Raw genomic sequence first — 45,028 nt, forward strand, 5'->3', positions numbered from 1 at the left:
CCGCCGGCCGACAAGCCCGGCTCGTCAGCACAGCGCACCGCATCCTTCCCACCGCAGTCTTCGACGGACAGATCCGCAAGAGCAACAAACTCCCCGGCTGAGATCTGCAGACCGTGAACCGCCCCGACGCCCATGGAGGCTCTACGTTGACTCCAGCCGCCGGTTTGGGGCTGGTCATCGAGCGTAATAGGTGGTCTCCGTGCTCGTGGGGCGGCATACCTCCGATCTGCGTGTGGACGCGCTGGTTGCTGAACCAGTCGCCTCATGCCACCGTGGCGAGTCGGCGTCGACCAGGCCGTGCCAGGGTTGGCGAGGCTTGATCGATGGTCAGCAGCTCGCGTGCGCTGACCGGGATGAGGCCGTCGGCCAAGGTGGTGGTCGCGGGGCGGGCGCGGGTGACAGCCGGGACGGCGGTGGCCGGCTGATCAGACTCCAGCACGTCCAGGAGTTCCAGCAGGTCGTCTGAGCCTGGTCGAGTCCGCTGGCGCCCTAGACCAGCTGGAAGTCCTCTTCGACCCGCCATCTGGTGCAGACGATGTGTACAAGGCCAGCGAGCGTGACGGGGCGGGTGGAGTGGCGACGGTAGAAGGAAAGTCCGCCGGTGAAGCGACGTTGGCGTACGACCAGGATGAATGTGTCGCCCTCGGTGTCCTCGGGGTCAGGGGCGTCGTCGCTCTGGATGTCGGTCCAGGCCCAGTCGTAGAGCCCGGCGCCCTTCAGGCCGTGACCGGTGAGCATCCGCGTCGACGCCCGCCAGGCAGCCGTGCGGCAAGGGTGGTCGCGGAAAAGCGGCCACCGGGGGTGGCGACCTGCTGATCAGTGCGGACCGACAGGGCGTAGTCGAAGCAGAGCCGGCGGGCACTGCGCCGAAGTTCGTGCCCGCCGTAGACCTCGTCGCCGGTGAACCACCGTGCACGCAGGCCCAGTTGTCGGCGCCAGGTGAGCATGGCGCCGTCATCGCCGGCCTCTCACAACCCTGGAACTCCGGCGTCGTCGAAGGCCACGTCAACGGGATCACGATGCTCGAGCGTCAGACGTTCGGTCGCGCAGGATTCGAACTCCTCCGCAACCGCGTCCTGCTCTACACATGGATCCCAGGTCAGGAGTCGTCCGCAACGAGCCCAAAACCTTCAGAGAAGCCCTCCAGGAACTCGCGGCGCGAAGAATCGGCCTCCTCTGCAGCCATCGAACCGAGTAGGTCGACGAACTCGCTTCGCTGATCACTCGACAGCTGAGTCACCAGATGGGCGAAACCCTCCAAGACCTTGACCGCGTCATCCGGATCCACCTGCTCGTCCTCGCACCCCTCGACGAACCAGAGGACATCGACCAAAGCCTCCGCCAGAGCACGGGTCAGCGACGGGTACACAGACATTGGAAGGTTCTCCCACCGGGCGGCCGACAGAGCGCGGCCATCTCACCACAGGCCGCTGACATCACCGTCGGTGAGCCCTCCACGGAAAGTGGACCAGCGCCCCTACTTACGATGTAGCCAACCGCCCGACTTCCCGCCGCCCTCGTCCGTGCCGGGCGGGGACGCTCAACGATCGAGTGCGGGAAGGCCGGTCAGGCCGGTGTCGAGCATGATGCGGTCGATGGTCTCCTGCAGGGTGCTGTCGGCGCCGACGACGGTCTCGGTGCCGCCGGACAGGAGATCGAGCTCCCGGTACCACTCCCGCAGCTGCGGCTCGCTGACCTCGTTCGCGATCGGTTTGGCGGCGTGACGGGCGAGGGTCTGTTCGAACGGAACGTGCAGGTAGTAGAAGTGGCTCGGGCCACGGTGGTCGGCGAGCAGTTGGGTGAGCATGTCGCCGTAGTGGTCGGCGTACAGAATCCCTTCGACCACTACGTGGTATCCGGCGTCCAGGGCGTAGCGGGCGGTCAGGTCGATCAGGCCGATGTTCGCGGCACCCGGCCGGTCCCGCTCGCGCAGGACGATCCGACGCAGGTTGTCCTGGCCGACGACAGCCAGGCCGCGGCCGAAGCACTCGCGGATGCCCGCTGCGACGGACGACTTCCCCGACGCGCTGTTGCCGCGCAGCACGACCATCCGGGTTTCTTCGGTGCCCACCATCACGAGGGTCACGCTACCGGCGGCCAGCGGCAACCTGCGGGGCGACTGACGGGTATCACGGGAAATCCGGCGGCACAGCGCGAGAAACGATCTCTGCCGCCACCCGTACAGGCCCTGACCGGCGAATCCCGTCAGCGCCCCACCTCACGGGGCCCTTCCCAGCAGCCCACGCCCCTCCCCGCCCGCGGGCCGTCACGACTCAGCACACACCGCCGACACCGCCGACACCGAAAGAACACACCCGAAACCCATCGCTCCCGTAGACGGCACCCCACCCCGAGGCGCGCGGCCGTCCGAACGACCCGCTCGGCCGAATGCAGCAGCGGCACGGGCAGCCGGGTGCGGCACGGCCGATGCTGGGCGTGCCCGGACTCCCCTGATGGCCGAGGCAGGACCCCATCAGCCACGTCCGGTCCTCCTGGACCGTCCAACAACGTACGGAGATCGCATGCCGCTGCCCCGTCTCCCCCGCCTGCATCTGCCGGTCAGCGCCGTGCTGGCCGGCGCCTGCCTGGCTGCCCTGGTCTCCGCACCCGCCGGAGCCGACACTCCCGGCTCCGCCGCGGACCGCGCGCTACAGAAGCAGCTCGAACAGCTGGTCCGCGCGCCGGGCGGTCCGCCCGGCGTCATCGCCGTGCTCCAGCGAGGGGAGTCACGCCGGATCCTGCGGGCCGGAGTCGCCGACCTCGACACCGGCAGGCCGGTCGAACAGAGCGACCACATGCGTATCGCCAGTACAGCAAAGGCGTTCAGCGGCGCCGTAGCACTGCGGCTCGTGGACCGGGACACGCTCGCACTCGAGGACACCATCGGCCGACGGCTGCCCGCGCTCCCCTCGGCCTGGCACTCTGTGACCCTGCGTCAGCTCCTGACCCACACCAGCGGCCTGCCGGACTTCAGCCGGAGTCCGGAATTCCTCAGGATCCTCACGGCCGATCCGCATCACACCTTCGACTCCCGGCGGCTGCTCGACTTCGTCGCCGACGAGCCCCTGATGTTCCGCCCCGGTTCGCGGTACCAGTACTCCAACTCGGACAACATCGCCGTGGCCCTGATGGCCGAGGCGGCGACCGGCAAACGCTACGAGGAGCTGCTGCGGCGGTTGGTCTACCGTCCGCTCCGCCTGCACGAGACGAGCCTCCCGCAGGGCTTCGAGCTGCCGGAACCGTACATGCACGGCTACGACGTCCCGGTCCAGCCGCCGGCCGCACCGCAGGACATCAGCGAGCTGATCGGCGCCTCGGGGGTATGGGCATCGGGTGGAATCGTCTCCACTCCCAGGGACATGACCAGGTTCATCCGCGGATACGCGGGCGGCGCGCTGATCTCCCGGGCGACACTGCGCGAGCAGCGCCGGTGGGTCGACGGCGCCTCGGAACCGGCGGGCCCGGGCAAGAACAAAGCAGGAGCAGCGATCTTCCGCTACACCACCCGATGTGGAGTGGTCCTCGGCCATACCGGAAACACACCCGGCTACACCCAGCTCATCGCCGCAACACCTGACGGAGAACGGTCACTGACCTTCTCCCTCACCACACAGGTGAACGAAGCGACAAAGCCGCGCCTACTGAAAAAACTGCGCGAGGTCGAGGAGAACTTCGTTTGTGCGCTGCTCCGGGACTGACCTCCACTCCACAACGCCGTGTCAGCCTTCCCACCCCCCTCACGTCACGTCACCGGCAGCACCAGCCAGCACCCATGTGGTTGGCCGCGTGACACGAATCCTCATCGTCCAGGGCACCAACGAGGGTCCGGACCGCGCGTCGCGGTCCGGGCCCTGCCCTGTGCGGTGCCGCACTGCGGCGGCGGTGCGTCAGCTCTGTGCGGTGTTGTCGCCCGCCTGCTCGGGGCCCTCAGCTGCGCCCGTCTTCTCGCGCATCTTGCGCACGAGTTCTGCCTTCCGGTCGGCTGCACCCTGGCGGTCGAGGTTGCGGTGCGGACCGTTGTTCTGCCGTTCGGCGCGGGACTGCTTCTTGCGCTGACCGCCGCCCATGCCCACGGGGTTGTTGATGTTCTTGCTCACGGTCACGGGTTCTCCCGGTAATGATGTGAAGTGATCTACGGGTTCATCGGAGGGGGACGGGCGGCGACGTTGAAGGATGTCAGCAGGCGCCCATCACACTCTCACTCGTAAATCGGCGTCTGGAAGAACATGACAAATACGTTACCCGGTTCCGTCGGCCCCGCACACCAACCCTTTCGCCGCCCCGGCGTTCGAGGCGGTCGAACTGGCGGCGACCACGGCGGGCAACGAGGTGGTCCTGAGAGACTCGCACGGCCGTATGCAGCGCCTGGCACTGAAGGAACTGCTGTTTTCCGACCGCGCCCGCGTGATCCCCGATGGTCCCGGCCCGTACGGCCTGTCGGTGCCGATGGCAGACAGGAAGGCGGCCAAAGCAGCAGAACTCGGCGTCACGGTACGCATCCGTCGAGCAGTGGCTCGCCGACTTTCGACGGCATGGCCAGGACGAGGCGCGAGGTCTGCGCGGACCTGCTTGGAGGAGTGCGCCTTATCTGCGAGCAGTGTGTCCGGTGGTACGCGGCCTGCCGCGGCCGAGTCGCGAGACTCGGATGTCGCCCAGCAAGAGGGGGGAGGGCCTGCGCCTCGTGGACTTGGCCTGGGGTGACTATGACGGCCAGCGGGCGGCCGTTGCCGTCCACTGCGTGTAAGGGGCGGCGTGGCTGGGGTCGGTGGGGCGGATGGAGGCATACGTGGCGGGTACTTCGTCGGCTCCGGTGGCGTCGTGGCGTGCTTTCGTGGGCTCGGGGAGGGAGCGACGCACTTTGCCGACCAGTGGGAGGGCGTACGGAGGGAAACGCACCGCGGGGAGTCACTGAGCGAAGCGTCTCGCGACTGCCCTCCGGGGCACGGTGTGTGCGGGGTGTGCGGGACCGACGCAGACAACAGGCTGTCCCACTACTAGAGAGCGCAGGCGTCACAAGCGTCCTGACCTGCGAAAACACCCTTTTACGTCAGGACCCTATGATCTGGCACCCAGTCCTCAGTGGTTCGACCCGGCGGCCGCGCTGCTCGTACGACGCGGCGGCACTACGCAACCGGCAGCTTCTGCCGATGACGACTCAGGGCTGGTCGGGCGGGGTGCCCTGCAAGTACCAGCCGTGGGCGGCCATGCACTCCTTCGTCCACTCCATCAGGAGGTGCGCGCCCTCCTTGACGCGGCTCTCGTCATGACCGCCGTCGTCGGCGAACCACTGCACAAGCACGGCCAGGCGGCCGCCGCTATCCGCGCTGCTCGTGGCGCCGCCACTCACGTCCGTCGTCGCGAGAGACCCATAGCCCTTCGCCCTTCGCCAGGTCGTAGGTCGCCGTCGTCGCGTCCGCGATGCCGTAGAGCGTCGTGCCCTCGACGGTGAGCGAGGTGAATGCCGCCGGCGTCCTGAGTTCGTGGAAGGCGCTGTTGGTGCGGTCGTCGGCGAGCCAGTAGCGGCCGCCTTGCTCGCCGACGAGCAGCCGCCCGTCCGCGAGCAACTCCAGGACCAGTAACTCCGAGCCATGCTTCAGGTCCGTCCAGGGAATACCGCCGTCGAGGACCGCCTGCCAGTGCGCGCCGTCGTCCGTCGTCACCAGCAGGCCGCGCACGCCCACGTCCTGGGTGAGGGACAGCGCCGCGGTGCCGGCCCGCGCGACGAGGAGTCCCCCCGTGTACGACTTCGGGACGGTCGTGGCGCCGAGGGTACGACCGTCGCGCTGCCGTACGACGCGGTTGGGGTCCTCGGTCAGAGGCTGGTCCAGGCTCCAGACCGTGCCCCGTTCGTCGACCACGAGGCGGACGGCGTCGTCCGGGACTCCGGCCGGGGGCGCCGCGGTGCGCGTGGCGGGGCGGTAGACGAGGGGCGGCTCCAGGTCGGTGAGGAGGATGTCACCGGGGCGGGTCCGCGACGGGGTCCCGGTGATGACGATCTCGTGCCGCTTGCCGCGTACGTCGAGGGCGTACGCCCTCTCGGTCCCCTCCCCCGAAGGCACCCGCACGAAGCCCCCGCGCACCCCCTTGAACGCGGGCCGCACCGCCTCCGCGTCCGCGTGTTCCGCGTGCTCGGCGACCGTACGGCCGTCGGGGCCGACGATGCGCCAGGCGGTGGCGGCCGGCCCCTCGTCGTCCTCGACGTTGCCGGCGTCGTACGTCAGAAGCAGTGAGCCGTCGGCCGCGCGGACCACGCCGGTGGGTGCGCCGGCCGCCTCGATGACGTCGGCGGGACGCGGGTGAGGGTCTTCGATGACACGCTTGTACTGCGCCTCGCGGTCCCCGGCGTCCCCGTTGCCCGCGTTGTCGGAGCCGCCAGGGCCGCAGGCGGTCAGCGCCAGCGCCGTACTCGCCACGGCCATGAGCCCGACCGTTTGCCGCCCGCGTTTCCTCGCCCATGCCATTGCCGCATCCTCACACGAGGCGGCGACCGATGAGTCCGGGGAGTGTCCTCGGTCATCACTCGGAGGCGATGTCCCGCCCAGAAGAGGAGAGCCTGATGCGGCAACCGACACCCCACAGCGCGCTGCGACAGCTGGACGTGCTCGTAGGCGAGTGGGACATGTGGGCCGCCGGCCACAGCGCCGGGCCGGTCCGGACGGAGTTCGCGTGGCTGGAGGGCGGAGCCTTCCTCGTCCAACGAGCAGACCTGGGGCCTGAGTCGGTGCTGCCTGCCGAGTGGGCGGCCGGTGCGCCGTTCCCCACGGTGACCGTGACCGGCTACGACGAAACGGAGGGAGAGTTCACCACGCTGTACGCCGATGGCCGCGGTGTCGCGCGCACGTACCGGACACGCATGAGTGAGGGCGTATGGACGCAGTGGCGCGCTGCGCCCGGTTTCCATCAGCGGTTCACCGCCACCTCCGACGACGCAGGCGACACGATCAGCGGTGGCTGGGAGCGGTCCCGTGACGGCGAACTCTGGATGCCCGACTTCGACGTGACATATACGCGCGCCGGGAAGTCGTAGCGGTCGCAGGGGGGCGGACTGCCGGTTGCCGGACCGGCCCTACCCAACTGTCGTACACACTCAGGCCATTGGGACATAGGTTGTGCGTTGAACCATCCTCGTCTTGCCCCTGCTCATGGCCCATGCCCTGCCATGCCGAAGAACGGAACGCCGCCCATGACCGAGAAGAGCACCACGCCCGAACCGGCCGTACACCAGAAGATCGACACGTCGGTGCCGCACTCGGCGCGCATCTGGAACTACTGGCTGGGCGGGAAGGACAACTACCCCGTCGACGAGGCGGCCGGCGACGCCTACACGGACGTCTTCCCCGGCATTGTCACGATCGCCCGCAGCAGCCGTGCCTTCCTGGCCCGCAACATCACCTATCTGGTCGCCGAGGCGGGCATCCGGCAGTTCCTGGACGTCGGGACCGGTCTGCCGACCGCCGACAACACCCACCAGGTCGCCCAGCGCATCGCCCCCGAGGCCCGGATCGCCTACGTCGACAACGACCCGATGGTCCTCGCCCATGCGCGCGCCCTGCTCTACTCCACGCCGGAGGGGGCGACCGCGTATGTCGACGCCAATGTCATGGACACCGACCGCATCCTCAAGGCCGCCGCGCAGACGCTCGACCTGTCCCGGCCGACCGCACTGATCCTCAGTAACATCCTCGGGCACGTGGCCACCCACGAGCAGGCCCGTTCGATCGTCACCGACCTGATGGGTGCGCTGCCGTCCGGCAGTTACCTCTCCATCAACGACGGTTCGGCGGGCATAGACCCCGTCTTCGAGCAGGCGCAGAACGCGTACAACGAGAGCGGCGCCGTCCCCTACAACCTGCGCACCGTCGACGAGATCACGTCCTACTTCGACGGCCTGGAGCTACTCGACCCCGGTGTCGTCTCCGTCCCGCTCTGGCGGCCGGACGCCACCGCCCCGGCGCCTCAGGTCATCGGCGAACACGGCGGGCTCGCCCGCAAGCCGTGACCCGCGCCGGACGGTTCGTCCACGTCACCCTCGGCGTATGCGGAGGGTGACGATCTGGACGTGCGCGGGCCCGCATGCCGTGGGCCTCGTAGCGGCCCATCGGGTGTGTGCCGCAGGGCTGACGCCCTAGCCGATGCGTGTTCCCGCGCCCGTGACCCGGACGCGCCGATCGCCCGCGCGCAGCGTCACCGTGAGTTCGCCGGGGCGGCCCAGGTCCTCGCCCTGGTGCAGAGTGAGGACGGCGTCCTCGGGTACCAGGCCGAGCTCACGGGCGTACGCACCGAACGCGGCGGCCGCGGCGCCGGTCGCCGGGTCCTCGACGACGCCGCCGACGGGGAACGGGTCACGGGCGTGGAAGACGGTGGCCGACTCCCGCCACACCAGCTGGACCGTGGTCAGGTCCAAGCGGTGCATCAGGGCTTCGAGGCGAGCGAAGTCGTACGCGAGATCCGCGAGTCGGGCGCGTGTCGCCGCCGCGAGAACGAGATGGCGGGCGCCGGCGAAGGCGATACGAGGCGGGAAGGCCGGGTCGAGATCGGCGGCCGGCCAGCCGAGCGCGGCGAGCGCCTCCGCGAGGTCCGTGTCAGCGATCTCCTCGATCCGCGGCTCGACGCTGGTGAGCGTGGCCCGGAGCGTCCCGTCCTCTTCGGCCACGACCACCGGCACGGTGCCGGCCCGCGTCGCGAACATCAACTCCCCGGGGCCTGTTCGCTCGGCGAGTGCGACGGCCGTCGCGACCGTGGCGTGCCCGCAGAACGGCACCTCGGCCTTGGGGCTGAAGTAGCGGATGCTGTACGCCCGTCCTTCCTCGCCGCCAAGACCCGCCGGGGGCGCGGTCAGGAACGCCGACTCCGAGTAGCCGAGGTCGGCGGCGATGGCCAGCATGTCGCTGTCGTCCAGGCCGGTGGCGTCAAGGACGACACCGGCGGGGTTTCCACCGTCGGGGGCGCTGGAGAAGGCGGTGTATCGCAGCACCTCGGGCAGCGGCGTGTTCGTCGTCATGCTCGCGGCAACGCTGGGCGGGGCCGCGGCTGTTCCCAGGATCCGGTCGCACGGCTTCGTGGCCGGTGATCGTCAGGTGACACCGTGGTCCGGGACACCGAGGAGGCGACCGCGGTGGCAGTCCGCCGCGGTCGCCTCCTGCTGGTACGACGTTCAGCTGAGGCGGTGCACTCGCTGGGTGGTCAGCTCGTAGCGGGCGCCGACGATGGCCAGCGCGCCCGAGTTCACCTTGGCGGCGAGATCGGGTTCTGCCGCGAGCCGGGACCGGATGAGCCGGATGTTGGCGTCGATCGTCGCGTCGATGCGCGCGTCACCCTGTTTGCCGTGATCGATCGCCGGGCTGATCTGATCGGCCAGGTACTGGATGTGGGCGGGCAGTTCCTCGCCCGACTCGTCCGCCTGGACCGTGGCCTTCACGGCCCCGCAGGACTGGTGGCCGAGCACCATGAGCAACGGGATCCCCAGTTCGAGCACCCCGTACGCGAGGCTGCCGAGCACGGCCTCGTCGAGGACCTGGCCGGCGCTGCGTATGGTCATCAGATCGCCGAGGCCCTGGTCGAAGACCAGCTCCGGAGGCACCCGGGAGTCGATGCAGCCGAGCACGAGGGCGAAGGGGTGCTGGCTGGTGGTCAGCGACTGCCGGACGGCGGGGGACTCGTCGGGATGGCGTTCGCGGAAGGTGCGCCAGCGGTGGTTGCCCGCCGACAGTTCCCGCAGGGCCTCCTCGGCAGTGGTGGGCCGCTTGCGCGGGGCGGCGGTGGGAGGTTCGGCGACCGCGGGTTCGGCGCCGACGGCCAGGCCGGCGCCGATGACGGCGGTCCCGGTGAGCGCGGCGCGGAGGACGGAGCGCCGGGCGCGGGGTGTCGCACCGGAGATCGGGGCGACGGAGGTCGTCCGCTGCGGGCGGACGGCTCTGTGGGGTGTTGGGTCAGAGATCACGGAGGGGAACGTACGTCCGGCTCGATGCCTTTCCGTTCGGCTTGCTGAATCATGGACGATTGTTGGTCAATCATGATCAAGTGTTGAACTGTTCTTGGCGTCTCCGAGGGAAACCCTTGGCCAGGACCCGGGACGGGACCCTCACGAGGCTGGGACGAACTCCGGTTGGCGACGACCACGGCTCCTGGTTTCTCCTGCCGCTGGAGGGCGCCGAGTTGGGGCGGCGGCAGGGTTGGGCGGCCGGCCGAGCCGGTCACGGCAACAGGGCAGTCGGCGGTGCCGCCGTCAGGGCTTGAGCGGCTTGACCTTCGTGTCGACACCGTTCACCCGCACGGTGACGTTCCCCCGGTTCCGTGCCCGGTCGGCCAGGATCCTGTAGGACGCGACCTTCCCGTCCCGCCACTCACAGTCGACCTCGTAGCCGCCACGGGCGCGCAGGCCGGTGAAGGAGCCCTTGGCCTTCCAGCCGTCCGGCAGGGCGGGCAGGAGATGAATGACGCCGTCGTGGCTCTGCAGGAGCATCTCCGCCACGGCGCCCGTGATGCCGAAGTTGCCGTCCATCTGGAAGGGCGGGTGGTTGCCGAACATGTTGGGCAACGTGTTGTACGTCAGCAGGCCGCGCAGCATGATCTGGGCGCGCTGCCCGTCGCCGAGCCGCGCGAAGAGGGCCGCCCGCCAGGGCCAGGTCCACGAGCGGCGGCTGTCTCCCGAAACCGTTGCTGCCGTGAACGGGACGCCTTCCTTCTCGCCGCACCGCGCCTTCAACGAGACGAGGGCGGCAGCCGCGAAGTCGGGTGTATTCGGGGTGATCTGGCGACCCGGGTAGACCGCGAAGAGGTGGGAGGTGTGACGGTGGATATCCGTGGGACTGTCCCTGTCCTCCTGCCACTCCTGCAGCTGACCCCACTTGCCGATCTTGTTCGGCGCGAGGCGGGCCTGCATGTCCGTGACCTTGGCCCGGTAGGCGGGGTCCGCCTTGAGCGCCGCCTCGCAGTCGAGGTAGTTCTGGAACAGGTCCCAGATGATCTGCTGGTCGTACATGACGCCGTCCTCGCGCGGCCCGTGCTCGGGGGACCAGCCGTCCGGTGCGACGAGGAGGCCGTCCGCGCGCTCCTTGAGCTGGTCCTCCCAGAACTCGCAGATCTCCTTGATCATCGGGTAGGCGACGGTACGGAGATAGCCCACGTCCTGGGTGAACGCCCAGTGCTCGTACAGGTGTTGCGCGTACCAGGCGCTCGCGACGGTGTTCCACTCCCACGAGTTGCCGCCGAAGATGCTCTGGCTGGTACGGGCGGTCCAGCCGCGCGTGTCGTCGCCGAAGGCGTTGCGGGTCGCCACGCGGCTGGGCACCGCCACCTGCTCGATGAACTTGACGAGCGCCTCATGGCTCTCCGTCAAGTTCGTCGTCTCGGCGCCCCAGTAGTTCATCTGGACATTGATGTTGGTGTGGTAGTCGGAGGCCCAGGCCGGCTGGTTGCTGTCGTTCCACAGGCCCTGGAGGTTGGCGGGCAGGCCGTTCGGGCGGGAGGAACTGATCAGCAGGTAGCGGCCGTAGTCGAACATCGTCTGCTCTAGTGTCGGGTCCTGACCGCCCGCCGCGTAACGCGCCAGCCGGACATCGGTCGGCAACGCGACGACTGCGGCGTCAGAGGTGCCCCAGGCCACCGAGACACGGTTCATGAGGGCGCGTATCTCCGCGGTGTGCTTCTCGCGCAGCTGGTCGTACGGCTGGGAGGCCGCTTTGCCGAGCGCCGTGGCGATCCCCGCTTGCGGATCGGGTCCGCGCCACCCGGCGGCGGCGTCGAGCTTGTAGTCGGTGCGGGCGTCGAGGAACAGGGTCAGGGTCGTACAGCCGCTGAACCGGAGTTCCGACCCCTCGGCGCTGAGGTCTCCGTCGGTGTGCACGGCCTGGACGGTGCACGCGTGCTTGAGTCCGTTGCCCATGACACCGCTGAAGGCGATCCGCCCGGTGCCGGCGTCGACGCTCGTCGGGGCCTGGTCCTGTCCGGACGTCAGCGAGATCGCGCCGGAGAGTCCCTGGGCGTCGTCCGACGTGTACCGGAAGACCATGACGTCCGCCGACCGGCTGGCGAAGGCCTCGCGCAGGACGCGCCGTCCCGGTGCGCCGAAGCGGGTGGTGTGGACGCCCTGCATGAAGTCGAGGGAGCGCTGGTAGTCGACGACCGTCCGCTGCGTACGCGTGTCGAAGCCCCTGCCTTCCAGCGCGATCTCCGCGATCTGGAAGCCGGTGGCGGACGCGGCGGGGGTCAGGGTGAGGCGGTAGGCGCGGTAGGCCGTGCTGTTGGTCACCGGGAAGGTCCGGGTCCGGCCGCGATCGGCGAAGGGCGCCCCCGGGTTCTGCGTGTCGAGGGTCGTCCAGGCACGCCCGTCCTGCGACGCCTCCAGCACCCATCGCCCAGGGTCGTCCTGCGGACGGTCCGGGGCGGCCGTCAGCGCGTACGAGGTGACGGCCGCCGCGCGGGGCAGATCGGCCTGCCAGACGACCGTCGGTGCGGCGGCGTCGACCCGCCAGACCGTGGCCGGATCACGGTCCACCGAACTCGAGATGCCCGTGGCCTGGGACCCGGTCCCGCCACCGGACCCCTCGGAGTGCCCGCTCGGCGACGACAGGTACATCGAACCGCCCCCGCCGAAGTCGACGCCGGACAGCCCGATTTCGCCCACCTGGAAGTGGCTGACGCCTGCCTTGGGCGCGAAGTCGAATCGGTAGAAGCGGTAGGCCACAGTGTTGGCAAAGGTGAAGTCCTTCGTCTGGAAACGGCTTTCGAAGGGCGTCGTCAGAGTGCGGCTGTCCAGCGTGGTCCAGGTGGCGCCGTCGGCGGAACCGGCGAATATCCACTCCTGCGGGTCTCGCTGCGGCACGTCGTTGGCGCTCGTCAGACGGTAGGACCCGACCGTGACGGGTTCGGGGAGTTCGACCTGCCACCGCACCGTCGAACCGGGCCTGTCGATGCACCACTTGGTGCTCGATTCACCGTCGTACGACTTGTCGACACCCTCCGCCGAGGAGCTGTTGTACGGTCCCCCGGGAGCCGTGACCTTCGGGCTTGCACCCCTGTCGAAGGTGACGACGACATCACCGAAGGTCCGGTACGAGCCGAAGCCGGTCATGCCGGTGTCGAAATCGCTGTCCGGCTTGCCCGCGAGAGCGTTGTCGTAGTTGTTGACCCCGCCCCACAGGCTCTGTTCGTTGAACTGGATGCGCTCCGCGTAGGGATCGGCGAAGAGCATGGCGCCGAGTCGGCCGTTGCCGATCGGCAGAGCCTGCGACTGCCATTCCACGGCGGGTACGGAGTACTTGAGCGCCTTGCGCGACAGCGTCGGCCACCGGACGGCCGCCGGCGCGTCGGTCCCGGCGGCGACGGCCTGTCCCGCGGGGGCTCCGCCGGACAGCTGAGTGATCAGAGGTACGAGGGCGAAGGCACCGCCGAACTTGAGGATGCTTCGTCGCTGCGGTTCGAACTCGTTGATCACAGTAAGTCTCCCGGCCCATTCATCGGCTCTTTCACGGAGGACAACAGCCACATCGACTTCCGTCGCGGGGCGCGATCATCGTTGCCGGAAAATAGATCGGATGTCTAGAGGTCGGCGCGAACAGACCTCAGCACCGCACCTGTTGCGCGGGCGGCTTCCTCGCCGTGCGTGGCTACTCCGGGAGTTCGAGCATGGGTTCACCGCAGGACTGGCACTCGGCGTAGACGTCGAGCTCGTTGAGTATCTCGGCGTACCCGGAGTGGCCCTTGAGAGCCGCCGTGGCGGCGAGGAGGTCGCGGGTCGCGATCTGGTCGTGCTCAGCCGTGGCCAGCGTCTCTGCCAGGAGGGTCAGGGCCTCGGGGAGGGCGTGACGGTAGGCGTCCGCGATGTCGTCGGGCAGGTCGGCCGAAGTCTCTCCACGTTCGCCGGAGCACATGACCACGAGGCCGACAACGTAGAGGTAATCGTCACGCTCGGCCGGCGGCAGACCCCGCGCGAGGGTGACGAGGTGAGGCACCGCGGCGTAGGCAGCCGGCCAGGCGGTTCCCTCGGAACACAGGTACGGCCACAGATCGTTGAAGCGCTCGCCATCCGTGGGGTGGTCCACCAGGTACCGCAACTCGTCGGGGACGAAGGGCGCGTCCTGCGTGCCCTTCCCCTTCGACCAACCCCGGTGGTCGAGTTCGGGCCAGCGCGGGTCGTCCAAGGGGATCATGGGCGGAAGTGTAGACACGCCGGAGGAGCGCAGATGCGTCCGGCAAGGATGTGCCCCAACCCGCCCATGGCACGCCTCCCGTCTCCTGCCCCCTTCGGCTCGCCGCAGTACACCGCCAGTGGGCCACTCGGGTGCTCAGCTTGGTGATCAACGTGAGCCGACGTGAGAGTCGGGGCCTGTTTGTGCGTCTTGAGGCACCCGCCGGCGCGGGCCGGTCGGCCAGGGCGGCGGCCGTCAGACCCGCGACCGATTCATCGTCGGCGAAGCGCGCAGCCGTGGCTTACCGGAACGAGGCCGGGCCAGATGTGGGGCCGGTGTGGTCGAGCTATCGACCGGCCCGCCTGGCCGGCCTGGCCTCGCATCCGTGAGCCGAAAATATCCCTAGTCGCTACGTGCTGGCTGCGGCACCTGTGCCGACCGTGCCGGCCGCCTCCCGCAGTGCGTCCACCAGGCCGCGCAGCGCGGGTTGCTCCGGTGCGGTGCGGCGGGCCGCGGCGGAGATGACGCGCACCGGCTCGGGATTGCGGACCTCGCGCACGACCACGCCCGGGTGCGGGGTACGCAGCCCCAGCCGAGGCATCAGACCGATGCCGAGGCCGGCCGCCACGAAGCCCTGCGCGGTCGCGTAGTCCTCGGTCTGGATGACGAAGTCGGGGCTGAAGCCCGCCGCCGCACAGGAGTCGAGCACCGGTTCGAGACAGGGTCCTGGCGGCTCGCTGCCCACCCACTGTTCGCCGGCGAGCTCGTTCAGGTTGATCACCTGCCGCTCGGCGAGCGGGTGGTCGGCGGGCAGTACAGCGGCGTACGGGTCGTCCAGGAGATGGACGAGACGGATGGAGCCGTCGCCGGTCCTGTCCCGGGCCTGTACGACCACGGCCAGGTCGGCCCGCCCCTTGACCACCTCGTGGAACGGGTCCTCGGGGTCGGCGAGTTCGAGGTCGATCCGTACGCCGGGGTGTTCGAGCCGGAGCCGGGCCAGCGCGGGCGCGACCAGCGTGGAGCCCGCCGTGGCGAAGTAGCGGACCGAGAGGCGGCCGGTCCGCCCGGCCCGCAGATCTGCCAGGGCCGTCTCCGCCTGGGAGACGGCCGCGCTGATCAGACCCGCGTGCTCGGTGAGCAGCAGACCCGCAGCGGTGGGCCTGACCCCCCGGCCGACCCGCTCCAGGAGCGCCGTACCCGCCTGTTTCTCCAGAGCCGCCACCTGCTGGCTGACGGCGGAAGGGGTGTAACCGAGATGGGCCGCGGCAGCCGTCACCGTGCCGCTGGTGACCACCGCGCGCAGGACCTGGAGGCGCCTCACATCAAGCATGCAGTACAGCTTAACAAAAGGTGTAGAACCATTTGCTTGTCCTCAAAGCTTGGCTGGGGCACCTTCATCACAGTGATGCCGGACCGAGCCAGCCACGGACCAGACACAGATCCAGACACGGATACGGATACGGATACGGAGACGGAGACACCATCGTGAACAGTGGCAGCACACAGAGTCCGAGGGGTGCGGCACGAGTGGCCGTGCTCGCCCTGCTGTGGGGATCGACCTTCCTGTGGATCGAACTGGCGCTACGGGGGCTGTCCCCACTCCAGGTCACACTCGCCCGCTGTGTGCTGGGTGCAGTCGTGCTCACCGGCGCGCTGTACGCCACCGGGCGGCGCCTGCCGACCGGCCGCACGGTCTGGCGGCACATCGTCATCGCCGCCTTCTTCTGCAACGCCCTGCCGTTCGCCCTCTTCAGCATCGGCCAGCAGACCGTCGACTCGGGCCTGGCCGGCGTACTGAACGCGACGACCCCGTTCTTCTCCCTCGCCCTCGGGCTCGCCCTGGGCACCGAGCGCGGTCTGCGCCCGGTCCGGCTGACCGGGCTGCTGCTCGGCTTCGGCGGGGTCGTGGTCATCTTCGCGCCCTGGGAGCGGTCGGGCTCGCTCGGCTGGGGCGCCCTCGCGATCCTCGGCGCCGCGGCCAGCTACGCCGTCGCCTTCGTCTACATGGGCCGCACCCTGGTCGGCCGGGGCATCCCGACCCTCTCCCTCTCCGCCGCCCAGCTGGTCGCGGCGACCGGGCTGACCGCCATGGCCGTGCCGGTCGGCGGCCTGGACGCGATCCACCTCAGCACGACGGCCCTGGTCGCGGTACTGGTCCTCGGGGTCTTCAGCACCGGCGTCACCTTCCACCTCACCTACCGGATCATCGCGGCCGAGGGCGCCACCCAGGCCGCCGTGGTCGGCTACCTGCTGCCCGTGGTCTCCGTGGCGCTCGGCGCGGTCTTCCTGGGTGAGAGCGTCGGCCTCCGGGTCGCGACCGGCATGGTCGTCGTCCTCGTCGGCGTCGGCCTGACCCGCCGCAAGGGCGCCCTGAAGCCGGCGCCGGCCGTTGAGGAGCCCGGATCCGCACCCGCCGTGATAGCACCCGCACGATGACTCCTTCCGCTCCCGACCCACAACCCGGGCTCCCTGAGCCCGGGTTGTGGGCTGCGTACCGCGAACTGGCAGCCAAGACCGTCCGTACGGACCTCACCCACGCCTTCCACCCCGGCCAGCCGCACTTCGCGGGCTTCCCCGACGAAGGCCGCGAGACCCTCTTCGACACCGAACGCGGCGACGGATTCACCATGCACCGCCACACGTTGGTGGGCCAGTGGGGCACCCATGTCGACCCGCCCTCGCACTTCGTGGCCGGCGGGCGCACCCTGGACCTGATTCCGGTGGAGGAGATGATCCTCCCGCTGGTGGTCCTCGACATCACGGGGCGTTGTCGTCGGCCCACGCACGCAGAGCCATATGGATCAGCACCGACGCCTGCACTCCGCGGTCGTCGGCCATTGTTCCCCCGGCCGTGTGGCGCTCGGCCTCGCTCATGGTGTCGCTGATCTGGAGTGCCTGATTCAAGAGTGCCGGGATCAGTTCGTCGGCCGGGGCGACGGAAGTAGTACTTCACCGCGCCGGGCGGCGGAAAGTCGTGCGGGAGCAGGTCCCACTGACAGCCTGAACGGCCCTGGTAGAGCAGCGCGTTGACGATCTCCCGCGTCTCGTACCGGCCCCGATGGCCGCCGACCGAGGGATGCGCGGCCTTCCGCGCTGCGATCACAGGCTCGACCAGCGCCCACTGCTCGTCGCTCACGTCGGTCTTGCAGGGCTTGCGCTCGCTCACGATGCCCAGCCCAACAAGCCCACGGCCGCCGACCGGCCGGAATACCGCACCGCCACACGTTCAGGTAACGACAAAACCCCTATGCGCTCCCATACCGCCCTATAAGGGGTCGCGCAGATAGGCGCGATGGGACACCTCGGGAGAAGAAGCACAGGGTCTGGTGATCACGGGGTTGCGACGCTCTGTGATCACACCGGGAGACCTGTGCCTTTGCCAGTCTTGGAACTCAGGCAGTGCACAAAGTCGCGGCGGGGCGCCGCCCCGCGGTGAACGCGGCCGGTGGGACACCCATGAAGTGACGGAACTCGGCCGTCATATGGGACTGGTCGTAGTAGCCGACCGTCGCGGCGATGTCCGCCCAACGGCCCGCATCGGCCGCGAGCACGGTGCGAACGCGGTCGATGCGTGCGAAATGCTTGGGGGACAAGCCGGTGCCGTCGGTGAACAGGGCGTGCAGGCGGCGCTCACTGATGTGCAACCGTGCCGCGGTCGCGGTGACAGTGGCGCCGACCAGGAGACGCGCCGCCTCTTCGAGCCGCTCCGACGGCTCCGGGCGGTCGGCCAATGCTTTTTCGAGAGCGCTGACCGGGTCGGCGGCGAGCTGGTCGACGTCCAGGCCCGGTAGTCCGCGGAGCGGCAGGGCACCGTCGGCGAGATCATTCAGCGGACGCCCGAGCAGGGCTTGGGCACGACCCGGCCGCATGCGAACCCGCACGCACGAGTGGCCGGGCGCGGCGACGTGATAGGCCGCCCGGGTGCGGGGGCCCATGACGATCAGCTCGCGCTTGTCAGTGCGCAGGAGAAGTGTGGTGGCGTGATCGGGCACATCGACCGCCGCCGAAGCACCCGCCATAGCGACATCGATCCCGGCCACCCACCGCAGAAGGGCAGGCGGCACGACGAGAGAACTCACGCGGCCCACGATAGTGCCGAAACTTGCTATCACGAGGTGTGAGCGCGCTGTCATCGTCGGGACATGATCCTTGTTACCGGTGCCACCGGCACCATCGGTAGTCACGTCGTCCGTCTGCTCACCGAGCGGGGCGTGCCGTTCCGGGCGATGTCCCGCCGCGAGCGGCCCGGCGGAGTGCGGGCCGACTTCGACGACCCGGCGTCGCTGGCGCGCGCGGTGGCCGACGTCGACACGGTCTTCCTCGTCACCGTGCCGCCCGTTCCGACCGCGGACCACGACATCGCCCTGGTGACGGCCGCGCGGGCGGCGGGCGTCCGTAAGATCGTCAAGCTGTCCGCCATCGGCAGCGGCGAGCGGTTCGACGGGGCGACCGTCGGCGCGTGGCACCTCGCCGCGGAGGAGGCGATCGAGGCCAGCGGGCTCGTGTGGACGATGCTTCGCCCGCCGAGCTTCGCCTCGAACTTCTTGTGGTATCGGGCGCTGATCCAGGCCGGAGAGCCGATCCCGAACCTGGTCGGCGACTCCCGGCAGGCCGTCGTCGACCCGAGGGACGTGGCTGCGGTCGCCGTCGCCGCCATGACCAGCGATGCGCACGACGGGCAGCGGTATGACCTGACCGGGCCAGAGTTGCTGACGTCCGCAGACCAGGCGGCGATCCTGGAGGGCGTGCTGGAACGGCCGGTCAAGATCACCGACACGAATGCGTTCGACCAGTTGCCGGCCGGGATGGTCACTGGCATCGGCTGGGCGCGCGCCGGCGGTGCGGCCTACGTCACCGACCACGTGCCGCAGGTGCTCGGCCGATTGGCGGGCACGTTCGAGCAGTGGGCATACGACCATCGGGAGGCATTCGCGGCAATGCCGTAACCCACCGCCGCCGACGGCCGCCAGGCTCTGGTAGCCCAAGGGACAGAGCCCGTTCTCCCTTGGTGCTTCGCTGGAGCTGGTGAGAACTCGCGCAGATGGGTGTGGGGTCATGGTTGCCGGGTGGGGCGGTCGTCCCAGCGGTGGGTGGTCCAGACGCGGCGAATGAGGCTACGCACGGTGATGACGGCATCCGTTAGGTCGAATCGTGGCAGTTCGCTCCGGCCAGGACGCGGCCCAGCGGGATGCCGTACCCGTCTGTCGTCCCCGAGCGTGTGAGGCCCTGTTTGCCCCGGTCGACCGGTGAGCGTCCGGCGGCTTCTCCGCACCCGGGTGCTTTGGTGATCGACCCGTCGATGGCGATTTGGTCCAGGACGAGGCCGACGATGCGGTCGTACGCCTCCAGGGCGATGTGCCGGAGCCGGGTGAAGGCGCCGAGCCGCATCCACTCGTCACGGCGGTTGCGGATCGTGGTGGCTGAGCAGGTGGTGTCCGCCAGGGCTTCGTAGGAGCAGCCGCAGCGGAGGAGTTGCAGCAGCTTGTCGAAGATGGTCCGGTCGCTGATCCGTGTGCGGTGGCAGCCCAGCGGGTGGGTTGGATCGTAGACGGGCCGCTGCGGAAGCAGCGCCGCGATTGGGTCCCCCAGAGGTTCGGTCAGCCATGTTGGCAAGGCAGGCACAGGTCTCCCGGTGATCACAGAGCGTCGCAACCCCATGATCACCAGGCCCTGTACCACTTCTTCTCCCGAGGTGCCCCATCGCGCCTGTCTGCGCGACCTCTCAGCGCCGACGGTCAGCACCTTCCGAGTCGGTGCAGAGAAGGTCGAGCGCGTACGCGCCGGTGCCCAGATGTGCAGCGGGCTTGCCTTCGGAGGTGGCCGGGGCCACGGGGTGATCGGAGATCCCGAGTGCGTAGAACTCGTTCCTCCCGCACCAACGGGCGAGGCGAAGCAGTGTTGTGCGGCGGTCGGCCCAGTAGTTCACATCGAGGTCGGCCCCAACTGCGGAACAATCAAGGGCAGTTGGCCGTTCAGCTGTATGTGACTGCGGAGGGGACGGTGTCCCCGGGCCTCACCCACAGCCCATGGGGACGATCGTCCGGCTGAAGCCCCATGGAGCCCTCCGCCGAGAGGCGACCGCCCTCCGCAGATCACCCTGTACGGCCCCGGCTGGTCTCCCCCGTCCAGCCGGGGCTCCGTACCATCCGGCCCGCCCCCGCCCTGTCACGTCCGTCCCGGGGAGCGGCCTGCTGCCGTGGGTTCGCTTCGCGGTCACACGACGATGCAGGTCATCGCCGCCCACAGCAGGGGTGAGTGCTCGATCCGGCCGTCGGCGCGCCAGTGGTCGAGCTGTTCGCGCTGCCAGTGGCCGAGCCGGCCTACGGGGTCGCTGTGCTCGTGGGCGTTGTCGACGGCGATGATCGCCTCGGTCAGCGGGCGTACCGACTCGGGCAGGTCGGCGAGTTGGTGGAACGCGAAGCTGGTCGGCAGTGCCCAGCGGGTGGCGGTGACCAGTTCGGCACCGTTGTGGATCATCGCTGTCGCGAGGCCGAACGACTCGGCGAACCGGAGATCGCCGCCGCTCTCGCAGCCGATGAGGGCGACACGCTGCGGTGCGGGCCAGATCCGCGCGCCCGGCTCACCGTCGGCACGCAGGGGAAGCGTGCCGAGCAGGAGATCCTTGGCCGACAGCGGCCGATGGGTGCGGACCGGGTCGGCCAGGCCGGCGGCCTGGTCACGGCAGCACAGGTGGAGCGTGCCGTCCTCGCTCTGCCCGCCCTCGACCGGCGCGCCGCTCACATGCCCGACGTACAGGAGTCTGCGGGCCCCCTTGCGCAGCGCGCCGCTCAGCCAGTCCCGGTCCAGGTCGGTGCGGCGCAACACCTCCTCCGGGGTGCCGACAGGCGGAACGACGGCGCCCGCGTCGAGACGGCTCCGGACGAACGACAGCAGCTCCGGGTCCGAGCCCGGCGGTCCCAGGACCGAGCCGAGCGGCGAGTCGGCCCGGAATCCCGGGACCCGGGGGTCGAGGACGAGTACGACCGCACCGGGGTCGGTGTTGTCCGGTGCCGGATGTGCGGCGGGCCGGTCCTGACGCCGCAACGACGCCGGCGCGGTGGTGACCACGTCCGCCAGATCGATGAGCCGGACATCGTCGTCGCCATCGACGGCGAGCAGTTCCCAGGGGACCTGGGCGACCCGGGGAGACGGCTGGATCCGTACCAGCGGACGGCCCGCGCGCGCCGACACCTGGCGTATCTGCGCCGTCAGCTCCTCCGGCCACAGTGCCTCGGCCAGCATCCGGGCGAGCCGCCGTTCACCGCGGTGGTCGGCCAGCGCCCCGGAGCCGAACGCGCGCCGCATCCCCTCCGTTCCCCCGCCCGCCCCGAGCGGCCCCGGCAGGGCTGCCGCCAGCGCGCGTACCGCCGTCCCGACTTCGTCCTCGGGCCCGTGGCCGGTGCCGAAGCCGCGGGCGCCGCCCGCCCACGTCCAGGTGATGAACAGGTCTCCGGCGTCGGCCAGCCGAACCTGGACCACCGGGCGGCTCGTCAGGTCGTCGGTGATCCAGAACGGCGTCTCCGTCTCGTTCACGATCCGTCGGTGATAGCGGAACTCGGCCGCCGCGATGTACTCCTGGAGCGCGACGCGACCGGATTCCGACGACAGCCGCACCTTCGGCGGCGGCGCGACACGCAGGCCCGCGGAGGCCGCCGCCTCCGCCGCCACACCTCCCAGCGTCACCGGGCCGTCGACGGGCCGGTACGCCTTCATGGCCGCACTCGGGAAGACCGACCCGGTGTCGTCGGCCAACCCTGAGAGCCCCGAGAGCCCTGACGACAGCGGTGTACGGTCCAGCGCCAGGGAGGCGCCCGCGCAGCGGTGTTCCACCAGTTCGAAGAGCAGCCCCTGGTCCTGCCGTCGCACGGCGAGACGGAAGACCAACTGCATGGCGTCGTCCGCCAGTTCCAGCCACTGGCTGCGTGCGTGGGCGGTGACGAAGTCGTAGCGCGCCGCCTCCAGGGCCAGTGCGGCGGGCAGGGCGAAGGAGAGCGCGGTGTCGACGGAGGCCCGCTCGTGGTCGCCGTGATCCGTCCGGTTCAGGTTGTCCTCAAGGGTTCTGGCGAGCATCAGGTCGACCTGTGCGCACCGCTCGTACACCTCCCGCGCCTGGTACACGTCGCGGGCACCCTGGGCGAGCCGCTTCATCTCGGTGAAGTCGCCCCGGTCGTACGCGTGCTGGGCGCCCAGCAGCATGGTGTCGGCGGCGGCGATCGAGGCGCCGAGTTGTTCGAACCGGGCCAGGCTCGCCGCCGTCAGGTCGCCCGCGCCGGTGCTGTCGCCGCGCCGGCCGGCGAGATAGGCACGGGCCTGTTCGCAGACCGCCAGATCGCCGAACCACCGCTGTTGCTCGAAGAACGCGGACGCCTCGGCGAACAGCCGCTCGGCGAGGTCGAGTTCACCCCGGTTCATCGCGAGGTACGCCCGGTGCGCGAGCAGTGACTGCTGCTCACCGGTGTCCCCCAGCGCCCGGAAGCGCTGTTCCGCGTGGGCGAGGTGGTCCTCGGCCTGGTCGAACCGTCCGGTCGAGGAGCAGATCGTGCCGAGGGCGACCAGCAGCCGCGGCACGGTCTCCAGCTCGGTCGCCTCCAGGAGGGACAGCAGCGCCGCGCCGTGTTCCTCGGCCGCTCCCCACTCGCCGCGCTCCATCAGCAGATGTACTCGGTTCAGGCCGAGTTCGGCTGTGCGCAGTCCCTCGGGATCGTCGAACTCGGGCAGTCTGACGGCGGCCTCGTCGAGACAGGCCAGTGCCTCGTCCAGGCGTCCGGTTCTGCGCAGCAGGTCGGCCCTGGCGAGGAAGGTGCGCAGCAGGATTTCCAGCCACAGCTGGCGGCCGCGCGGCCCCATCGGCACCGATGCGATCCCGTCGAGCAGGTTGCGGGAGCGGTCGACGGCGTCCTGGGCCCCGGACAGGTCCGTGGCGGTGAGCCGGACGCTCGCGAGGTCGGCCAGCAGATGTGCCCTCAGGAACCGCACGTCCGGCGAGTCCTCGATGGATTCGGCCAGGGTGAGCAACTCGTCGTAGACAGCGCACGCGGCCGTGAGATCAGCGGCCAGCTGGTGTTCCTCGGCCAGGGCGAAGCCGCTGTCGAACGGCTCCCCGTACAGCTGCGTCACCGCGCCGTTCCCCTCGCTGTCGTGGCCGCCGTCGTGCCCGTTCTCATTCTCGTTCTCGTCCGGCATCCGTCAGTAGTCCTCATCGGTGGCAGCGGCGGTGATCTCGGCGAGGAACGGTTCCGAGAAGTCGTCGTGGGGCGACGCCTCGTACGGCCGTGGCTGTGCCGCGGCAATCAGCCGCCGCCGGACCAGCGCCCGGATCGCGTCACGGTCGGCACGGCGTTCGGCTTCGCCGGGCGTGCCGGAGTGATCGGGTCGATCAGCGTGATCAGGGCCCGGGTCGAAGCCGGGCAGCAGGACACCGACCTCGATACGCGGCGCCGTCGCCCCGGTCGGCAGGTCGGGGTCGACGTCGAGGTCGGCCCGGCCGGTCCACAGGTCGTCCCGTCTGGCGAGGGGCACGCGGTTCGGGCTGCCGCCGTTGACGTGGATCTCCGCGGCGAGTGCCGCACCGGCGAGGGGTGCCGCACTGTGCGCGACGACGTCGACCTCGATCTGGCGGCGCGCGCCGAGTGCGCGAGCGGTCCAGGACACGGCGTTCTCGGCCGCGTCGACAAAGCCGGGCGGGTAGCGGCGCCAGTCGTTGGTGCCCGAGCCGCGGGCGATCAACCGGCCGCCCGCGACGAGTTGTTCGCCCGCCGCCAGTGCGTAGCCGTCGTGCCGGGCGAACAGTGCGCCGGGATCGGCGGGCGCACGGTCCGGACGGCGGCGGTCCAGGGACGACCGGAGGTGGCGCAGGGCCGGCCCGTCCAGTCCGGCGCTGTCCGCCGCCTCGTCGATCAGCCGCAGCACGGTCTCCAAGTGGCGTACGGTTTCTGCTGGTTGGGCCGCCGCGCGCCACCACTGGATCAGCGGGTCGAGGGCGGCCCGGTGCTCGTCGATGAGTTCGGCCGCACAGTCGTCGGGCTGATCGGCGTCGTCGTCGAAGAGCTGCTGGCACCGGTGGGTGAGGGCGGCCAACTCCAGGCCGAGCACGTCCGGTTCGAGCGCCGGTACGCCGTCCGTGTACGACGCCGGCCACCACCGGGACGCCCAGTGCCCGAGGGCGAGGCGGGCGGCACCGTCCGCGAGGGCGGTCGGGTCCGCCGCCACCCGTACGACGCCCCGTTCCCCCGCCGTACGGTCGTGGACAGCGGCGGCGACGCGCTCGCCGTACAGCGCCCACAGCCACTGCTGGGCGCGGCCCGGGTCATGGACCTCCGCCGACGGCGGGCCGGGGTCGCCGAGGACGGGCCAGGTCAGCACGGCGCCCGCGACCTCGATGACGGCCCGGGTGAAGTCGCTGCCGCCCTCGGGCCGTCCGTCGGCGCCACCGGCGGCGATCCGGATCGTGCCGTCCTCGCCCCGCGCGACGCGGACGTCCATGGGGGCCCGCGCCATCACGCGCTCCTCTGCTCGGCCGCCGCCCGCGCGGGGCCCGTCGACAGGGTGCGCAGCGCCGACCGGACCCTGGCGCGGTGGTCCATCATCACCGAGCGGGCGACTCCGTCGAGTACCGCCCAGGCCGACGCGAGGTCTTCCAGCGGTGCGTCACGGACGTCCCGCCCGTGCAGCCGTACCCACAGCCGCCGCATGTAGGCGGTCCACGGGGTACGCAGGTCCTGGGCGAGGGTGTCGAGGACGCCGCCGTCCGGGTCGGGGCGGGGAGAAACGGTCATCCTGCGGGCGCGGAGGACCGAGGCCTCCCGCCTCCAGCGGCCGTTGACTGCTCGGTGCGCCGCCGTACGCCCCGGTGTGCCCTCGCCGGTGCCCAGTGGATCGAGGCCGACCGCGAGCCGGCCGCCGAGGACCACGGCGACGCGCAGGCTCTCGTCGTACAGGCCGAGCGGTGCACAACTGCGGCCGGTCTCCCGCGCGGCGAGTTCGGGCACCGGCGGCAGTTCCTCCCGCCGGGCCGACGACTGGAGGACGACGAAGAGCCGCTCGAAGAGCGTGCGGTCCAGCGGCGCGGGAAGCGTGGCCGTCGACGCGCCCCGGCCGACCTCCGGACGCGGCGGGACCTGCCGCGCGGTCAGCCCCAGGGATGTCGGCAGGCCGGTGCCCTGGCCCCAGACACCGTCCACGTCCGCCCACAGGGCCCGGCCGAACAGGCCTCCGTGCCCCGCTTCGACCATGGCCGCGTACTGCGGTGAGTTCCCCATCCGGTCCGGCGCGCCGCAGGCTTCCAGGACCTCGGCCGCCAGTGCGACCGACGCGGCCCCGTCGGCGGCCGACGGGGCCTGGGGGCGGCTCTCCCAGGCGCTGGCCAGCTCTCCGTCGAGCACGGAGCGCCGGGCACCGTCGGCGAGATGGGCCTTCAACGCCTCCACCGTGCGGCCGTCGACAGTGTCCGCCATGTCCTCGACCACGGCTCTGGCCGTCGCGTCCGCACCGGCGGCGGGCGCTCCGTGCTCGGTGGCCAGCTCGAAGCAGCGCTGGAAGTACAGGTCCTGGGGGTTGCCCGCCACGATGCCCAACCCCCGGCGGGCCTTCTTCAGCAGGGTGAACCACTGTGCCGTCGCCGCAAGTCGCGTACCGGACTCACGGATCAGTCCGTCGAGGTGTGCGGCCTGCGTCGGTCCGAGGAAGTCCACCGCGAGTTCGGGACGCAGCGCCGGCCTGACGATCAGCGGCAGCACGATCAGCTTGACCGTCCGGGTCAACGGCGCTCCGCCGGGGCCGCTCAGGGATTCCAGCCCCGGTCCGAGGCCACGCCAGGCGTGGTCGATGACCAGGGCGCGCGGTCGGCGCTCGCCGGTCGGCGGGTTCGGAGGCGGCATGCCAGGAGCGTACGCCGACGGGAAACGGGCGCACGAACCTGGGATCGGTAGGCGTCCCGGGCCGCTTAGCGTCCACATCGTCAGGCGGGAGCGACGAGGCCGAGGGACGGCCGAGCCCGCACCTGACAGCACCGGAAGGGAAGGACACCATGGGAATCTTCGGAAAGCGCAAGAGCCGCGAGGAGAAGGCCGCCGAGATCGCCGCCAAGGTGGCCAGCGGCAAGGGTTTCTACGGCCGCACCACGCGTGCGTTCCTCGGCGACCAGGACTTCGCCAGGGTTCAGCAGTCGATCGGCGCGTACAACTCCGGCCTCGGCGTACAGCAGTTGCTCGCCGCGGGGGTGCCGACCATACCCGCCGCCGTCGTGTCGATCAGTGACACCGGCAAGCTGGTCAACTTCGACCCGGTCGTCGACCTGATCCTCCAACTGCCCGGGGCCAACGACCGGATCGCCCTCCAGACCATCGTCTCGAAGCTGCGGATCCCCCGCTCCGGCGACCAGGTCCTGCTGATCGCCGACCCCGCCCGGCCCGGCGGTTACCTGTACGCCGGGGACGGCGTCGCGCCGTGACCTCGACACCGTTGTACGAGGCAGCGGGGACCGATTCCGTGCTGCCTCGACTGAGATGACTCCTGCCGGACAGGGGGATCCACTTCTGCGTGCGCGACCCATGTGCCGGGGGCGCGGTCGAAGCGTCCCGCGGGCTGCCGTCCGCGGCGAAAGGCGGGCTCGGATGAGCATGCACGACGTGCTGGAGCTGTGGTGGGCGGTGCCCATGGGGCTGGCGCTGCTCGGCTACGGACTTTCCCTGGCCGGGCTGACGCCGGCCCAGCGAGCGGTCTGGGTGCAGGCACGGATCGTAGAGGTGCGGCAACCGGAACACGGCGCCTCCAAGGTCCCTGGGATACCGGTGACGGTCGCGTTCCAGGACCCGGCCACCGGGCAGGAGTTCGCGCTGCCGAACGACGGCAAGCACGGTGACTCGGTCGAGGAAGCCTGGGTGGGGCGCGAGTTCGAGGTGCGCTACCCGTCCGGGCGGCCGGAGCGGTTCCGCGTCGTGCTCAACAGCATGGACGAGAAGAAGGGCCGGACCGTCCCGAACTGCACGGTGGCTCTGCTTCTTCTCGGGCTGGCGATCCACGTGACCGTCCTCGGGGGCTGGCCGTGGGCCCTGCTCGGTTTCGGTTCCCTGGTCACCGTCGCCGGGGCGCTCAGCCCCGACATCAGCACGGCGCGCGCCCGCGACGGCCTGCTGGCCGCGGCCGTCGCCGTCCCGGCGCGGGTCGTGGCCGTCACCAAGGACGTCCACACCGACGGCGAGGGCAGCGAGATCGTCAACCACGCCCCGGTCGTCGTCTTCACCACCCGTGAGGGCGTCCGCGTCACCGTCCTGTCCCGCGCGGACATTCCCCGGCCGGGCCGGTCCCTGGGCCGCGAGCTCACCGTCCACTACGCCCCTTCGGACCTGACCGTCTACACGCCCGACCTCGCAGCCGACCGCCGGCACAGCGAGGCGGCCATCGGCACGGTGATCATCCTGCTGGTCGTCGGAACAGCGGCGGTCGTGACCGGCGCGGTCATGCTGTGACACCGCAGGTCCCGTCCCCGCTCGTCAGGGTGCGGGAGTGCGATCGAGGCGCGCGGCCAGCGTGGCCGCGAACTCCTGCGCGCGGGCCAGCTGGGTACGCAGATCCACCACCCGCTCTTGCGCGGCCTGCTCGAAGTCCCGTATCCGCTCCAGCAGTTGCCCGTGTTCCTCGGCCGACAGCTCCTCGTCCGAGTCCAGCCGGTCGGTGGCCTGGAGCAGGGCGCGCATCTCATCGAGGGTGAAGCCGAGCGGCTTCATGCGGCGGATGACCATCAGGCGGGCCACGTCGGCCTCGGTGTAGAGGCGGAAGCCGCCCTGCGAGCGGGCGGAGGGGATGACGAGGCCGGTGTCCTCGTAGTGCCGGATGGTGCGCAACGACAGCTCGGTCCGTGCGGCGACCTCGCCGATCTGCATGTGCTCGCTGCTCACGCGGGTCTTCCTCGTCTCTCTGCCTCACCTCTACGGCTACGGCCGCGGGCGGCCGCCACCGATCTCTACTCTAACGTTAGGGTAGAGTTGCCCGGTGCCGGGTCGGCCGCCTGCCGTGCCCGTCAGCCGTGTCGGGGCCGACGAAGCCCCCGGCGAAGAACTTGGTCCGCAGGAGAGAGCGTGCGCATGTCCGTGATGCCCGGCGCCGCTGTCTGCCCGCCGTGACCCTTCGCCCGCACCCGGTTCCCGTTCCGCTCGCGGAACGCGTCACCGCTGCCCACTGACTCCGGTCCGCACCGCTCGCGGACCCCATGGAGGACCGCCCCGGCCCTCGATGCCCTCCCGCGCCCCCGCCGTGACGCGGGGTGTGCCCGAGCACGACAGGTTCCTCTCGTCTTGTCCTCCTCCGCACTGTCCCCTGCCTCATGGCTGCGTGGCTCCCGGCGTCCCACCTGGCTGTCCGATCCGAAGGTGCTGCGCACCGAGGTGCTGGGCGGCCTCGTGGTCGCCCTGGCGCTGATCCCGGAGGCGATCTCGTTCTCGATCATCGCCGGGGTCGATCCGGCGATCGGCCTGTTCGCCTCGTTCACGATGGCCGTGACCATCGCCGTCGTCGGCGGCCGACCGGCGATGATCTCCGCGGCCACCGGTGCCGTCGCCCTGGTCATCGCCCCGCTCAACCGTGAGCACGGGTTCGGCTACCTCGTCGCCGCCGTGATCCTCGCCGGCGTCTTCCAGATCGTCCTCGGCGCACTCGGGGTGGCCAAGCTGATGCGGTTCGTGCCGCGCAGCGTGATGGTCGGCTTCGTCAACTCCCTCGCCATCCTCATCTTCATGGCGCAGGTCCCGGAGATGACCGACGTGCCGTGGGCCGTCTATCCGCTGATCGCCGCCGGACTGGCGCTGATGGTGTTCTTCCCGAAGGTCACCACGGTGGTCCCGGCGCCGCTGGTGTCCATCGTCGTCCTCACCGTCATCACGATCGCCGCCGGCATCGCCGTACCGACCGTGGGCGACAAGGGTGACCTGCCGTCCTCCCTCCCCGTGCCCGGTCTGCCGGACGTGCCGTTCACCCTGGACACCCTCACCACCGTCGCCCCGTACGCGCTCGCCATGGCGCTCGTCGGCCTGATGGAGTCCCTGATGACCGCCAAGCTGGTCGACGAGATCACCGACACCCATTCCTCGAAGACCCGCGAGTCCGTCGGCCAGGGCGTCGCCAACATCGTCACCGGTTTCTTCGGCGGCATGGGCGGCTGCGCGATGATCGGCCAGACGATGATCAACGTACGGGTCTCCGGCGCCCGCACCCGGCTGTCGACCTTCCTGGCAGGGGCGTTCCTGATGGTGCTGTGCATCGTCTTCGGGCCGGTCGTCTCCGACATCCCCATGGCCGTGCTGGTCGCGGTGATGGTCATGGTGTCGGTGGCCACCTTCGACTGGCACTCCATCGCCCCGAAGACGCTCAGGCGGATGCCGGCCGGGGAGATCACCGTCATGGCCGTGACCGTCGCGTGCGTGGTCGCCACCCACAACCTCGCCGTCGGCGTGGTCGTCGGCTCGATCACCGCGATGGTCATCTTCGCCAAGCGCGTCGCCCACCTCGCCGAGGTCACCGCCGTCACCGACCCCGACGCCAGCACGGTGGTCTACCGGGTGACGGGCGAGCTGTTCTTCGCCTCCTCCAACGACCTCGTCGTGCAGTTCAACTACTCCACCGACCCGGACAAGGTGGTCATCGACCTGTCCGCCGCCCACATCTGGGACGCCTCCTCCGTGGCCGCCCTGGACGCCATCGAGACCAAGTACGCCCAGCGCGGCAAGACCGTCGAGATCATCGGCCTGAACGAGCCCAGCGCCCGCATTCACCAGACCCTCAGTGGCGAACTCGCGGGCAGCCAGTGAACGCTGGACACACCGGCGAGGGCCGCGGGCGCACGTCCCGGACCGCGGTCAGGAGCCGCGCGGCCCGTCGCCCGGCTCGGCTGCTCCGACTCCCTCGGTGATACGACGGTAGGCGGCGCGGGCGTGCCGCAGGCGGGCCAGCGCCGTGCCGACGAGCGCCGCGGCGAGCAGGCAGGCGAGCCAGAACGTGTCGCGGTGTCCGGCCCAGGTGAGGGTGCCCGCCGGCGGTATGGCGAAGCCGTTGAGGAACAACCAGCACAGCACCGCCGTGCCGGGAGCGGCGGTGAAGCGGGCGCACAGGCCCAGCAGGGCGGCCAGCAAGGACAGCGCCATCAGGGCGAGTTCGGGCTGATCGGTGCCCACGAGGGTGTTGAGCAGCGCCACGAGCACCAGGGCACCGCCGAAGGCCGCCGCCCACACCAGCGGGGTGGCGACCGGTCGGGGCACGGGCCGTGCCCCGGTGCTGAGAGACACCCAATCGATCATGCTGACGTTTCCTTCCAGTCCTTCCGGGGCCCCGGGAGAGCGGTCCATCGGCCGTCCCCGGCGGCCGTGGCCCTCGCACCCCCTGGACGCGGATTCTCCCACTCGGCCCCGGGCCGCACTGCCGTGGCCGGATCCGGCCCCTCGCTAGGGTGGCACCAACAGCTCTCCGAGATAACACCCGATCCGGACAGGGGGCCGTCGTGGGTGCTCCACGCCTGAGCAGTACGCCGTTGCCGGGGATCGGCGTGCGCTACGACCTGACGACGCGGGAACAGCGCCGCCTGTCGGTGGTCGCCCACCGCGACGGATCACGGACCCTGAGCGCGTACCGCGAGGACGATCCCGACGCCTGCGAACTGTCGGTGCTGCTGACCTCCGGGGAGGCGGCGACCCTCATCGACGCCCTCATGCCGGCGCACCACAGCCCGAACCTGCTGTCCACGACCGACCTCGGCCTGGTGGCGGAGCGGATCGAACTGTCCGCCACCGCGCACTGGAACGGGCGGCTGCTGGGCGAGACACGGATGCGCACCGAGACCGGTGTGTCCGTGGTGGCGGTGCTGCGGCGCGCCGAGGCGATCCCGTCGCCGACCCCGCACTTCAGGCTGGCCGGCGGCGACATCCTGATCCTGATCGGCACCCGCGAGGGCGTGGAGGCAGCCGCGGCGATACTCGGTCGGGAGTGACCCGCCACGGGTCCTCGACGCCGGCCGGCGTCGAGGACCCGTGGCGGTGGGCACCGAGATCGGCGTGATCCTGCTGCTCACCGGGTCACAGTGGTCGGGCGGGCCAGTCGAGCAGGCGGGCACCGATGACCGCGGTCTGCAGGGCGTAGCGGTCGGCGGGATCGGTGGGGTCGGTGCCGGTCAGGGTGTGGATGCGTTCCAGCCGGTAGGTCAGCGCGCGCACGCTGAGCGACAGGCGCCGGGCCGCGGCGGCGGCCACGCAGCCGGTGTCGAAGTACGCGAGGAGGGTGTCGAGCAACGGCTTGGCCCCGCCGCGCGCGTGTTCCAGCGGCCCCACCATGTTGCGCACGAGCTCCACCAATGCCTGCCGGTCCCGGGCCAGGACGGGAAAGACCAGCAGGTCGGCGGCGCGCAGCAGCGGCTCGTCGAAGCCCATGCGCTGGGCCACGTCCAGGGCGTTGAGGGCTTCCTCGTAGCTGTGTCCGATGCCGACCGCGCCGGGCCGGGGCCGGCCGATCGCCACCTGCGCCTGACCGGTGACGGCATGGGCGTGGTCGGCGAAGTGGGTGAGGACGTCGTCCTGGTCGCCCGGGGCGATGCACACCATCCGGCCGTCCTTGGTCGTGAACAGGATGCGGCGGTTCTCGAAGCGGGCGAACAGCTCGCTCGCCACCTGCCGGGGTACGGCGTCGGTCTCGTCGTACTTCTCCGGCCCCTCGGCCACGGCCACCGCGTGGGCGCGGGACAGGCGCAGCCCGAACCGTTCGGAGTGGGCGGCGAGCCGGCCGGGGTCTCCGCGTCCGTGGAGCAGGTCGTCGATGAACTCGCGGCGGGCGGCCTCCTCCTTGCGGACCACGAGTCGCTGCGCGCGCTCGTAGCCGTCGCCGAAGGCGTCCACGGCCTGCTCGATGACGGTGAGGACGCTGTCCGGGGCGGCTCCTCGTGGCCACCCTTCCCGGGCCGCCGTGAGATGGGCGCGGACCAGGGTGCGCCAGCCGTGTCCGGCTTCGGCTGCCTGTGCGCCCAGGTCGCGGTGGGACTGGAGCTCGTCGCGGGTCAGGCGCCGGCCCGTGGTGGCGGCGTCCGCCAGGATCCGCTCGAAGCCGTCGAGGTAGGGCCCGGGGGTGTCCTGAACGGTCATGTCTTCCTCTCTTGGGCTCGGTGTGAGCCGGGCGCGGGCAGCAGTGCCTCGGGGCGGGCCGGAGTCGTCCGGCGTCGTGCCGGCACGCCCCGCTGTCCTGTCGTCAACGGCTCGCACGGACGGCCTCCACAGGCGCGGTCACCACCGCGGTCGCCTCCGGTGACGGGGCCGGGGGGCGGCGGGTGACGCGGCGGGCGAGGGGTTCCGTCCAGCGGGCGGCGAGCGGCCCGACAACGACCAGGATCAGGACGTACGCCGTCGCCAGCGGGCCGATACGTGGTTCGACGCCGACGGCGAGCCCGGCGATGACGATGGAGAACTCGCCGCGCGCGACCAGCGTGCCGCCGGCCCGCCAGCGGCCCTTGACGGAGATCCCGGCGCGCCGTGCCGCCCAGTAGCCGGTGGCGATCTTCGTCAGAGCGGTGAGGACGGCCAGGGTGAGTGCCGGGAGCAGGACGGGCGGGATGGCCGCCGGATCGGTGTGCAGGCCGAAGAAGACGAAGAACACCGCGGCGAACAGGTCCCGCAGCGGGGTGAGGAGACCACTGGCACCTTCGGCGACCTCCCCGGACAGCGCGATACCCACGAGGAACGCCCCCACGGCCGCCGACACCTGCAACTGCTGGGCGACACCGGCGACCAGGAGGGCGAGCCCGAAGACGACCAGCAGGAGCATCTCGGCGCTGTCGGAGGACACCGCCCGGCTGACCAGCCCGCCGTGGCGCAGGGCCACGTACAGGACGGCGCCGACGGTGCCCAGGGCGATCAGCAGGGTGGCGGCGCCGCCCGCCAGGCTCACCCCCGCGAGCAGGGCGGTGAGGATCGGCAGGTAGACGGCCATGGAGAGGTCTTCCAGCACCAGGATGCCCAGGACGACCGGTGTCTCGCGGTTGCCGAGCCGCCCCAGGTCACCGAGGACCTTGGCGATGACGCCCGAGGAGGAGATCCAGGTGACCCCGGCCAGGGCGACGGCGGCCACCGGGCCCCAGCCCAGCAGCAGGGCCATCGCCGCGCCGGGGGCGGCGTTGAGGACCAGGTCGACGGCGCCGGAGGGGTATTGGGTCTTGAGGTTGCTGACGAGTTCGGAGGCGCTGTACTCCAGGCCGAGCAGGAGCAGCAGGAGTATGACGCCTATCTCGGCGCCGGTGGCGACGAACTCCTCGCTGGCCTGGAGAGGCACGATGCCGCCGTGACCGAAGGCGAGCCCGGCGAGCAGGTAGAGGGGTATCGGTGAGAAGCCCACCCGTCCGGCGAGGCGTCCCAGCAGGCCCAGGACGAGGATGATCGCCCCGAGTTCGATGAGCATGGCTGTGGTGTCGTGCACGGGCGTCTGTCCTCCGTCGGTCGATGCGGTGGCGGCGTCTGTGCCTGTGCGAGTGCTGTCGGCCCCGGCTGAGAGCGAAGCCGTGACGAGAGGGCGCCTGAGGGCGGGTGTGCACCGCCCGGCGATCCGGTGCTGGGCCGTGCGGTGCGGGCTCGCGGCCGCGCGTCGGTCTGACGGCGCGTCAGCGCGCGGGGCGTTGGCTCAGCCCGGCGCTGCTGGTATCGGGGACGCTGTCGCGGGCGGAGTTGTCGACACGCACGCGGATGATTCGCCCCATGTCCTCGCCCCCCATCACGTCGGCCTGGGCCGCCGACCACTGACCCCACAACTGAGTGAATACACGCTCAATAGAGCGTAAGTGTTCGGTAAAGAATTCTAGCGCATCCCCAAGCGCGACGGCAGGCGAGTCCGGGCGGTTCGAAGGCCGCCCGGACCGCCCGGACTCACTGCTGCAGCGCCGCTCGGCGCCCGCGTCAGCCGGTGACTTCGATCTTCCCGTTGGCGGTGGCGGGTGCCGTGGTCGCGGGCTGCGCGCCGTCGGCCCGCCGGCTGATGCCCTTCAGCAGCTCGGCGAAGTCGACTCCGGTGGTGGAGCTGAGGAGTTCGACGCCCTGGGCGACGTTGTCGGCGACCGTCCGGGAGAGCTGACTGGCTCCGTCGGTGGAGATGACGGTCAACTTGTCCACCGCGCTGAGCGGTTCGGACGCCTTCGCGACGACCTGCGGCAGCACCTCGACGAGCATCTGCAGCACGGCCGCGTCGCCGTACTGCGCGAAGGCGTCGGCCTTCTTCCGCATGGCCTCGGCCTCGGCGGCACCCTTGGCACCGATGGCCGCGGCATCCGCCTCACCTTCGATGCGTACGGCGTCGGCGAGCGCCGCGCGATGCGCCTTCTCACCCTCACCGGTGAGCCTGGCGCGCTGGGCGTCCGCTTCGGCCTCCTTGACGTGGGCGATACGGCGGGCCTCGGCCTCCTGTTCGGCCTGGTAGCGGGCGGCGTCGGCGGGCTTACGGATCTTGGTGTCCAACTCCCGGTCGGTGAGGGCCGCCTGACGCTCGGCGACCTTCTCCTGCTCGGCCAGCACCTGCTGGCGCCGGTCCGCCTCGGCGAGCGGTCCGGCCGCCGCCGCACGGGCCGCGGCCTCGTCGGTCTCGGCCTTGATCTCGGCCTGCTTCAGCGCGAACGTCCGCTGTGCGACGGCGATTTCCTCCTCCGCCTTCAGCCGGGCCTGCTCGGCGGCCCGGCGTGCGACGGCCTCGGCGATGTCCGCCTCCTGCTTGGCGCGGGCGGCCTCGGGGCGGCCGAGGTCCTCCAGGTAGGAGCCCTCGGTGGTGATGTCCTGGATCTGGAAGGCGTCCAGCACCAGGCCCTGCCCGGACAGGCTCGCCTCGGCCTCCTCGGCGACCTGCCCGGCGAACACGGCCCGGTCGCGGATGATGTCCTCCACCGACATCCGGCCGACGATGGCACGCAGCGCGCCGGAGAGCACCTCCTGGGTGAAGCCGACGATGCCGTCCTGCTGCATCAGGAACCGCTGGGCCGCGGCGCGGATGGAGTCCTCGGTGCCGCCGACCTTGACGATGGCGACCCCCTCCAGGTGAGCCTTCACGCCGCGCAGGGTGACCGCGCCGCGCACCGCGACGGGGATGTGCCGCGAGGACAGGTCGAGGGTGAACTTCTGCTGGACGAACGGCACGACGAACACGCCGCCGCCGACCACGACCTTCTGGCCGCTGTTGTCGGTGAATATCCGTCCGGTGTCCGGATCGGTGGACTTCTTGCCGCGCCGCCCGGTGACGATGAACGCCTGGCTCGGACCCGCCACCTTGTAGCGGGTGACGACGACGAGAGCGAGCAGCACCAGGAGTACGACGACTCCGGCGACCGCGATGACGACAGGACTCATGACAATGCCCCTTTTCGAGTGCTGAACCCCTGCACGGGGCAGAACGGATGAACAAGAACGGTGTGGACGGCGAGAGCTCAGCGCTCGACGGGCCGTACCGTCACGGAGGTCGCGGACAAGGCCGCCTCGACCCACACCTCGGTGCCCCGCTCGACGCGGGCGGTGCTTTTGGCCGCGTACTTCACCGGCTGGCCCGCCAGGTACACCAGCACCTCGCCGTAGCCGTCGGCGGGGATCGCGGTGACCACGGAGCCGGAACTTCCCACGAGGTCCGTGCCGCGCGGGGCGGTGCCGGACTCGTCCCGCATCAGGGCCCGGCTCAGGCGCCAGGTCAGCCAGGACGCCCCGAGGCCCGCACCGGTCCCCACCACCGTCGCGGCGCCGACGCCGATGTCCGTCGTACCGAGTGCGATCGCCCCGCCGAAACCGAGCATCGAGACGAACCCGGCGATCACCGGAAGCGACAGCAGACCGTCGAACAGCCCGTCCAGTACGCCAGCGCCGTCGAAGAGCCCTTCGAGGACACCGTCGAAGACGAGCGCGAGCACCAGCAGAACGAGTCCTGCGATGCCGAGAACCAAGAACAGAGTCACGCGGTCCGCCCCCCTCCGCTGTCGTTCGCGGCGCGCCGTGGTGATGGTCCCACGTGCCGGTCGCGGTGCTCATTGCCGGATTCCGGCAGTCTTTACGCTCCTTTGATGCCCGCTCTACGCGTCGGTGCGCCGGACTTCGAGGCGTGGTCCGCGCCCCAGGAGTTCGGCCAGCCCTTGCCTGGTCGCGGCGAGGACCACGCGGTCCTCGGACCGCAGGACGTAGCCGGGATGCAGGCTCCATACGAGCCCTGCGGGACGGTCGGGTTCGCCGTTGGCCGGGGTGACGGCGAGGTCGGGGCGGCGGTCGTGCGGCGCGGCGGTGTCCAGGGCGAGGACGCGCCAGGCACCGGGACGGAAGGACTCGGCAATCGTGCGGCCCTCCAGTCGCGGATGGCCGGCGACGTTCAGCGCGGCGAAGAGGAGCACGCGGCGTTCGACGGGTATGGCGCCCAGGATCTGGCGGCCCATCATCGCCCCGGCGAAGGCGGGCGCCGCGAGGGTGGAGACGCTTCGGCTGCGGGTGAGGGCGCGGGGGTGGGCGGCGCGCAGGGTGCGGTACACGGCTCGGGCGAAGCCGTCGTCGTACAGGCGCAGCACCACTCGCAGGTCGGGCTTGACCGAGCGGGCGTACAGGGCCGCTTCCAGGTTCGTGGAGTCGCTGCTGGTCAGTGCGAGCAGCGTGTGCGCGCGGTGGATCTTGGCGGCTTCCAGGACGCCTTCCTGGGTGACATCTCCGAGGACGGTGGGCACGCGCAGGCGGCGGGCGAGCGGGACGCCGCGTGCCTCGGGGTCTTCCTCCACGCACACGACGGGGATGCCGAGTTCGCACAGCCGGGCGAGTACCCGGGTACCGATCTTGCCGAGGCCGAGCAGGACGACGTGCCCGGACAGTCCTCGGGGCGGGCGGCGCAGCGCGGACACGGTTCGGAAGGTGCCGAGCCCTTCCAGTACGGCGGCCAGCAGCACGGGCAGCAGCAGTAACCCGGCCAGTCCGGACAGGAGTTGGAGCACCTGGCGGGCGAGGGGTTCGTCGAGTGCGGGGTCGCCGATGGCGAAGAGGTCGAGGAGGGTGAGGTAGGCGGCGTGCAGGGGGTGGTCGCCGGTGGTCAGCCAGGCGGCGACGGCCAGCCCCAGGACGCAGCCGATCAGTCCGGCCAGGGACCAGCGCAGCCGCCGTGAGAACAGTGAGGCGAGCGGAAGTCCCCGGCCCGCCAGCCGGCCGGGCGAAGGGGCGGAGCCGCCGTGTGCCACGGCCTCCAGGACGACCGTGCCATGGCCGGTGGCGGCGGCGACCGTGTCGTCGTCGGGCAGCAGGATCGGCCCTTCCTGACCGCTCGCGTCCGAACCCTCGGTGCCGGCCGGATCGTTGGTGGTCGACGACAGCAGGGCGAGCGTGCACAGCCCGGAGTCGGCGACCTCGCCGTGGCCCGACGGGGCACGCTCGACGGCACGCAGCAGCAGGCCGTCGGCCTGGATGACCTTGCTCGTGCCGGCGACGGCGGTGGCCGCGAGGGCGGGCGCGGCGGTGTCCGCGTCGGACAGGATGGTGGTGGAGGTGTCCAGGGCCGCCGGGTCCAGGCCGGGTACGGCGAGGATGGCGGCCTGGTCGAGGAGTTCCTCCAGGTGCTGGCCGAGTCTGCGGTTGTAGAGCCGGATGACCAGCCGCAGCCGGGGATTGAGGCGGCGGGCGGTCAGCGCGGCATGGATGTTGGTCTCGTCGTCGTCATGCACCAGGGCCAGGGCGGCAGCCTCACCTACGCCGGCTCCGATCAGGGCTTCCTCGTCGAGCTGTGCGACCTCCAGTACACGAGGGGCACTCGTCCCTCGGTTCACGGCCGCCTGCATCCTGTCGATCAGGGTGGAGGCCCGGCCTGCTCCGGCGGGGCCGGTGCGGCGCCCGAGCGGTACGACGAGGGTGACCCGCTCCCGGTACACGGCGGTGAGTTCGCCGGCCAGCCGATCGGCGAGCGCGTCGTCACCGCACACGATCATGTGCCCCGGCTGACGGGTGCCGCGCGCGGGCTGAGGGAAGACAGTCACGTTGCGTAACCTCCGGTCGGGACGACGAGCCCTTGTTGCACCAACTGCCGATGACCGGCGGCCAGTTGCGAGCAGCGAGGCGAGGCCATCGCCGGGAACTTTACAAGTTCTTTATGTTGCGTAGACAGGTCGTCGGCATGCAGTCAGGTGCCCCGGACGTTGCCGGGACCCGGCAGGGTCAGCTGATGTCCAGGTCTGCCAACAGGACGTCGGCCACCAGTTCCTCGACCACGGCGGTGCCCTGTTCGGTCATGGCGCGGGTCAGTTCGGGGTCCCAGGGGGCCTCGGTGAGGCGGCCGGGGTGAGGGCCGTTCGGAGTCCGGGAGACCGCGGCACGGTAGTCCGCCGCCGTCATGCGCCAGGGCCGGGCCGGCGTCTTGTCCAGGAGATACGCGGCGATGCGGATGCCTTCACCGTCGAAGTCGCCGTGGTAGCGCAGGGTGGCTCCGTGGTCCGCGAGGAGGCGGAGGAGGTGGATGGCGGCGCTGTTCGGCCAGCCCGACGTGCAGACGAGCGGCGGGCAGTCCGGGCCGAAACGGCGTACGGCGAGGGCCAGCAGGCTGGGGTTCTCCACGGCGTGGACGACGGGTGCGGGGTCGACGGCGAGGGCGAACCCGCCCGGGGACCGCAGTTGGGCGAGGGTCAGGCTGGCGGCCTGTCCGGCCTCGGCGCAGACGCGGGCCACGCGGGCGAGCGGGCCGTCGCCGGACAGCCGTAGGCCGGCGACGAGAACCGTGGCCGACAGGTCGTCGTCGGCGACACCCGCGCGGGTCCACAGGGTGCGCCGGTCCGCCGCGGACTGGGGTGGGGCGGTGTCGTGGAGGGTCGCCAGGGCACGCAGGACGAGGGTGGACAGGCGGGTGCCGTCGTCGAGTGCGTGGGAGTCGCCGTTCAGGACGCGGGCGGCGAACACGGGCAGGGGCTCTGCTTGGGCGGGCAGCGCCGCGAGCACCGTCAGTGCGTCCGTCAGCAGGGACCGGGTCCGCTGCGGTGAGCCGCCGACCAGACCGGCGGCCCGGCACGAGGCGGTCCAGTCGGCGAGGGCGGGCTGGGCACGCACGGTGGCGTGGCCGTCCAACCAGGCCCACAGGTCGGCGCGTTCGCCTTCTCGGCGGCGCCGCTCGCCCGCCCGGTCGGCGAGGGGACCGACGAGTTCGGTGACGGTTTCGCGTACCGTCCGGCCGCACAGTTCGGTGACGGCCTCCTCCAGCCGGGCCAGTGCGACGGAGGGGCGGGCGCTCGGCAGCCGGTCCAGGCCGAGGAGATCGGCGAGGGCCTCGCGCTGGGCGTCGTCGAGCGGTCCGAGCCGCACCTGAGTCACAGGGCGGCCGGAGGACAGGCGGTCGTGGACCGTGCGCCAGAGCGGGCGGAGTTCGGGGCGGCGCACAGTCTGTTCGCCCGGGGCCGGTTCGCTCAGGGCGGGTTCCGGATGCGTCATCCCACCTCCAGGTCGGTGCCGTTCCAGACGAAGCGGGCGCTGGTGACCGCGTCGTCGTCCCCGTCGGTGACGAGCTGGTGGACGGCGATACCGGGCAGCTCGCCATAGGTGCACCACTCGTGGTCGGAGGTGATCATGAGGTCCAGGTCGAGTGCGGTGAGCAGGGCGAAGACCTGTCCCCGGTTGACGGTGTCGACGCCGACGAAGACCTCGTCCAGGAGGATCGGCCGGGGTGCCAGGGGCACGGCCTCGTAGTGGGCGGCGACGGCGGCGAACAGCGGCAGGTGCAGGGCGATGGCCTTCTCTCCGCCGGAGAGCGCGCCGTGCAGCTTCTTGGTCAGCGGCTGCCAGCCGGTGCCGTTCGCCCGGTCGAGGCGGACGGTGAAGCGGTGCCAGGCGGTGTAGTCGAGCACCTCGCCGAGCTGCTCCTCCCAACTCGCGGCCGTGTCAGTGCCCTTGGCCTCCTCGATACGGGCGCGGAAGAACGCGTGCAGGGCCTCCCGGTCGGCCTCGGTGACCCGGCCCGGGTCCTTGAGCAGCAGCTGACGGGCGGTGCGGGTGCTGTCCGGAAGGTCCGGACGGACGTCCCACACGAGTTGGACGGCCACGTTGGAGGCGGTACGGACCCGTTCCAGATGCCCGTTCATGCGGTCGACGAGCTCTCCGGCCTGGCGGATGCGCGCCGCGAGGTGGCGGCGGATGTCGCCGGTGAGGATCTGGTCGAAGAGGCGCCGCTCGCCGGTGGTGATGTCGTCGAGGCTGCGGTCGCGCTCCTGGGTGAGCGTGGTGAGCAGGCCCGTCGCCCCTACGCGTACGCCGTCCAGGTTGGCGGTGAAGAGCTGGATGTCGTCGTCGGGTTCCAGGTCCAGGTCGGCACGGGCGCCGAGGTGCCGGCGGGCCTCGTGGACCGCTTCGGACAGGCGGGTCGCGGCGTCGCCCAGGTTGCGTGGGGCGTGCGGGACGCCGGGCCACTTCGCCGCTGTGGCGCGGGCCGCCTCCAGGGTGGCCCTCGTGCCGTCCCCGGCGTCGAGTTCCGGGGTGATGCCGGCGTCCTCGGCCAGTCCGACCAGGCACAGGTGGCGGAACCGGTGCGCGGCTCCGTCCCGGGTCGCGACGGCTTCCTCCCGTCGTTGGGCGTCCTGTCCGCTGGTGGCCCGCAGTCCTCCGATACGGCCTTCCAGGCTGAGCAGGAGATCGGCCGCCCGGGCGGCTTCCTCACGGCAGCGGCGCAGTCCGGCGCGCGCCTCGCCGACGCGGGCGACGATCTGCCGGTAGTCCTCGCCGACGGTGGCCTCCACCGCTTCCAGGCGCGCCTTCAGGCCCGCCGCCTCCGCTTCGGCGGCTGCCGCGTTCTCGGTCTGTTCCTCGGCGGCCCGGTGCGAGCGGTCCGCCTGCGCGGCCAGCTGGTGGGCCCGGTCGGCGGCGGCGATCGCGGTGAGCCGGGCGTCCACCCAGCTGTCGGCGGTGTCCCGGAACCGGTCGATGTCGGCGGCGAGTTCACGCAACCGGCCCCGGTCGGTGGGCAGTCCGTGTTCCGCGGCCCGGCGGCCGAGCGTACGCAGCGCACCCGCCACCCCGCTCTCGCACCGCGCCAGATGCCCGGCGGCGTCGCGTACGGCGTCGTCCCGGGCGGCCACCTTCTCCTCCGCGCGGTCCCAGTCCCGCCGCCGGTCGTCGAGTTCCCGGTGGTCGGGGCGGGCGGCGCGGTCGGCGTCCAGGCGGGCCCGGCGGGCGGCGAGGCCGCGCAGCTGGTCGTCGAGCCTGGCGAGGGAGGCGTTCGTCTCGCCGATACGGTCGGCCAGTTCGCCGAGCCTGCGCTGCCGGGCCCGCTGCCGTGCGAGGGCGCCGATGTGGGCGGGTTCGGGCTTGCTCCACGTCCCGGTGGCGAGCGCGAGGCGCCAGGCCCCGTCGGCGGAGACGGCCGCGGGGTGTCCGCCGGGCAGACCTGGGCCGTACGCGACACCGGCGAGGATACGGGTCACGGTGTCGGCCGGGACGGGGATGCCGTCCTCGGGCCTGAGCACCTCCAGCAGGCTGGGCCCGGGGGCGGTCACGGCCAGGGCCGACTCGGCGCGCGTGTCGTGACCGGGCAGCGTGATCCCGTCGTAGGGGCTGACCCAGGCGTCCAGGAGGCCCGACGCCTCCAGTGCGGCCTCGACGGCGGCCTGAACGGCGAGCGGAACACCTTCACGGAAGGCGACCAGCCGCCACAGAGGTGCTCCCGCCGTCGCCGTGCGGACGGTGGTGCGGGTGGGCGGAGGCGAGGGTGGCAGATCGGTTTCACCGCTCAGCCGCCGTACCTCCTCCTCAAGCCGGCTCCGCTCGTCCCGCAGGCCCTGACGGGCGGCGCGTGCGGTGGCCTCCGCCGTGGCGATCTGCTGTTCCAATGGGCGTGCGGCGGCTTCGGCCAGCGCCCTCACCTCGGCCTCGCTCGCCGCTGCGGCGACCAGTTCCCCGGGGTCGGCGATGCGCAGTTCCGTGCAGCCGTCGGCCCAGCCGAGCAGCCGTTCCGCCTGTGCGGCAAGGGCGTCGTTCCAGGCGGCGGACGCCTCGTCCCGGCGGGCGATCGCCTCCGCGAGCCGGATTCGGGCCTCGTCCAGCAGGCCCTCGGCGGTGCCCCGGTCGCGTACCGCGCGATCGTGGTCGTCCATCGCCTCGGTGATGAGGGTGACCTGCTGCCGTCGGGCGGTCACCGCGCCCCGCAGCAGCCGTCGGGCCTGTCGAGCCCCGTTCTCGCCGCTGCCCGTCTCACGCTCCGCGCCGAGGATCGTCCGCGCTTCGTGGTGGATGGACTCCAGGCCCGCCGCCCGGGCCGACCGGCGTGCTTCCTCGGCGGTTTCGCGCGCGTGCTCGTCGAGGGTGCGGGCCTGCCCTGCGGCCTTTGCGACGTGCCGCTGGTCCTCCTGGGCCCCGGCCTGCGTGGACCGGGCGATGGCACGCCGGCGCCCGGCTGCGGCTGCCGCGTCCTCCGTGCGGCGGCGGAGCCGGTCGAGTTCCTCCCCCTGCTTGTAGGCGTCGCTCTCGCGCAGGCCCTCGACGGTCTCCTCCAGGGCGTGCGCGCGCGTTTCCTGTTCCTCGCGCAGGGCCCGGGCCGACTCGCGTTCCGTCAGCGCCTGTTCGAGTTCCTCGGCGCTCTGGCGGGCGACGCGGGTGAGGTTGTCCATGTCGGTGGTCGCCGAGATCAGCGCGGCGGAACCGGCACGCAGGACCCGTCGTGCGTAGGCGCGTTGCCGGGAGGCCACGGTCTCGGCCGCCGTCACCTCGTCGTCGAGCCGGCCCAGGTGTTCGCGCTGGCGGTCCAACCGCTCGAAGCCCTCGGCGAGTTCGGCGATCTCGCCTTCGCCCAGGGGAGGAAGGGCCCGCGACAGCAGGGTGGAGAGCAGCGACGGGTCGAGGCGTTCGGACAGTTTGGGCTGGCGCAGCTGGAGCAGGGCGGCCAGCAGCGACTCGTAACGCTGCTCCCCCATGCCGGCGAAGAGTTCACGTCGTACGGCGGTGCGGTGGTCGGCCGCCGAGGCGTGCACGTCACCACGGTCGCGCAGGGCTTCGACGAGGGCGGCCCGGGTCAGCGGCTGACCGGCCTCGTTGACGAGGAGCACGCCGTCGGGGTGGGCGATCCGGCAGTCGGTCGTGAAGTAGTCGGCGTGCACCGTGCTGGTGTGCACGCTCGCCTGGAGGCGCGCCCCGCAGCCGAACCACCGCTCGGTGCCGTCGCCGCCGACGCGGCGGAACTCCATCCACACGTACCCGACGCGGGTCTTGCCCAAGGCGCCCTCGCCGAGCAGGTTCCAGTGCATGGTGCGTTCCGAACCGCCGAACGTGGACAGGCGGTTGGGGCGGAGGCTGGCGTCGAAGAGGAAGGGCAGCAGCAGTTCGAGGGCCTTGGACTTGCCCGAGCCGTTCTGCCCGCGCAGCAGCAGTCGGCCCTGGTGGAAGGTGAAGATCTCGTCGTAGTAGCGCCAGACGTTGAGGACGCCCGCGCGGTGCGGCTGCCAGCGACTGCGGACGGCATCCGCCGCCTGCGCCGATGCCGGTCCTGCGGCCGGCTCGGTGGGCTCCGGCCTCCGTGGGAGGGGAAGCTCGGTCACGCTCACAGCTGGTCTCCTTCTGCGGCAGTGTCGGCGGAAGCCGTGGTGCCTGCCGTCTCGCGCGAACTCGTCGTCCCCGTCAGGCGGTAGCGGTACGCGGCCGGGCAGGCGACGACACGGCCCCCGGCCCGGCGGGCCAGGCCGACATCACGCAGTACTCCCACGGCGTCGTCGGACAGCCGGGCCGCGCCGTCCTCGGACTGGTATGCCTTGGCCCAGCGCGGGAAGCGGCGCAGCAGATCCGCTCCGGCCTCGGCGAGCTGCTCGGGCAGCAGACCGGCGGGCGCGGCGCAGAGCGGCTCCAGGAGGAGCAGCGCGGCGACCCGGCCGGTGGACGTGTCGTCGGGGAAGCGGACATCGGTGGCGATCCCGTCCGGGTCCACGAGCAGGAAGCCCTCGGCCCGTTCCTCCAGGAGGAAGCCGGCCTGCTCGACCGAGCGGCGCAGGATCTGGCGTCCGGTCAGGGAGGTGACGTACGCCAGTTCGTCGTCGGAGAGGTCCGACCGGTACAGCACGGGGTCGTCGAAGAGGCGGCGCAGCACCGAGTGGCGCAGCCTCAGGTTGCGTTGAGCGTCCGTGGCGGCCGGTTCGCCGTGCCCCTCGTCCGCCGAATGGTCGACGACGGCACCGCCGTAGCGGCGCTCCCGGACAAGGCCCGCGAGGAGTTCCTCGAACCGGGCGGGCACCTCGTCCTGGGGTACGGCGAGCCGGGAGGCGCCGACGGGGGCGGCGGGCAGCCGCATCAGCAGTGTGGTGTCCACCCGGTAGAGGACCTTGGCGTCCGCGGACTCGACGTACGCATCGGTCGTCCCGTCCACGGCGCGCAGCACGTCGTACGACTCCAGCAGTTTGAGGACGTCGACGAACGCCGTCCGCTCCGGCCGGTGGACCGGATCGAACGCGGCCGGGGCCCGGTCGGCCGACGTGGCCTGCACGACACGGTCGGCGAGCATGCCGATGGTCGTCATCGGCATCGACAGCAACTCGGCCGCGGTCACGCACAGCAGCACGTAACGCCGGCGGTCGAACGGTGCCCGGCCGGAACGGGCCCGGCGGGCCGGGCGGGAGCCGTCCGGGTTCGCGCGGACCTTGGTGAGGCGGGCGTATCCGCGGCGGGGTTCGACGGCCAGGCTCCAGCCGCAGGTGTAGTCGAACCACTGGGCCAGTGGTTCGCGGCGGCGGCGGACCAGTTCGAAGCCGGCCGGGTCGGCGGCCGCGGTGAGCAGGGGGCGAGCCAGGAGGAGCCGGATGGCACGGGCGACCTCCTCGCGTTCCGCGGCGGCCAGTTGGTTGGCGAGTGTGCTCACTAGACCACCATTCCTTGTGCAGCCCTGACGGATAGGGTTGTGACCTCTCGGTCCCGGTGGGTGCACGGCCACTCGTGCGAGCCGCTTGA

36 protein-coding genes and 3 pseudogenes are annotated in these 45,028 nt (G+C 71.2%); 10 read left to right on the top strand and 29 right to left on the bottom strand.

Annotated features, from left to right (window positions below):
* Positions 1-489: 489 nt before the first annotated feature.
* The 4 genes from ACH4TV_RS46880 to ACH4TV_RS46895 form a co-directional block, all read right to left on the bottom strand.
* Entirely contained in the window at positions 490-738 is a 249-nt protein-coding gene (locus tag ACH4TV_RS46880; protein WP_398407603.1) for a hypothetical protein, read from the bottom strand.
* Positions 717-947 carry a hypothetical protein gene (locus ACH4TV_RS46885; protein WP_398407637.1) on the bottom strand — a complete coding sequence of 77 codons (231 nt, stop codon included), beginning with the start codon at positions 945-947 and terminating at the stop codon, positions 717-719. Before ACH4TV_RS46885 ends, ACH4TV_RS46880 begins: the two co-directional genes overlap by 22 nt.
* Positions 948-1,099: 152 nt before the next feature.
* The gene (locus tag ACH4TV_RS46890; protein ID WP_398407604.1) at positions 1,100-1,375 is read right to left on the bottom strand and encodes a hypothetical protein; all 276 of its coding nucleotides are present in this window, start codon (positions 1,373-1,375) and stop codon (positions 1,100-1,102) included.
* Between the two features lie 165 nt (positions 1,376-1,540).
* A complete protein-coding gene (locus ACH4TV_RS46895) occupies positions 1,541-2,074 on the bottom strand; it encodes a kinase (protein WP_398407635.1) in 534 nt (177 codons plus the stop codon).
* Positions 2,075-2,522: 448 nt separating this feature from the next.
* On the opposite strand from ACH4TV_RS46895, the gene ACH4TV_RS46900 reads away from it, so the two are divergent.
* Positions 2,523-3,698 (top strand): serine hydrolase domain-containing protein, encoded by a 1,176-nt coding sequence (locus ACH4TV_RS46900; RefSeq protein WP_398407605.1) that lies wholly within the window; start codon positions 2,523-2,525, stop codon positions 3,696-3,698.
* Between the two features lie 189 nt (positions 3,699-3,887).
* Here ACH4TV_RS46900 and ACH4TV_RS46905 read toward each other — a convergent pair whose 3' ends face one another.
* The 3 genes from ACH4TV_RS46905 to ACH4TV_RS46915 all read right to left on the bottom strand — a co-directional run bounded on the left by ACH4TV_RS46905 (position 3,888) and on the right by ACH4TV_RS46915 (position 6,419).
* Positions 3,888-4,103, bottom strand: coding sequence for a DUF6243 family protein (locus ACH4TV_RS46905; RefSeq protein ID WP_398407606.1), 216 nt, complete (start codon positions 4,101-4,103; stop codon positions 3,888-3,890).
* A 1,052-nt stretch (positions 4,104-5,155) separates the two neighbouring features.
* Positions 5,156-5,299, bottom strand: a complete 144-nt coding sequence (locus ACH4TV_RS46910) for a DUF6300 family protein (protein ID WP_398407607.1) — start codon at positions 5,297-5,299, stop codon at positions 5,156-5,158.
* A gap of 16 nt (positions 5,300-5,315) precedes the next feature.
* Positions 5,316-6,419 carry a hypothetical protein gene (locus ACH4TV_RS46915; RefSeq protein WP_398407608.1) on the bottom strand — a complete coding sequence of 368 codons (1,104 nt, stop codon included), beginning with the start codon at positions 6,417-6,419 and terminating at the stop codon, positions 5,316-5,318.
* 137 nt (positions 6,420-6,556) lie between these two features.
* Between ACH4TV_RS46915 and ACH4TV_RS46920 the strand changes: the two genes are divergently transcribed.
* Together ACH4TV_RS46920 and ACH4TV_RS46925 are read left to right on the top strand one after the other, a co-directional pair.
* The gene (locus tag ACH4TV_RS46920) at positions 6,557-7,027 is read left to right on the top strand and encodes a hypothetical protein (RefSeq protein ID WP_398407609.1); all 471 of its coding nucleotides are present in this window, start codon (positions 6,557-6,559) and stop codon (positions 7,025-7,027) included.
* Between the two features lie 156 nt (positions 7,028-7,183).
* Entirely contained in the window at positions 7,184-7,999 is an 816-nt protein-coding gene (locus ACH4TV_RS46925; protein ID WP_398407610.1) for an SAM-dependent methyltransferase, read from the top strand.
* Between the two features lie 126 nt (positions 8,000-8,125).
* Here ACH4TV_RS46925 and ACH4TV_RS46930 read toward each other — a convergent pair whose 3' ends face one another.
* From ACH4TV_RS46930 to ACH4TV_RS46950, 5 genes are all read right to left on the bottom strand, one after another.
* Complete coding sequence (locus ACH4TV_RS46930; RefSeq protein ID WP_398407611.1) at positions 8,126-9,001, bottom strand: PhzF family phenazine biosynthesis isomerase; 876 nt, start codon at positions 8,999-9,001, stop codon at positions 8,126-8,128.
* Positions 9,002-9,154: 153 nt separating this feature from the next.
* Positions 9,155-9,940 carry a carbonic anhydrase gene (locus ACH4TV_RS46935; protein WP_398407612.1) on the bottom strand — a complete coding sequence of 262 codons (786 nt, stop codon included), beginning with the start codon at positions 9,938-9,940 and terminating at the stop codon, positions 9,155-9,157.
* Positions 9,941-10,225: 285 nt separating this feature from the next.
* The gene (locus tag ACH4TV_RS46940) at positions 10,226-13,435 is read right to left on the bottom strand and encodes a glycosyl hydrolase family 95 catalytic domain-containing protein (protein WP_398407613.1); all 3,210 of its coding nucleotides are present in this window, start codon (positions 13,433-13,435) and stop codon (positions 10,226-10,228) included.
* Positions 13,436-13,607: 172 nt separating this feature from the next.
* A complete protein-coding gene (locus ACH4TV_RS46945) occupies positions 13,608-14,150 on the bottom strand; it encodes a hypothetical protein (RefSeq protein WP_398407614.1) in 543 nt (180 codons plus the stop codon).
* A gap of 388 nt (positions 14,151-14,538) precedes the next feature.
* Complete coding sequence (locus ACH4TV_RS46950; RefSeq protein WP_398407615.1) at positions 14,539-15,459, bottom strand: LysR family transcriptional regulator; 921 nt, start codon at positions 15,457-15,459, stop codon at positions 14,539-14,541.
* Positions 15,460-15,614: 155 nt separating this feature from the next.
* Here ACH4TV_RS46950 and ACH4TV_RS46955 point away from each other — a divergent pair, with 155 nt between their 5' ends.
* Together ACH4TV_RS46955 and ACH4TV_RS46960 are read left to right on the top strand one after the other, a co-directional pair.
* Entirely contained in the window at positions 15,615-16,565 is a 951-nt protein-coding gene (locus tag ACH4TV_RS46955; protein WP_398407616.1) for a DMT family transporter, read from the top strand.
* Positions 16,562-16,846 (top strand): annotated as a pseudogene (locus ACH4TV_RS46960) (cyclase family protein); the annotation flags it as partial. The gene ACH4TV_RS46955 and the pseudogene ACH4TV_RS46960, both read left to right, overlap by 4 nt.
* Before the next feature lie 40 nt (positions 16,847-16,886).
* Here ACH4TV_RS46960 and ACH4TV_RS46965 read toward each other — a convergent pair.
* The 3 genes and pseudogenes from ACH4TV_RS46965 to ACH4TV_RS46975 all read right to left on the bottom strand — a co-directional run bounded on the left by ACH4TV_RS46965 (position 16,887) and on the right by ACH4TV_RS46975 (position 18,208).
* Positions 16,887-17,033 carry a hypothetical protein gene (locus ACH4TV_RS46965; protein ID WP_398407638.1) on the bottom strand — a complete coding sequence of 49 codons (147 nt, stop codon included), beginning with the start codon at positions 17,031-17,033 and terminating at the stop codon, positions 16,887-16,889.
* A 40-nt stretch (positions 17,034-17,073) separates the two neighbouring features.
* Positions 17,074-17,295 (bottom strand): annotated as a pseudogene (locus ACH4TV_RS46970) (transposase); the annotation flags it as partial.
* Between the two features lie 226 nt (positions 17,296-17,521).
* Positions 17,522-18,208, bottom strand: a complete 687-nt coding sequence (locus ACH4TV_RS46975; RefSeq protein WP_398407617.1) for a helix-turn-helix domain-containing protein — start codon at positions 18,206-18,208, stop codon at positions 17,522-17,524.
* Positions 18,209-18,271: 63 nt separating this feature from the next.
* Between ACH4TV_RS46975 and ACH4TV_RS46980 the strand changes: the two genes are divergently transcribed.
* Positions 18,272-19,075, top strand: a complete 804-nt coding sequence (locus tag ACH4TV_RS46980; protein ID WP_398407618.1) for an NAD(P)H-binding protein — start codon at positions 18,272-18,274, stop codon at positions 19,073-19,075.
* Positions 19,076-19,182: 107 nt separating this feature from the next.
* On the opposite strand, the pseudogene ACH4TV_RS46985 reads toward ACH4TV_RS46980, so the two are convergent.
* From ACH4TV_RS46985 to ACH4TV_RS47000, 4 genes and pseudogenes are all read right to left on the bottom strand, one after another.
* Positions 19,183-19,751 (bottom strand): annotated as a pseudogene (locus ACH4TV_RS46985) (transposase).
* A gap of 591 nt (positions 19,752-20,342) precedes the next feature.
* Complete coding sequence (locus ACH4TV_RS46990) at positions 20,343-23,312, bottom strand: hypothetical protein (protein ID WP_398407619.1); 2,970 nt, start codon at positions 23,310-23,312, stop codon at positions 20,343-20,345.
* A gap of 3 nt (positions 23,313-23,315) precedes the next feature.
* Positions 23,316-24,626, bottom strand: coding sequence for a hypothetical protein (locus tag ACH4TV_RS46995; protein ID WP_398407620.1), 1,311 nt, complete (start codon positions 24,624-24,626; stop codon positions 23,316-23,318).
* A complete protein-coding gene (locus tag ACH4TV_RS47000) occupies positions 24,626-26,005 on the bottom strand; it encodes a hypothetical protein (protein WP_398407621.1) in 1,380 nt (459 codons plus the stop codon). The genes ACH4TV_RS46995 and ACH4TV_RS47000 overlap by 1 nt, the downstream gene beginning before the upstream one ends.
* A gap of 149 nt (positions 26,006-26,154) precedes the next feature.
* Here ACH4TV_RS47000 and ACH4TV_RS47005 point away from each other — a divergent pair, with 149 nt between their 5' ends.
* Positions 26,155-26,577, top strand: coding sequence for a hypothetical protein (locus ACH4TV_RS47005; RefSeq protein ID WP_398407622.1), 423 nt, complete (start codon positions 26,155-26,157; stop codon positions 26,575-26,577).
* Between the two features lie 163 nt (positions 26,578-26,740).
* Positions 26,741-27,595: a DUF3592 domain-containing protein gene (locus ACH4TV_RS47010; RefSeq protein ID WP_398407623.1), complete on the top strand. Its 855-nt coding sequence runs from the start codon at positions 26,741-26,743 to the stop codon at positions 27,593-27,595.
* 24 nt (positions 27,596-27,619) lie between these two features.
* Here ACH4TV_RS47010 and ACH4TV_RS47015 read toward each other — a convergent pair whose 3' ends face one another.
* Entirely contained in the window at positions 27,620-28,024 is a 405-nt protein-coding gene (locus ACH4TV_RS47015) for a MerR family transcriptional regulator (protein WP_398407624.1), read from the bottom strand.
* A gap of 396 nt (positions 28,025-28,420) precedes the next feature.
* Between ACH4TV_RS47015 and ACH4TV_RS47020 the strand changes: the two genes are divergently transcribed.
* Complete coding sequence (locus ACH4TV_RS47020; RefSeq protein WP_398407625.1) at positions 28,421-29,929, top strand: SulP family inorganic anion transporter; 1,509 nt, start codon at positions 28,421-28,423, stop codon at positions 29,927-29,929.
* Between the two features lie 48 nt (positions 29,930-29,977).
* On the opposite strand, the gene ACH4TV_RS47025 is transcribed toward ACH4TV_RS47020, so the two are convergent.
* Positions 29,978-30,415 carry a hypothetical protein gene (locus tag ACH4TV_RS47025; RefSeq protein WP_398407626.1) on the bottom strand — a complete coding sequence of 146 codons (438 nt, stop codon included), beginning with the start codon at positions 30,413-30,415 and terminating at the stop codon, positions 29,978-29,980.
* Between the two features lie 200 nt (positions 30,416-30,615).
* On the opposite strand from ACH4TV_RS47025, the gene ACH4TV_RS47030 reads away from it, so the two are divergent.
* On the top strand, positions 30,616-31,101 hold the full coding sequence (locus ACH4TV_RS47030; protein WP_398407627.1) for a cation:proton antiporter regulatory subunit: 486 nt from the start codon (positions 30,616-30,618) through the stop codon (positions 31,099-31,101).
* 85 nt (positions 31,102-31,186) lie between these two features.
* Here the strand turns inward: ACH4TV_RS47030 and ACH4TV_RS47035 are convergent, their stop codons facing one another.
* The 8 genes from ACH4TV_RS47035 to ACH4TV_RS47070 all read right to left on the bottom strand — a co-directional run bounded on the left by ACH4TV_RS47035 (position 31,187) and on the right by ACH4TV_RS47070 (position 44,939).
* Positions 31,187-32,242: a PucR family transcriptional regulator gene (locus tag ACH4TV_RS47035; protein WP_398407628.1), complete on the bottom strand. Its 1,056-nt coding sequence runs from the start codon at positions 32,240-32,242 to the stop codon at positions 31,187-31,189.
* 103 nt (positions 32,243-32,345) lie between these two features.
* Complete coding sequence (locus tag ACH4TV_RS47040; protein ID WP_398407629.1) at positions 32,346-33,566, bottom strand: cation:proton antiporter; 1,221 nt, start codon at positions 33,564-33,566, stop codon at positions 32,346-32,348.
* A gap of 473 nt (positions 33,567-34,039) precedes the next feature.
* Positions 34,040-35,473 (bottom strand): flotillin family protein, encoded by a 1,434-nt coding sequence (locus ACH4TV_RS47045; RefSeq protein ID WP_398407630.1) that lies wholly within the window; start codon positions 35,471-35,473, stop codon positions 34,040-34,042.
* A gap of 77 nt (positions 35,474-35,550) precedes the next feature.
* A complete protein-coding gene (locus tag ACH4TV_RS47050; RefSeq protein WP_398407631.1) occupies positions 35,551-36,066 on the bottom strand; it encodes a hypothetical protein in 516 nt (171 codons plus the stop codon).
* A 114-nt stretch (positions 36,067-36,180) separates the two neighbouring features.
* Positions 36,181-38,058: an NAD-binding protein gene (locus ACH4TV_RS47055; RefSeq protein WP_398407636.1), complete on the bottom strand. Its 1,878-nt coding sequence runs from the start codon at positions 38,056-38,058 to the stop codon at positions 36,181-36,183.
* Positions 38,059-38,284: 226 nt separating this feature from the next.
* The gene (locus ACH4TV_RS47060; RefSeq protein ID WP_398407632.1) at positions 38,285-39,544 is read right to left on the bottom strand and encodes a TIGR02679 family protein; all 1,260 of its coding nucleotides are present in this window, start codon (positions 39,542-39,544) and stop codon (positions 38,285-38,287) included.
* Positions 39,541-43,638 (bottom strand): TIGR02680 family protein, encoded by a 4,098-nt coding sequence (locus tag ACH4TV_RS47065; RefSeq protein WP_398407633.1) that lies wholly within the window; start codon positions 43,636-43,638, stop codon positions 39,541-39,543. The genes ACH4TV_RS47060 and ACH4TV_RS47065 overlap by 4 nt, the downstream gene beginning before the upstream one ends.
* Positions 43,635-44,939 (bottom strand): TIGR02678 family protein, encoded by a 1,305-nt coding sequence (locus tag ACH4TV_RS47070; protein WP_398407634.1) that lies wholly within the window; start codon positions 44,937-44,939, stop codon positions 43,635-43,637. The genes ACH4TV_RS47065 and ACH4TV_RS47070 overlap by 4 nt, the downstream gene beginning before the upstream one ends.
* Positions 44,940-45,028 lie beyond the last annotated feature (89 nt).

The sequence above is a fragment of the Streptomyces sp. NPDC020898 genome, from assembly GCF_044333925.1.
Lineage (GTDB): Bacteria > Actinomycetota > Actinomycetes > Streptomycetales > Streptomycetaceae > Streptomyces.

Bases quoted from the DNA above. Each gene is read 5' to 3' on its own strand.
- ACH4TV_RS46930 (WP_398407611.1), bottom strand. From the start codon at position 9,001: ATGACGACGAACACGCCGCTGCCCGAGGTGCTGCGATACACCGCCTTC.
- ACH4TV_RS47060 (WP_398407632.1), bottom strand. From the start codon at position 39,544: ATGACGCATCCGGAACCCGCCCTGAGCGAACCGGCCCCGGGCGAACAG.
- ACH4TV_RS46950 (WP_398407615.1), bottom strand. From the start codon at position 15,459: ATGCTTGATGTGAGGCGCCTCCAGGTCCTGCGCGCGGTGGTCACCAGC.
- ACH4TV_RS46920 (WP_398407609.1), top strand. From the start codon at position 6,557: ATGCGGCAACCGACACCCCACAGCGCGCTGCGACAGCTGGACGTGCTC.
- ACH4TV_RS46980 (WP_398407618.1), top strand. From the start codon at position 18,272: ATGATCCTTGTTACCGGTGCCACCGGCACCATCGGTAGTCACGTCGTC.
- ACH4TV_RS46915 (WP_398407608.1), bottom strand. From the start codon at position 6,419: ATGGCCGTGGCGAGTACGGCGCTGGCGCTGACCGCCTGCGGCCCTGGC.
- ACH4TV_RS47025 (WP_398407626.1), bottom strand. From the start codon at position 30,415: ATGATCGATTGGGTGTCTCTCAGCACCGGGGCACGGCCCGTGCCCCGA.
- ACH4TV_RS47000 (WP_398407621.1), bottom strand. From the start codon at position 26,005: ATGCCGCCTCCGAACCCGCCGACCGGCGAGCGCCGACCGCGCGCCCTG.
- ACH4TV_RS46895 (WP_398407635.1), bottom strand. From the start codon at position 2,074: ATGGTGGGCACCGAAGAAACCCGGATGGTCGTGCTGCGCGGCAACAGC.
- ACH4TV_RS46880 (WP_398407603.1), bottom strand. From the start codon at position 738: ATGCTCACCGGTCACGGCCTGAAGGGCGCCGGGCTCTACGACTGGGCC.
- ACH4TV_RS47005 (WP_398407622.1), top strand. From the start codon at position 26,155: ATGGGAATCTTCGGAAAGCGCAAGAGCCGCGAGGAGAAGGCCGCCGAG.
- ACH4TV_RS46945 (WP_398407614.1), bottom strand. From the start codon at position 14,150: ATGATCCCCTTGGACGACCCGCGCTGGCCCGAACTCGACCACCGGGGT.
- ACH4TV_RS46925 (WP_398407610.1), top strand. From the start codon at position 7,184: ATGACCGAGAAGAGCACCACGCCCGAACCGGCCGTACACCAGAAGATC.
- ACH4TV_RS47045 (WP_398407630.1), bottom strand. From the start codon at position 35,473: ATGAGTCCTGTCGTCATCGCGGTCGCCGGAGTCGTCGTACTCCTGGTG.
- ACH4TV_RS47035 (WP_398407628.1), bottom strand. From the start codon at position 32,242: ATGACCGTTCAGGACACCCCCGGGCCCTACCTCGACGGCTTCGAGCGG.
- ACH4TV_RS47055 (WP_398407636.1), bottom strand. From the start codon at position 38,058: ATGATCGTGTGCGGTGACGACGCGCTCGCCGATCGGCTGGCCGGCGAA.
- ACH4TV_RS46900 (WP_398407605.1), top strand. From the start codon at position 2,523: ATGCCGCTGCCCCGTCTCCCCCGCCTGCATCTGCCGGTCAGCGCCGTG.
- ACH4TV_RS47010 (WP_398407623.1), top strand. From the start codon at position 26,741: ATGAGCATGCACGACGTGCTGGAGCTGTGGTGGGCGGTGCCCATGGGG.
- ACH4TV_RS46890 (WP_398407604.1), bottom strand. From the start codon at position 1,375: ATGTCTGTGTACCCGTCGCTGACCCGTGCTCTGGCGGAGGCTTTGGTC.
- ACH4TV_RS46990 (WP_398407619.1), bottom strand. From the start codon at position 23,312: ATGCCGGACGAGAACGAGAATGAGAACGGGCACGACGGCGGCCACGAC.
- ACH4TV_RS46995 (WP_398407620.1), bottom strand. From the start codon at position 24,626: ATGGCGCGGGCCCCCATGGACGTCCGCGTCGCGCGGGGCGAGGACGGC.
- ACH4TV_RS46885 (WP_398407637.1), bottom strand. From the start codon at position 947: ATGCTCACCTGGCGCCGACAACTGGGCCTGCGTGCACGGTGGTTCACC.